This is a genomic window from Paenarthrobacter sp. 2TAF44 (assembly GCF_052114885.1).
GTDB lineage: Bacteria > Actinomycetota > Actinomycetes > Actinomycetales > Micrococcaceae > Arthrobacter.
Window position 1 is genome coordinate 111,834 of the sequence record NZ_JBFRFP010000011.1, and the last position, 57,671, is coordinate 169,504.

50 protein-coding genes (2 of these 50 cut by a window edge) are annotated in these 57,671 nt (G+C 61.5%); 19 read left to right on the top strand and 31 right to left on the bottom strand.

Annotated features, from left to right (window positions below; translation table 11 throughout):
* The 3 genes in view from cydD to AB4Z15_RS12575 are tightly spaced (at most 17 nt apart) and all read right to left on the bottom strand, a layout consistent with a single transcriptional unit that may run on beyond the window.
* Nucleotides 1-1,055, bottom strand: partial view of a thiol reductant ABC exporter subunit CydD gene (gene cydD / locus AB4Z15_RS12565; protein ID WP_442017542.1) — the 5' end (the start) only. The gene continues 2,380 nt to the left of window position 1, outside the view; 1,055 of the gene's 3,435 nt are visible here — the first part of the coding sequence; its start codon is at nt 1,053-1,055; the stop codon falls past the left edge of the window.
* 7 nt (nt 1,056-1,062) lie between these two features.
* Entirely contained in the window at nt 1,063-2,139 is a 1,077-nt protein-coding gene (cydB, locus tag AB4Z15_RS12570; RefSeq protein ID WP_442017543.1) for a cytochrome d ubiquinol oxidase subunit II, read from the bottom strand.
* A 17-nt stretch (nt 2,140-2,156) separates the two neighbouring features.
* Nucleotides 2,157-3,776, bottom strand: coding sequence for a cytochrome ubiquinol oxidase subunit I (locus AB4Z15_RS12575; RefSeq protein ID WP_442017544.1), 1,620 nt, complete (start codon nt 3,774-3,776; stop codon nt 2,157-2,159).
* A gap of 278 nt (nt 3,777-4,054) precedes the next feature.
* On the opposite strand from AB4Z15_RS12575, the gene AB4Z15_RS12580 reads away from it, so the two are divergent.
* The 3 genes from AB4Z15_RS12580 to AB4Z15_RS12590 are packed head-to-tail and all read left to right on the top strand — an operon-like array spanning nt 4,055 to nt 6,797.
* The gene (locus tag AB4Z15_RS12580; RefSeq protein WP_189016115.1) at nt 4,055-4,441 is read left to right on the top strand and encodes a BlaI/MecI/CopY family transcriptional regulator; all 387 of its coding nucleotides are present in this window, start codon (nt 4,055-4,057) and stop codon (nt 4,439-4,441) included.
* A gap of 5 nt (nt 4,442-4,446) precedes the next feature.
* Nucleotides 4,447-5,493: a M56 family metallopeptidase gene (locus AB4Z15_RS12585; RefSeq protein ID WP_442017545.1), complete on the top strand. Its 1,047-nt coding sequence runs from the start codon at nt 4,447-4,449 to the stop codon at nt 5,491-5,493.
* Nucleotides 5,494-5,549: 56 nt separating this feature from the next.
* Nucleotides 5,550-6,797, top strand: a complete 1,248-nt coding sequence (locus AB4Z15_RS12590; RefSeq protein WP_442017546.1) for an MFS transporter — start codon at nt 5,550-5,552, stop codon at nt 6,795-6,797.
* Between the two features lie 2 nt (nt 6,798-6,799).
* Here AB4Z15_RS12590 and AB4Z15_RS12595 read toward each other — a convergent pair whose 3' ends face one another.
* Nucleotides 6,800-8,908 (bottom strand): DNA gyrase/topoisomerase IV subunit B, encoded by a 2,109-nt coding sequence (locus tag AB4Z15_RS12595; RefSeq protein ID WP_442006487.1) that lies wholly within the window; start codon nt 8,906-8,908, stop codon nt 6,800-6,802.
* 219 nt (nt 8,909-9,127) lie between these two features.
* Here AB4Z15_RS12595 and AB4Z15_RS12600 point away from each other — a divergent pair, with 219 nt between their 5' ends.
* The gene (locus tag AB4Z15_RS12600) at nt 9,128-9,349 is read left to right on the top strand and encodes a DUF7455 domain-containing protein (protein ID WP_021473125.1); all 222 of its coding nucleotides are present in this window, start codon (nt 9,128-9,130) and stop codon (nt 9,347-9,349) included.
* Between the two features lie 187 nt (nt 9,350-9,536).
* Here AB4Z15_RS12600 and AB4Z15_RS12605 read toward each other — a convergent pair whose 3' ends face one another.
* The 4 genes from AB4Z15_RS12605 to AB4Z15_RS12620 all read right to left on the bottom strand — a co-directional run bounded on the left by AB4Z15_RS12605 (nt 9,537) and on the right by AB4Z15_RS12620 (nt 14,762).
* Nucleotides 9,537-10,856 carry an RNA polymerase sigma factor gene (locus tag AB4Z15_RS12605; protein WP_442017547.1) on the bottom strand — a complete coding sequence of 440 codons (1,320 nt, stop codon included), beginning with the start codon at nt 10,854-10,856 and terminating at the stop codon, nt 9,537-9,539.
* Nucleotides 10,857-11,110: 254 nt separating this feature from the next.
* Nucleotides 11,111-12,379, bottom strand: a complete 1,269-nt coding sequence (locus tag AB4Z15_RS12610) for a DUF4192 domain-containing protein (protein WP_442017548.1) — start codon at nt 12,377-12,379, stop codon at nt 11,111-11,113.
* A gap of 66 nt (nt 12,380-12,445) precedes the next feature.
* Nucleotides 12,446-13,789 carry an MFS transporter gene (locus AB4Z15_RS12615; protein ID WP_442017549.1) on the bottom strand — a complete coding sequence of 448 codons (1,344 nt, stop codon included), beginning with the start codon at nt 13,787-13,789 and terminating at the stop codon, nt 12,446-12,448.
* 34 nt (nt 13,790-13,823) lie between these two features.
* Nucleotides 13,824-14,762, bottom strand: a complete 939-nt coding sequence (locus AB4Z15_RS12620; protein WP_442017550.1) for a proteasome assembly chaperone family protein — start codon at nt 14,760-14,762, stop codon at nt 13,824-13,826.
* Between the two features lie 335 nt (nt 14,763-15,097).
* Here AB4Z15_RS12620 and AB4Z15_RS12625 point away from each other — a divergent pair, with 335 nt between their 5' ends.
* From AB4Z15_RS12625 to AB4Z15_RS12645, 5 genes are all read left to right on the top strand, one after another.
* Nucleotides 15,098-16,621, top strand: a complete 1,524-nt coding sequence (locus AB4Z15_RS12625; protein WP_442017551.1) for a leucyl aminopeptidase — start codon at nt 15,098-15,100, stop codon at nt 16,619-16,621.
* A 297-nt stretch (nt 16,622-16,918) separates the two neighbouring features.
* Nucleotides 16,919-18,301, top strand: coding sequence for a dihydrolipoyl dehydrogenase (lpdA, locus tag AB4Z15_RS12630; protein WP_442017552.1), 1,383 nt, complete (start codon nt 16,919-16,921; stop codon nt 18,299-18,301).
* 114 nt (nt 18,302-18,415) lie between these two features.
* A complete protein-coding gene (gene sucB, locus AB4Z15_RS12635) occupies nt 18,416-20,122 on the top strand; it encodes a 2-oxoglutarate dehydrogenase, E2 component, dihydrolipoamide succinyltransferase (RefSeq protein ID WP_442017553.1) in 1,707 nt (568 codons plus the stop codon).
* Nucleotides 20,123-20,302: 180 nt separating this feature from the next.
* Complete coding sequence (locus AB4Z15_RS12640) at nt 20,303-20,656, top strand: hypothetical protein (protein WP_442017554.1); 354 nt, start codon at nt 20,303-20,305, stop codon at nt 20,654-20,656.
* Between the two features lie 186 nt (nt 20,657-20,842).
* Complete coding sequence (locus AB4Z15_RS12645) at nt 20,843-21,271, top strand: OsmC family protein (protein WP_442017555.1); 429 nt, start codon at nt 20,843-20,845, stop codon at nt 21,269-21,271.
* 74 nt (nt 21,272-21,345) lie between these two features.
* Here AB4Z15_RS12645 and AB4Z15_RS12650 read toward each other — a convergent pair whose 3' ends face one another.
* A complete protein-coding gene (locus AB4Z15_RS12650) occupies nt 21,346-24,855 on the bottom strand; it encodes a S41 family peptidase (protein ID WP_442017556.1) in 3,510 nt (1,169 codons plus the stop codon).
* A gap of 96 nt (nt 24,856-24,951) precedes the next feature.
* On the opposite strand from AB4Z15_RS12650, the gene AB4Z15_RS12655 reads away from it, so the two are divergent.
* Nucleotides 24,952-25,851 (top strand): TIGR01777 family oxidoreductase, encoded by a 900-nt coding sequence (locus AB4Z15_RS12655; RefSeq protein WP_442017624.1) that lies wholly within the window; start codon nt 24,952-24,954, stop codon nt 25,849-25,851.
* 54 nt (nt 25,852-25,905) lie between these two features.
* Here the strand turns inward: AB4Z15_RS12655 and AB4Z15_RS12660 are convergent, their stop codons facing one another.
* Nucleotides 25,906-27,624, bottom strand: a complete 1,719-nt coding sequence (locus AB4Z15_RS12660) for a serine/threonine protein kinase (protein WP_442017557.1) — start codon at nt 27,622-27,624, stop codon at nt 25,906-25,908.
* A 150-nt stretch (nt 27,625-27,774) separates the two neighbouring features.
* Here AB4Z15_RS12660 and lipB point away from each other — a divergent pair, with 150 nt between their 5' ends.
* From lipB to AB4Z15_RS12675, 3 genes are all read left to right on the top strand, one after another.
* On the top strand, nt 27,775-28,443 hold the full coding sequence (lipB, locus tag AB4Z15_RS12665) for a lipoyl(octanoyl) transferase LipB (protein WP_442017558.1): 669 nt from the start codon (nt 27,775-27,777) through the stop codon (nt 28,441-28,443).
* A complete protein-coding gene (lipA, locus tag AB4Z15_RS12670) occupies nt 28,440-29,447 on the top strand; it encodes a lipoyl synthase (protein ID WP_224093011.1) in 1,008 nt (335 codons plus the stop codon). The genes lipB and lipA overlap by 4 nt, the downstream gene beginning before the upstream one ends.
* Before the next feature lie 112 nt (nt 29,448-29,559).
* Nucleotides 29,560-30,321 carry a DUF4191 domain-containing protein gene (locus AB4Z15_RS12675; protein WP_442005554.1) on the top strand — a complete coding sequence of 254 codons (762 nt, stop codon included), beginning with the start codon at nt 29,560-29,562 and terminating at the stop codon, nt 30,319-30,321.
* A 131-nt stretch (nt 30,322-30,452) separates the two neighbouring features.
* On the opposite strand, the gene AB4Z15_RS12680 is transcribed toward AB4Z15_RS12675, so the two are convergent.
* Nucleotides 30,453-30,890 carry an RDD family protein gene (locus tag AB4Z15_RS12680; RefSeq protein ID WP_442017559.1) on the bottom strand — a complete coding sequence of 146 codons (438 nt, stop codon included), beginning with the start codon at nt 30,888-30,890 and terminating at the stop codon, nt 30,453-30,455.
* Nucleotides 30,891-31,215: 325 nt separating this feature from the next.
* On the opposite strand from AB4Z15_RS12680, the gene glnA reads away from it, so the two are divergent.
* Complete coding sequence (glnA, locus tag AB4Z15_RS12685; protein ID WP_442005556.1) at nt 31,216-32,640, top strand: type I glutamate--ammonia ligase; 1,425 nt, start codon at nt 31,216-31,218, stop codon at nt 32,638-32,640.
* A 167-nt stretch (nt 32,641-32,807) separates the two neighbouring features.
* On the opposite strand, the gene AB4Z15_RS12690 is transcribed toward glnA, so the two are convergent.
* From AB4Z15_RS12690 to AB4Z15_RS12710, 5 genes are all read right to left on the bottom strand, one after another.
* Complete coding sequence (locus AB4Z15_RS12690) at nt 32,808-33,161, bottom strand: hypothetical protein (RefSeq protein WP_442005557.1); 354 nt, start codon at nt 33,159-33,161, stop codon at nt 32,808-32,810.
* Nucleotides 33,162-33,731: 570 nt separating this feature from the next.
* The gene (locus AB4Z15_RS12695; protein ID WP_431120185.1) at nt 33,732-33,947 is read right to left on the bottom strand and encodes an AsnC family protein; all 216 of its coding nucleotides are present in this window, start codon (nt 33,945-33,947) and stop codon (nt 33,732-33,734) included.
* A 4-nt stretch (nt 33,948-33,951) separates the two neighbouring features.
* Entirely contained in the window at nt 33,952-34,533 is a 582-nt protein-coding gene (locus tag AB4Z15_RS12700; protein ID WP_442005558.1) for a GNAT family N-acetyltransferase, read from the bottom strand.
* Between the two features lie 12 nt (nt 34,534-34,545).
* Nucleotides 34,546-37,557 (bottom strand): bifunctional [glutamine synthetase] adenylyltransferase/[glutamine synthetase]-adenylyl-L-tyrosine phosphorylase, encoded by a 3,012-nt coding sequence (locus AB4Z15_RS12705; RefSeq protein ID WP_442017560.1) that lies wholly within the window; start codon nt 37,555-37,557, stop codon nt 34,546-34,548.
* A gap of 9 nt (nt 37,558-37,566) precedes the next feature.
* Nucleotides 37,567-38,907, bottom strand: coding sequence for a glutamine synthetase family protein (locus AB4Z15_RS12710; RefSeq protein WP_224089573.1), 1,341 nt, complete (start codon nt 38,905-38,907; stop codon nt 37,567-37,569).
* Nucleotides 38,908-39,095: 188 nt separating this feature from the next.
* On the opposite strand from AB4Z15_RS12710, the gene panB reads away from it, so the two are divergent.
* Nucleotides 39,096-40,001, top strand: coding sequence for a 3-methyl-2-oxobutanoate hydroxymethyltransferase (panB, locus tag AB4Z15_RS12715; RefSeq protein WP_442017561.1), 906 nt, complete (start codon nt 39,096-39,098; stop codon nt 39,999-40,001).
* Between the two features lie 41 nt (nt 40,002-40,042).
* Here panB and AB4Z15_RS12720 read toward each other — a convergent pair whose 3' ends face one another.
* Nucleotides 40,043-40,207 carry an SPOR domain-containing protein gene (locus AB4Z15_RS12720; protein WP_216922998.1) on the bottom strand — a complete coding sequence of 55 codons (165 nt, stop codon included), beginning with the start codon at nt 40,205-40,207 and terminating at the stop codon, nt 40,043-40,045.
* A gap of 109 nt (nt 40,208-40,316) precedes the next feature.
* Between AB4Z15_RS12720 and map the strand changes: the two genes are divergently transcribed.
* The 3 genes from map (at nt 40,317) to AB4Z15_RS12735 (ending at nt 42,847) form a co-directional block, all read left to right on the top strand.
* Nucleotides 40,317-41,195 carry a type I methionyl aminopeptidase gene (map, locus tag AB4Z15_RS12725; RefSeq protein WP_442017562.1) on the top strand — a complete coding sequence of 293 codons (879 nt, stop codon included), beginning with the start codon at nt 40,317-40,319 and terminating at the stop codon, nt 41,193-41,195.
* A 73-nt stretch (nt 41,196-41,268) separates the two neighbouring features.
* On the top strand, nt 41,269-42,072 hold the full coding sequence (gene ppgK, locus AB4Z15_RS12730) for a polyphosphate--glucose phosphotransferase (RefSeq protein ID WP_442017625.1): 804 nt from the start codon (nt 41,269-41,271) through the stop codon (nt 42,070-42,072).
* Between the two features lie 7 nt (nt 42,073-42,079).
* The gene (locus AB4Z15_RS12735) at nt 42,080-42,847 is read left to right on the top strand and encodes an SDR family oxidoreductase (RefSeq protein ID WP_442017563.1); all 768 of its coding nucleotides are present in this window, start codon (nt 42,080-42,082) and stop codon (nt 42,845-42,847) included.
* Here the strand turns inward: AB4Z15_RS12735 and nrdR are convergent.
* From nrdR to AB4Z15_RS12750, 3 genes are all read right to left on the bottom strand, one after another.
* Nucleotides 42,844-43,365, bottom strand: coding sequence for a transcriptional regulator NrdR (gene nrdR / locus AB4Z15_RS12740; protein ID WP_442017564.1), 522 nt, complete (start codon nt 43,363-43,365; stop codon nt 42,844-42,846). The genes AB4Z15_RS12735 and nrdR overlap by 4 nt on opposite strands.
* 194 nt (nt 43,366-43,559) lie before the next feature.
* Nucleotides 43,560-44,933, bottom strand: a complete 1,374-nt coding sequence (gene hisD / locus AB4Z15_RS12745) for a histidinol dehydrogenase (protein WP_442017565.1) — start codon at nt 44,931-44,933, stop codon at nt 43,560-43,562.
* A gap of 4 nt (nt 44,934-44,937) precedes the next feature.
* Entirely contained in the window at nt 44,938-45,468 is a 531-nt protein-coding gene (locus AB4Z15_RS12750; RefSeq protein WP_442005565.1) for a hypothetical protein, read from the bottom strand.
* A gap of 114 nt (nt 45,469-45,582) precedes the next feature.
* Between AB4Z15_RS12750 and AB4Z15_RS12755 the strand changes: the two genes are divergently transcribed.
* A complete protein-coding gene (locus tag AB4Z15_RS12755; protein WP_416418636.1) occupies nt 45,583-46,083 on the top strand; it encodes a flavin reductase family protein in 501 nt (166 codons plus the stop codon).
* A gap of 9 nt (nt 46,084-46,092) precedes the next feature.
* Here the strand turns inward: AB4Z15_RS12755 and dnaE are convergent, their stop codons facing one another.
* The 11 genes from dnaE to murC all read right to left on the bottom strand — a co-directional run.
* Nucleotides 46,093-49,650 carry a DNA polymerase III subunit alpha gene (gene dnaE / locus AB4Z15_RS12760; protein ID WP_442017566.1) on the bottom strand — a complete coding sequence of 1,186 codons (3,558 nt, stop codon included), beginning with the start codon at nt 49,648-49,650 and terminating at the stop codon, nt 46,093-46,095.
* Nucleotides 49,651-49,719: 69 nt separating this feature from the next.
* Nucleotides 49,720-50,646, bottom strand: coding sequence for an RluA family pseudouridine synthase (locus AB4Z15_RS12765; protein WP_442005567.1), 927 nt, complete (start codon nt 50,644-50,646; stop codon nt 49,720-49,722).
* Nucleotides 50,639-51,247: a signal peptidase II gene (gene lspA, locus AB4Z15_RS12770; protein WP_442017567.1), complete on the bottom strand. Its 609-nt coding sequence runs from the start codon at nt 51,245-51,247 to the stop codon at nt 50,639-50,641. The genes AB4Z15_RS12765 and lspA overlap by 8 nt, the downstream gene beginning before the upstream one ends.
* 99 nt (nt 51,248-51,346) lie before the next feature.
* Nucleotides 51,347-52,045, bottom strand: a complete 699-nt coding sequence (locus AB4Z15_RS12775; protein WP_442005569.1) for a DivIVA domain-containing protein — start codon at nt 52,043-52,045, stop codon at nt 51,347-51,349.
* 170 nt (nt 52,046-52,215) lie between these two features.
* Complete coding sequence (locus AB4Z15_RS12780; protein WP_442017568.1) at nt 52,216-52,503, bottom strand: YggT family protein; 288 nt, start codon at nt 52,501-52,503, stop codon at nt 52,216-52,218.
* A 132-nt stretch (nt 52,504-52,635) separates the two neighbouring features.
* Entirely contained in the window at nt 52,636-53,169 is a 534-nt protein-coding gene (locus AB4Z15_RS12785; RefSeq protein WP_216922977.1) for a cell division protein SepF, read from the bottom strand.
* An 85-nt stretch (nt 53,170-53,254) separates the two neighbouring features.
* Entirely contained in the window at nt 53,255-54,028 is a 774-nt protein-coding gene (locus AB4Z15_RS12790) for a YggS family pyridoxal phosphate-dependent enzyme (RefSeq protein ID WP_442017569.1), read from the bottom strand.
* On the bottom strand, nt 54,021-54,731 hold the full coding sequence (locus AB4Z15_RS12795; protein WP_442005572.1) for a polyphenol oxidase family protein: 711 nt from the start codon (nt 54,729-54,731) through the stop codon (nt 54,021-54,023). The genes AB4Z15_RS12790 and AB4Z15_RS12795 overlap by 8 nt, the downstream gene beginning before the upstream one ends.
* A gap of 24 nt (nt 54,732-54,755) precedes the next feature.
* The gene (ftsZ, locus tag AB4Z15_RS12800; RefSeq protein ID WP_442005573.1) at nt 54,756-55,976 is read right to left on the bottom strand and encodes a cell division protein FtsZ; all 1,221 of its coding nucleotides are present in this window, start codon (nt 55,974-55,976) and stop codon (nt 54,756-54,758) included.
* 216 nt (nt 55,977-56,192) lie between these two features.
* A complete protein-coding gene (locus AB4Z15_RS12805; protein ID WP_442017570.1) occupies nt 56,193-57,071 on the bottom strand; it encodes an FtsQ-type POTRA domain-containing protein in 879 nt (292 codons plus the stop codon).
* A protein-coding gene (gene murC, locus AB4Z15_RS12810) for a UDP-N-acetylmuramate--L-alanine ligase (protein ID WP_442017571.1) crosses the window boundary here: on the bottom strand, nt 57,064-57,671 show its end. It continues 763 nt past the right edge of the window; only the last 608 of its 1,371 coding nucleotides appear in the window; the start codon falls outside the window, past its right edge; the stop codon is at nt 57,064-57,066. The genes AB4Z15_RS12805 and murC overlap by 8 nt, the downstream gene beginning before the upstream one ends.

Below are 57,671 nucleotides of genomic sequence, written 5' to 3' on the forward strand. Positions count from 1 at the left end.
GCGGGTGCGGGCCGTCCGGTATAGGTCACCGTGAGGCCTCTGACCATGATGTCGGCGAGCCCGGTGCGAGATGTCGGGTTGTCGGTAAGTGGCTGGTTATCAGTAAGACGCTGGTGCGTGGGTGCCTTCAACACGGTATTGGCAGTTTCCAAGGCCGCCCTGCCGTCATCGCTGGCATGGTGGGCGGTACCGAGCTCACGCAGGGGCAAGTAGCAGTCAGGAGCAAGGATCAGCGCCAAAAGCCCGGCTTCCAGGGGCATGTCTCCGGCAACCAGCCGCACGCCGATGAAGACCGCTACGACAGCGACTGAGATGGTTGCTATGAGTTCCAGGGCAAGAGCCGAGAGGAACGCCGTCCGGAGCGTGATCATGGTTCGGCTGCGGTATTGCTCGGAAATGTCTTCGAGTGCGGCGCGTTGCTCGCTGGCCCGTCCCAAACCCACCAGCACAGGCAGGCCTTTGGCAAGTTCAAGGATGTGCCCGGACAACCTGCGAAGCGTGGTTTGGGCGTCCCTGACGGCGTCTTCCGTGTGGCGGCCAATCAGGATCATGAACAGCGGCACAAGGGGAACGGTCAAGGCGATGACCACGGCGCTCACCCAGTCGGCAAACAGTATCCGGGCGCCGATGAGCAGCGGAACGGTCGCGCAGTTCACCAGGGCCGGCAGGTATTGGGTGTAGTAGTCATCCAGTGCGTCCAGCCCGCGCGTGGCCAGGATCGCGAGCCCGCCGTCGTTAGTGCCCTCAACCGCAGCTGTTCCGCCCTCGGCCACTGAGCGCTTGAGAAGCTGCGAGCGCAGCTCCTCTTTGACCCCCAGCGCGGCACGGCGCGAAGCAACGCCCTGGCCCCACACCGTAAGGGACCGTAGCACCGCTCCGACGGCCCCCCACACCAGCCCGTTGGTCCAATCGGACGGGCTTCCGGCCAAACCGGCCAGTGCACCGGCCACCGCCTGTGCCATCAGTACCAGCGAAAGTGCCTTGAGGGCTGAGAGCAGGCCTATGACGTAGAGGGCGGATCGGGTGGCCGGGCCGGAGGGGAACACGGGCTTCATGACGAGGCTAGGCTTCCGGGCTGGAAGGGCTGGTGTTTTCCTTGCCAACCAACACCTTGGCGGCGATGGCCGGAAGGAAACCGTGGGCTTCGGGAATGTGCGCTGCGCTGACACGGCGCCGGAATACCCAGTAAGTCCAGGCCTGGTAGGCAATAACCAGGGGAAGCCCCACCGCAGCCACAATGCTCATCAGGCCCAGCGTGTAGTTGGAGGAAGAAGCATTGGAAATAGTCAGGCTGAACGCGGGATCTACGGTTGAGGGGATGACCACTGGGAACGCGGCCCCGAAGATCGACGCCGTGGCACAGACGACGAAAGCTCCGATAGCCCCGAACGCCCGGCCCTCGGACCCATTGCGGGCCCACTGCCAGGCCAAAACCACGGACACGACTCCAGCCACCATGATGGCCCAGGTCCAGGCCTTGCCGTTCAGGAACTGCACCGCAACCATCCAGGCGAGCATCGGCAAGACAGCAAACGGCACCAGCCGCACAAACCAGCGGCGGGCGCGCAGCCGCACCTCGCCATCGGTCTTCAACGCCAGGAAGGCCAAGGCGTGAACCAGGGCGAAGGCGACCACACCGAAGCCGCCCAGGAGGGCGTAACCGCTGAACCAGGCAAACGGTCCACCGGTGCGGTCCCCGTTGGCGTTGAGCGGCAAGCCCGTGGTGGTAAGTGCCAGGGCTGCGCCGATACCGAAGGCGGCCACAAAGGATCCAACGGCGATTGCCCAGTCCCAGGTGGTGCGCCAGCGTTCAGTGTCCACCTTGCCCCGGTATTCGAAGGCCACCGCCCGGAAGATCAACGCCACCAAGACGCACAGGAGCGGAAGATAGAGCGCCGAGAACAAGGAGGCGTACCAGAGGGGGAAAGCTGCGAAGGTAGCTCCGGCTGCAGTGAGAAGCCAAACCTCGTTGCCGTCCCAGACGGGGCCGATGGTATTGAGCAGCACGCGCCTGTCCGTGTTGTTCCGCGCAAACAGCTTCATGAGCATGCCTACCCCGAGATCGAAGCCCTCAAGGAAGAGATAGCCGGTCCATAGTACTGCGATGGCCACGAACCAGATGGTTGGCAACAGTTCCATTGTCTATTCCTCTGTTTCTAGTAGGCGAACGCCAGGACGTCGTCGGCTTTGTCGGGGCCGGGTGCGCCGTCGTCGCCTTCCTTGTCCCTGTCACGTTCGTCATCGCTGGCGCGGTGCTTGTCCGCGGCGTGGGCAAGCTCAGGCATGGCTGAGGCGACGCCGCCACGGACGTACTTGACCAGGAGCTTGACTTCCACCACCAGCAGGACGGCGTAGATGGCGGTCAGGACAACCAGGGAGGTCATGAGCTCGCCGGCACTGACGCCGGGTGAAACGGCAGCGGCGGTGAACATGAAGACCTGGTCAATACCGTTCATGTCGGGATTTGGGGCTACGACAAAGGGTTGCCGGCCCATTTCCGTGAAGATCCAGCCGGCGGCGTTGGCCCCGAACGGTGCCAGGATTCCGAAGACGGCAAGGCGCATGAGCCATTTTGACCCAGGGACGACGCCCTTGCGGGTAACCCATAGGGCCACCAGCGCTGCCAGTGCGGCGACGCCCCCGAAGCCGATCATCATGCGGAAGCCCCAGTAGGTGACTTCCATGACGGGCACGTACTGGATTTCCTGGCCGGCCCGGTCGCCATACAGCGGATTGTCCGGCAAGTGCGTGCCGTACTTCTCCTTGTACTCCCCAAGCAGGCTGTTCACGCCCTTCACTTCGGTGGTGAAATCGCCCTTGGCGAGGAAGGAAAGGATCCCTGGCACTTCGATGACAGCCACGATGTCGTCACAGTTCTTGGCACCCAGGTTGCCGACACTCAGAACGGAAAAGCCTGTGCCATCGTGGCATGCTGCCTCCGCGGCAGCCATTTTCATGGGCTGCTGCTCGAACATGAGCTTGCCTTGCAGGTCGCCCGTGAGGGCGGTGCCGGCAAAGGAGATCATCGCCACCACGGCGCCGATCCGGAGGGAACGCATCCATACTGTGTAGTCACCCTTGTCGCGGCCCGGGATATCGGCTTCTCCGACAAGCAGCCGGCCGTCGGCACCAACCACGTCAATGCCGTCATGGCGGCGGCGCCACAGGTGGTACCAGGCGATTCCGAGCAGGAAGGCACCGGCAACACCAAGGGCACCGAAGAGAGTGTGCGGTACGGCAACCAGTGCAGTGTTATTGGTAAACACTGCCCAGGCGTCCGTCATGACAGGCCGGCCATCCACCATTTCAACGCCCACCGGGTGCTGCATCCATGAATTGGCCACGATGATGAAGTAGGCGGAGAAGACGGAACCGATCACGGCAATCCATAGGCATGCAAGGTGGACACCGCGTTTAAGTTGCTTCCAGCCAAAGATCCAGAGCCCAAGGAAGGTGGACTCGACGAAGAAGGCGAGAAGGGCTTCGAGGGCCAGGGGTGCACCAAAGACATCACCAACGAACCGGCTGTATTCGCTCCAGGCCATGCCGAACTGGAATTCCTGGACGATGCCGGTTGCCACACCCATGATGAAGTTGATGAGGAAGAGCTTGCCCCAGAACTTGGTCATGCGGAGATACTCGGGCTTTCCCGTGCGGTACCACAGGGTCTGAATGATGGCCACCACCAGGCCAAGGCCGATGGTCAGGGGCACCATCATGAAGTGGTAGACGGTGGTGATCCCGAATTGCCAGCGTGCGATTTCCAAGGCGTCCATGGCTGTCCTTTGTCCGGCGGCCCAAGTGCGGTGTAATTACTTCTACGTTGTGTAGAAAACTTTACTTCTACACAGTGTAGAACAAGTGAGGGAACCACATGCCATTCTTCAAGTGGCGTTACGCACACGCAAGGGTCAAGCGCCGTCCGCGACGCGCCGATAGTTCTACCTCACGTAGAATGAGAGGCTGAAAAGCGGTAGATTTGTGATGGAACGTTGGATCATCGCTCCCGGGTGGCGGCTTTTGCCACCGGGACGCGGAAGGTAGGGAAGTATTGATGGCGAGTCTTGGGGAACTGGAACGGGCAGTGATGGACCTGCTCTGGGCAGGCCAGGAGGCTGCAACAGCCAACACCCTGCGTGATCTTCTCGCGCAGGACTCTGAAGCCGGCGACGGCACAGCGGGACACCAGGGCAAGGACTTGGCAGTGACTACGGTCCTGACAGTGCTCTCCAGGCTGGAGAAGAAGGGCCTGGTGGAACGCGAACGCGGGACCAGGCCACACCGATACCAAGCCGTGTCGAGCCGCGCCGACCACACCGCGGAACTCATGCACGAAGTTCTTGGCTCGGCTCCTGACCGCGAAGCAGTTCTTGCCCGCTTCATTGGCTCCGTCTCCGAAAGTGAAGCCGCTACCCTGCGCAAACTGCTCGGCTACAATTAGCCAGTATGTTCTGGACCTCATACTTCCTGGCGGTCCTGGCATTGATACTGGCGTGGCCGGTACCCGTTTTGCTTTCGCGCGCACAATGGCCCGCCCGCTCCCCTTTCACCGCAATGGTGCTTTGGCAGGCAATTGCCCTCGCAGGTGGCCTGTCCATGATCGGCGCAATGCTGGTCTACGGGCTGGAACCAATCGGTGAGAACCTCATCGCTGGGCTCAGGAGCCTGGCCGGCATGGTTTTCAATAACGAGCCAACCACAGCATTGGGCTTCTGGCACCTCTTCGCCCTGTCTGCGGCCGCACTCCTAACGGCCCACCTGGTGTTCACCCTGCTCTTGACCTACTACAAAATTGAACGGCAACGCAGGCGACACCGCGAATTGCTCACGCTTCTGGCATCACCCTCGGACGACGGCCCGGGCACCGTAGTGATCAACCACGACTCCCCTGTCGCTTACTGCTTGCCCGGCGGCGCACGTTCGGTGACAGTCTTGTCCGACGGACTCATGGCCGCCCTCGAACCGGCGGAATTGCGCGCAGTGCTCATCCATGAAAACGCGCACTTGTCCCAACGTCACGACCTCCTGCTCTGGGCGTTCGCAGCCTGGCGGCAGGCACTCCCCTGGTTTCCCACCACACGGCTTGCCCAGACGGCCGTGAACTCCCTGATCGAAATGCTGGCTGACGACGTCGCACTCAGGACCGAAAGCAAGGTCACGCTGATCAAGGCCATTGCCATAGTCTCCAGCGGGTCCTCCACGCCAGGGCTGGGAGAACAGTCCGTGAGCGGCGGTGCACCGAATGGCAAGGCTCTTGCCGGCCAGGCACTCAGCCCGCGGGCGCTCAGCGGCGGGGGCGCCGTAGTCGAGGGTGGCAGCATCAGCGCCACCGGCGGGGCAGATTCACCGCGTACGACGGCGTCACGCGTGAGCCGCCTCCTCTCGCCACAGCCTCCACTCGCCAAAGGTCTTCGCGCCCTGGTGCTGGCCACCTCAGCCTTGCTGCTGGCCGTGCCCACGGGGCTCCTTATCGTCCCGGGATTGCTTGGCTAGGTAGAAGGTCAGCGCTGGCGGTGTTGTTACATGGCGGTGTTGTTACATTGAGGGGCGTGAACGACGATAAGTCGCGCTTGAGTGCCGACATCTCCCCCAGCCACCGATGGCCCCTCTATGCAGCCGGCTTCACCACCGCTTTTGGCGCCCATGCCGTAGCCGCCGGACTTGGCGCCGAAAGCGCGGACATCGGTTTGAGCCTGCTTGGCCTGGGTGTGCTGTTGGCCCTGTACGACATCGCGGAGGTCTTCCTCAAGCCGGTCTTCGGGGCCCTCAGTGACCGCATCGGGCCCAAACCCGTCATCATCGGAGGGCTTCTGGCCTTCTCCGCGGCGTCCCTCATCGGGCTGTGGGCCGATGAACCCCTCATGCTGGCCGTAGCCCGTCTGGGCCAAGGTATGGCTGCTTCGGCATTTTCACCAGCATCCTCTGCCAGTGTGGCGAGGCTGGCGGGCAAATACACGGGTCGCTACTTTGGCCGTTACGGCTCATGGAAGGGCCTTGGCTACGCGGTCGGTCCCCTGTTGGGCGCTGTCGCGATCATCGCTGGCGGTTTCAGCCTGCTCTTCCTCATCCTCTCCCTATTGGGCTTCGCAGTAGCCGTCTGGGCGGCCATTTCCGTGCCCCGCCTGGCTCCCCTGCCCCGACCCAGATACACCATCATTGATGTCTGGAAGCAAAGTACCGGGCGATCATTCCTTGGGCCTACCGTGGTGCTGGCGGCCTCGACTGGCGCCCTGGGCGCAGCGGTAGGCTTTCTCCCGGCGCTGGCGGCAAGGGAAGGCCTCGGCACCGCCGGCAGTGTCGCCGTCGTAACGGTCTTGGCCTTGGCGTCATCGCTGGTCCAGCCAAGGATCGGACGATTGCGGGATCGGGGAGTCCTCGCAGACCGGCCGGGCATGGTGGGTGGTTTGCTGGCCATAACCGTCGGCGTACTCATCGCGGGCCTTCTTCCCGAAGCACTGGCTATGAACGGTGCCCTTTCCATGTACCGCGCCGTACCGATTTACTGTGCCGCCGTTTTGATCGGACTGGGAATCGGTACCGCTACCCCATTGGCCTTCGCGCACTTGGCAGATGCGACTCCCGCTGAACGCCTGGGCCGCACGATGGGTTCGGCCGAACTTGGCCGGGAGCTTGGCGATGCTGGCGGGCCCTTGTTGGTGGGCGGGATTGCCGTAGCAGCGGGTCTCCCTTGGGGCTTGGGTGCCCTTGCTCTGGCCGTAGGGGCAGCGGCCTTTGCGGCACCAGCTTCCGCGGCCTCCGGCTCCGTCGCAAAAACAGGCCGGAAACCGCGGGTCTGAACCTAGGCGTCGATGCGCTCCCGGTCCAGCGTCGCTGCCCCGGCAATGATGAATTCCTTACGGGGCGCGACGTCCGAGCCCATGAGGAGATCGAAAACCTCTTCAGCACGCTGGGCGCTGTCAATCCCGACCTTTCGAAGGGTCCGGTGACGCGGGTCCATGGTGGTCTCGGCGAGCTGCTGTGCGTCCATTTCGCCCAAGCCCTTGTAACGCTGGATGGGCTCCTTGTAACGCTTGCCCTCCTTGGCCAGGTTGGCCAGGAGAACATGCAATTCCGCCTCAGAGTACGTATAGATCATCTCGTTGGCCTTCTGGCCCGGATTGATGACCTCCACGCGATGCAGGGGCGGAACTGCGGCGAACACCCGGCCCGCCTCGACCATGGGCCGCATGTAGCGGAAGAAGAGCGTCAACAGCAGCGTGCGGATGTGCGCGCCGTCGACGTCGGCGTCTGTCATCAGGATGACCTTGCCATAACGTGCTGCATCGAGGTCGAAACTCCGGCCTGAGCCGGCGCCGACAACCTGGATGAGTGCAGCACATTCAGCGTTGGAGAGCATGTCCCCTACCGAAGCCTTCTGGACGTTCAGGATCTTGCCTCGAATAGGAAGCAGGGCCTGGAAATCCGAAGACCGGGCAAGCTTGGCAGTTCCGAGCGCAGAATCACCCTCAACGATGAAGAGCTCGGATCGTGCCACGTCATCAGTGCGGCAGTCGGCAAGCTTGGTAGGCATCGAAGAGGTTTCCAGTGCGTTCTTTCGGCGCTGGGTCTCCTTGTGCACCCTGGCCGAAATTCGCGACTTCATCTCCGCAACGATCTTCTCCAGCAACAGTGCCGACTGTGCTTTGTCATTGCGGTTGGCAGAGGACAACCTGCTCGAAATTTCCTGCTCGACCACCTTGGCGACGATGGCGCGAACAGCGGACGTGCCGAGGATTTCCTTGGTCTGGCCTTCGAACTGTGGCTCGGCCAAGCGGACGGTCAGCACAGCGGTGAGGCCGGCCAGGACGTCGTCCTTCTCGATCTTGTCGTTGCCCGCCTTCAGCTTCCTGGCGTTCGTTTCCACGGCTTTTCGGAACGTCTTCAGCAACGCTGCCTCGAAGCCCGCCTGGTGCGTACCGCCCTTGGGGGTCGCAATGATATTGACGAAGCTACGCATCGTGGTCTCGTAACCGATCCCCCAGCGCAGGGCAATGTCGACTTCGCAGTCACGTTCGACTTCGGCGATCTTGCTGTGCCCGTTTTCGTCAAGGACAGGGACCGTTTCCTTGAACTTCCCCGAACCGTGGAGACGCCACACGTCAGTCACTCCGGAGTCGGCCGCGAGGAACTCCACAAATTCCGAAATGCCGCCGTCGTGGTGGAAGACTTCCTCGTGCACACCGTTTTCACCAGGAGTGCCCGCAAGCTTGCGCTCGTCGCGGACAGTAATCTTCAATCCGGGGACCAGGAACGACGTCTGGCGTGCACGCGAGGCGAGGTCGTCATAAGAGAACTTGGCGTCGGGAGTGAAGATCTGGCGGTCGGCCCAGTAACGCACCCTTGTACCGGTGACTCCACGTTTAGCCTTGCCAACCACGTCCAACACAGAATCTTCAACGAAAGGCTCGAAGGTCGCGTTGGGGCTGGGCTTGGCGCCGGCATCAATGAAACGTCCGGGCTCACCACGGCGGAAGGACATCTGGTACGTCTTGCTGCCACGATCGACCTGGACATCCAGCCGGCTCGACAAAGCGTTGACCACCGAGGCGCCTACGCCATGGAGGCCACCCGAGGCCGTGTATGAACCGCCGCCGAACTTGCCGCCTGCATGCAGTTTCGTAAAGACAACTTCGACGCCGGAAAGTCCCGTCTTCGGTTCGACGTCTACCGGGATGCCTCTACCGTCGTCATGGATTTCGACCGAATTATCCGCGTGGAGGATGACCTTGATGTCATGCCCGAAGCCGGCCAGGGCCTCATCAACAGCGTTATCGATGATCTCCCACAGGCAGTGCATAAGTCCACGGGAGTCGGTGGAACCGATGTACATGCCCGGGCGCTTGCGAACGGCTTCCAGGCCCTCCAGGACAGATAGATGCCGGGCGTTGTATTCAGAACTCGGTGCCACTCGCGGTGTGCTCCTTCGGGTATATCTCAAGGCAAACACTGCCCATCTTAGGCTAGTCGCGGTCCCCCATCGGCACCGGTTGCCACTCCCGGAAACCGGCATTCTACTTCGTTACGTTACGCACATGTGATACGCGGACAGCGAAAGTGATCCATCCTTGCCATGGTTCTGCTCCGAATACTGGTTATATGGATGTACAGAACTACTAAGGAGGCCGACATGACAACAGCAGTTGCAGACCGCACACTGAACGCAGCTGACCGATGCGATCGTTGCGGGGCTCAAGCATATGTCCGCGTTGTACTCGAGTCCTCCGGCGGTGAGCTGCTGTTTTGCGGCCACCACGCACGCGCAGTTGAGGCCACGCTTCGGCCCCTGACCTCCGACTGGCACGACGAGACCGAGCGCCTCAACGAGAAGGCACCCGTTCCGGTCGACTAGACAGGACTGGCGGTAAGGCTGGACACTCTCCTGCCACATCACTTCGAGCAAGAACAGGGCTCCTCCCATCCGGGAGGGGCCCTGTTCCGTTGAATACAGGATGCCCAAACAGTAACGGCCCGATCGGATACTCCGACCGGGCCGTTACTGTTTGACTGCGGACCTCTTTAGCAGAAGTCGTCCTTCTTTAGTCCAGGTAGTCCCGCAGGACCTGCGAGCGGGACGGGTGCCGCAGCTTGGACATGGTCTTGGATTCGATCTGGCGGATGCGCTCACGCGTAACGCCGTAGACCTTGCCGATTTCGTCTAAAGTCTTAGGCTGGCCATCGGTCAAACCAAAGCGCATTGCTACGACTCCGGCCTCACGCTCGGAGAGCGTGTCCAGAACCGAGTGCAGTTGCTCCTGGAGGAGCGTAAAGCTCACGGCGTCAGCCGGAACAACAGCTTCAGAATCCTCGATGAGGTCACCGAACTCGGAGTCACCATCCTCACCCAGCGGCGTGTGCAGCGAAATCGGTTCACGGCCGTACTTCTGGACTTCGACGACCTTCTCAGGCGTCATGTCCAGTTCCAGCGCCAATTCTTCAGGTGTGGGTTCACGGCCCAGGTCCTGAAGCATCTGCCGCTGGACGCGGGCGAGCTTGTTGATGACTTCCACCATGTGCACGGGGATGCGGATGGTGCGGGCCTGGTCAGCCATGGCGCGGGTAATGGCCTGACGGATCCACCACGTTGCATATGTGGAGAATTTGAAGCCCTTGGTGTAGTCGAACTTCTCCACAGCGCGGATGAGACCCAGGTTGCCTTCCTGGATGAGGTCCAGGAAGAGCATGCCACGGCCGGTGTAGCGCTTGGCCAAGGAAACAACGAGGCGAAGGTTGGCTTCGAGCAGGTGGTTCTTGGCCCGCTTGCCGTCGTGGATAACGAATTCAAGTTCACGCTTGAGCTTCGGGTCCATGGAACCGTCGTCGGCGTTGATCTTTTCTTCAGCAAACAGGCCGGCTTCGATGCGAAGCGCCAGATCGACTTCCTGCTCAGCGTTCAGCAGGGCGACCTTACCGATTTGCTTCAGGTAGTCCTTCACGGGGTCAGCCGTGGCACCGGCAGACATGACCTGCTGGACAGGGGCGTCGTCGTCATCGGCGTCCGAGTAGACGAATCCGGATCCGGAGGGCGCTGCCTTGTCTTTACCGGTTACGGCGCCGTCCTCGGCATCGTCGTCTCCGACTTCAACTTCCTCAGCTGCTGCAGGATCGAAATCTTCGTCCTCGACAGCCACTTCTTCGGTGTCGGTCTCGGAGTCCGAAGACTTGTTCGCGGCTTCGGCCGCGGCCTTGGCGCCGGGCTTGGGTCCACGCTTTTTTGGTGCCGGCTTGTCAGAGGTGCCCTCTGAGGCCTTGGTGGCAACACGTGTCGCCGCGCGCTTTGCCGAAGTGGCCGCATTGTTTTCCTCAGCGGACAGTTCGGCCTGGGCGGCGGGTTCCTTCTCGACGGAAGACGGGGTCACAGAAAACCTTTCTAGCGGCGGTCTGTGGAATCACCATGCGGGCAACACCACTATGACCCTGTCAAGTCCGCGATCAATTTCAAATGCGATCGCCGTCTGCAGAGTCACTATGTACAACTGCCAACGACACCGTAATGTTCCCGGATTCCGGGCTCATTGCGGGCATTCAAACGCGGACCCAACCGGGTCTCGGCATCCATTGTCTCACGGTTTTATGAATCCCACGCTTGATGAAGCGTAATGGCTACTGATGGCTACAGGAGGGATCCTTTGTAGGTTCCCCATGCGGACTCTGGACGGCTGGCCCAGGCGCAGATGCTTCCTTGCCCGAGTATCTCGTCCAGCAATTCGGCGAGCCTGTAGCCGGGGCTGGCTGCTTTGGCGCGCATAAGGCAGGCGTGTGCAGAGGACCCACTACCCTTGCACCAGGCAATCCAGCCTTGCAAGGTCAAGGCAGCAGCAGCAACTTCCCCCACTTCTCCTTGGACACACAAGTACGACAGGACACGCTGCAGGGCATCAAGCTGCCCCCAGTCAGGAATGGCCGGTTCAACACCCAGAAGGACGTCAGCATAGGCAAAGATGCTGAGCATCCCGTTTGCTTCGAAGGCCTTCCCAACCCCTTTGTCGGTATCAGCCGGGGGCAATGCCAGCTCGCCGGCGTCGAACGGAAGTGGCTCGGAGTCGTCGTCGCCACTGCGCAATCCGAACGCTGCTGCCCCTGCCTTCGCGGAACCGGTTCCAGCAGCTGCCATGATCATGACAGCGTCCCGCCATCCGGGGACACCAAGCGTCGACCTGAGAAAACCTGCGACTCGCGGGGTTAGCAAATCCACGGTTTCACTGCCGGGACGGATCCGGGCGTCGTCCAGCACTTGCCGCCACACCTCAAGTACGCCATCAAAGCACCTCCCACTGCGCCATGACGTTCGCATCCGCTTTGCAAAATCTGATTCGGCCTCGGCCACTGCGGGATCGAGGGCACCAGGACGTCCCGGAACGGGCGGAAGTTCCTTGCTCCTTGGGGAAGCTCCGATGGTGCTGCCTCGATAGACCATTTCTGCGCTAAGCCTGCTGTTCCGGATTCGTTCTATCGGCAGGCCCGGCACCGGGCAGCACTCCTGGTCTGCGCAGAAGGCGCCACGCCAATACTCAGGACCAACCAACCAGGCGTCCCGGACAGGCAAATCAGCGTGGTCAAGTGTTTCTTGAAGTTCAGCCAGCAGTGGAAGTGTTCTGGTGACAACCATGCCATCGTCCCAACCGTCGTCGGTGTAGAGGGCAAGGACCACGCCGTCGGCAAGGGTGTCCGCCGCCAAGTAGTGACGCACATGCTCCGCAAAATCAGCAAGCGCGGGGCCCGAAGCCCGGGCAGGCAGGTCAACGCGGAGAGCGGCTCCGAGCAATCTCCCCTGCATCGTGATGGCCACAAGGCTGTCCTCGGGCCAGTAACCCAACAAATGCGGTATGTAACCCAGGATGTCTTCTGGTTGATGAATGCTCAGCGTCTCTTTGGTGGTCATGCTTCAAGCTTGGGCAACGCCAATGGTTGAAAACAGGGACCATCGCGTGTATGTGGATAAAGGTGGCTACCTTTGTGCACGTGCCGCTCGCCGGCGCTCGATCCTCTCGCGGTGCTGCCGGACCAAGGTAGCAGCCAGAGGAGGTACGTGGACACCCTGCTCGGCCATCTGCAACCGCACCTTCCGCCGGGTCAGCATAATAAGGACCGTCCCGATGCCCAGCAGGACGAACTGGACGCTGAGGGCTACACGGAACGGATCAAGGCCGTACAAGTCCCCGCCTGAGAATCCGCTCGCGTTCAGGACGTCCAGGACCAGGCCAATGAGGTAGATCGCCACCAAGGCAGCGATGAATCCGCCCACGTTGACGATCCCTGTGGCGGTACCAATACGCTGGGAAGGATTGAATGTCCGCGCGAAGTCGAAGCCAATCATGGAGCCCGGCCCGCCAACTGCCAACACCACCACCAGCATCACGAGGAGCCAGAGTGGTGCCCGGTCAGGAAGGATGAGCACCGCCGCCCAAGCCAGCGCAGTGGACGCAGTGATGAGCAGGACCATGGCCGAGCGGCGCATTGGATGTTTGGAGACGAACCGACCAAATCCAGGCCCCGAGACGATGGCGGTTGCCACAAACAAGGCCATCAATGCTGAGACCGTCCCGGCATCAAGTCCCTGCGCAGAGAGGAGGAACGGATAACCCCATGTCATCGCAAAGAGGTTGCCACTGAACTGGACGGTGAAATGGCTCCACAAACCTAGCCGGGTGCCTGGCTGCTTCCAAGCGCGTGACAGGGAAACTCCGGTAGCGCGAAGGCCCTGCCCGGTTTCCCGGGGCGGATGCCCGGGAGGCTGGTCCCGCAACAGCACGAGGACCAGGACGACAGCCAGCACGGACATCGCCGCGAGTGACATGAACGCGGGCGTCCATCCGGCAGAGTGAAGAAGCAAGGCGAAAGGCACCACGCTGAAGAGCTGGCCCAACTGCCCGCACATCCCGGTCAGCTGCGTAACCACGGGCACCCTGACCGGGCTGAACCACAAGGGAACGAGCCGGATGACGGAGATGAATGTCATGGCGTCACCGGCTCCCACCAGGACGCGCCCCAAAACCCCTCCAGGGATGCTATCCGCGAAGGCGAGCTGCAACTGCCCCAGTCCCATCAGGATGGCACCACCGGCAATCATGACCCGCGATCCGAATCTGTCCACCAGGACGCCCACCGGAATTTGTAAGCCTGCGTAGACAAGCAACTGCAATACAGTAAAAAAGGAGATGGCCGAAGCACTGGCATGGAAGCGTTCTGTTGCTTCCAAACCCGCGACACCAAATGAGGTTCGCTGTGCTACGGCCACCAGGTAGGCAAAGACGCCAATCGTCCAGATGAGCCAGGCGCGGGGAGCAGTCACTCCTCAATTATGCCCGCCACAGTTCAAAGCTGATTTATTGAGGCGAGTCTTTCCGCGCCAGGTACGCCTCCACAGCCGCTCCAATGTCCTCGGCGTTGGGCAGTTCGTCGTTCTCATCGGCGAGCAACGAACGCCGGACGATGCCCTCGGATTTCTCGTCATACCGTGCCTCCAGGTTGGCGACGACGGCTTGCACTTCCTCCGAGGCTTCAATCTGTTCCGCAATCTGGCGGCCTACTTCCCGGCCGGCCTCCCGGAGCCGGTCAGTAGGAAGCATCAGGGACGTTGCCGCTCCGAGGTACTCCAACCCTGCCACCGCTGCTGGAGGATATTCGGCCTCAGCCAGATAGTGGGGCACGTGAATGACGTAGCCGGCCACATGGCGTTCGGCCTCGGTGAGCCGGAGTTCAAGGATGTGGCCAATGGCGGCGGGAACTTCGACCGTTGGCTTCCAACTCGAGATACCTTCGATAAGTTCGGGCCGGTTGCCGTGAACGGTAACTCCCACCGGCCGCGTATGCGGTACGGGCATGGGGATGGAGTGGATCCAAGTCACCAGGTTGACGTCGAGTTTCTCCACTATTCCTACGACGGCACGGGCGAATCGCTCCCACTGCAAGTCAGGTTCGAAGCCGGCGAGCAACAGGAAGGGCTGGCCCAGGCCGTCTGTGAGCTTGTAGAGCGCCAGTCTGGGTGCCTGATAGTCCTGCAAATGGTCTTCAACGAAGCTGATGTGGGGACGCCGCGAGCGGTAGTCGATGAGTTGGTCGGCGTCGAACATGGCCACGACCTCAGCGTCGAGTTGGTCCAGGAGTTCCGCGTTGATCTGCCTGACCACATGACCGGCATCGGCAAAGCCCGTGAAACCCATGACCATATTCAGCCCCCGCAGTTCCGGGCTGTGGAAGATCTCGATGTTGCTCGCATAGAGCGCCTCGGGGTCCAGGAGGGAGCCGGATATCCGTTCAAACACGGCATGTTCCTTTCGCAGTGGCAAACTTCGGTGCCCCCATGCGCCACTGGTCATGGCGTCGCTGACTCCATGAATGTGGTGTGGGGACTCTGTGTCTCTTTGTACAACGCTGCATCTCCAGTAGGCATTCCTGCCCTTGGTGTGCCGCAGCTCTCATTTAATTGCTGTCAGCAGCCTGCGAGAGACTACGATCGAAACGGGCCGACGTCCTTTGCGACGCTGGACCTGAAGACCAAGGCCGCCGTCGCAACAGGACGTCGGGCGCGTACCGGGAGCTGGCCCGCCAAACATGCGGCCCCGCCAAGCAATGCAGAGAGAAGTGAGGAAACATCCTCGTGGTCAAGACTACTGACATCATCCTCGGCGTCATCGCCAAGGACCTGAAAAAGTCACCCAGCGACGCACTTGTGATCGGAGTTGCCCAGGGCTCGGACGGACCAGTGCTGCTGGAGAACCCTTTGAGTGCCAAGGCCGCCGAATCCCTTGAGGGATCACTGAAGCTCCTTGGCGTCTCGGGTGCTCCCGACCAGGCGCACCGCCTTCCGGGTTTGCCGGAAACGGGCTCAGGGATCCTGGTCCTGGCAGGCGTGGGCAAGTTGTCCGAGGACGGCACCATCCCTGAAGAGGCACTGCGCCGGGCGGCCGGATCCGCGGTCAGGCAACTTGCCGGCGTCCCCTCCGTGACGTTGGCGTTCCCGACGGCGTCCGACACCGACGTCGCCGCAATCGCCGAAGGTGCCGCCATGGGCGCCTATTCCTACACCGAACACCGTTCCAGCCAGGACGGGCTCAAGGACCCGGTGGCCAAGGTTCTGATCTTCACCGGCGTTGATGCCAAAGCTGCCCAACCTGCCCTTGACCGGGCAACAGTGCTGGGCAGGGCCGTCAACGCAACGCGTACGCTCGTGAACCAGCCGCCCAGCCACTTGTACCCCGAGTCATTCGCCGAATCTGCCAAGGAACTGGCAAAGGGTCTTCCCGTGAAGGTGACGGTATGGGACGAAAAGCGCTTAGAAAAGGAAGGCTTTGGCGGCATCCTCGGCGTTGGCAAGGGTTCAACCCGGCAGCCACGCTTGGTCAAGGTCGAGTACGCTCCGGCAAAGGCCACCCGGAAGATCGCCCTCGTGGGCAAGGGCATCACCTTCGACACCGGCGGTATCTCCATTAAGCCAGCCCTCGGCATGGGTGACATGAAGAGCGATATGGCGGGCGCCGCCGTCGTTCTTAATACAGTCCTTGCCATCGCCTCGCTCGGCCTGCCCATCAAGGCGACCGCGTGGCTGTGCATTGCTGAGAACATGCCTTCCGGCGCTGCCCAGCGTCCGGCGGACGTCCTTACTGTCTATGGCGGAAAGACAGTCGAAGTCCTGAACACCGACGCCGAGGGTCGCCTGGTCATGGCCGACGGCTTGGTGGCCGCGAGCCTGGAAAAGCCGGACGCAATCATCGACGTCGCGACACTCACTGGCGCCCAGCTGATTGCGCTCGGATTGCGCACGGCAGGAGTGATGGGTTCCGATTCGGTCACGGCCGCATTGAAGTCCGCCGCTGACAGGGCAGGCGAGCTTGTCTGGCCGATGCCGCTGCCCGAGGAACTGCGCCCCAGCCTTGACTCCCAGGTTGCGGACCTTGCCAACATCGGCGAGCGTAACGGCGGAATGATGACAGCAGCCGTCTTCCTGCGTGAATTCGTGGGCAAGAACGGGGACGGTCAGCAGATTCCCTGGGCACACGTCGATATTGCCGGGCCATCGTTCAACAACGGCAGCCCCTACGGCTACACCCCCAAGCAAGGAACGGGATGCACGGTCCGTACCTTGGTGGCCTACGCCGAGGATCTGTTGGCGCCCTCCGCGTAAGCAACCCGCTCCACTGCGTTAAACCGGGGTGTGCGGGTAGGGCGGATGGGTCCGTACCGCCCGCACAACCCCGGAATTATGCGGTGTGTAGCGCTGTGTCACAAGAGAACGTGAGTCTGGACACAAGCGCTCCACAAACGCCCGTGGAGGGTGGAGCATGGGTAGGTGGTTCGCTAAGGTGAACTCGATAGTCACAAATGCAAGAGAACTTAGGTGCTGGCATAATCACGGCAGAACAAGTTCCAAGACCAGATGACGCGTTGTCCCGTGTCATCATTCACGCGAGGGAGCGTTTTAGTGGCCGATCAGGCAACTGCGCAAGAATTCGACATCCTGGTACTCGGTGGCGGCAGCGGCGGCTACGCCACAGCCCTGCGAGCCGTACAACTTGGGTTCACCGTTGGCCTTGTAGAGAAGGCAAAGCTCGGTGGAACCTGCCTGCACAACGGCTGTATCCCCACCAAGGCACTCCTGCACTCGGCTGAACTCGCCGACCACGCACGGGACTCCGCCAAGTACGGCGTGAACGTCACGTTCGATGGCATCGACATGTCGGCTGTGAACGCTTACAAGGACGGTATCGTCGCTGGCAAGTTCAAGGGCCTCCAGGGTCTCATCAAGTCCAAGGGCATCACCGTCATCGAGGGTGAAGGCAAGCTCCAGGGCAACAACACCATCGTCGTCAACGGCACGGCCTACACGGGCAAGAACATTGTCCTTGCAACCGGTTCGTACTCGCGCTCCCTTCCAGGCCTGGAAATCGGCGGCAGGGTGATCACCTCGGATGAAGCCCTCACAATGGACTACATCCCCAAGAGCGTCATCGTCCTGGGCGGCGGCGTGATCGGCGTCGAGTTCGCTTCCGTGTGGAAGTCCTTCGGCGTGGACGTCACCATCATCGAAGGCCTGCCCTCCCTGGTTCCCAACGAGGACGCATCGATCGTGAAGAACCTTGAGCGTGCCTTCAAGAAGCGCGGCATCAAGTTCAGCACCGGCGTCTTCTTCCAGGGCGTGGAGCAGAACAACGACGGCGTCAAGGTCACCTTGGTGGACGGCCAGACGTTCGAAGCGGAGCTCCTGCTCGTGGCTGTCGGCCGCGGCCCTGTGACTGCCAACCTGGGCTACGAAGAAGCCGGCATCACCCTTGACCGCGGCTTCGTCATCACCAATGAGCGCCTCCACACAGGCGTTGGCAACATCTACGCAGTGGGCGACATCGTCCCCGGCGTCCAGCTCGCGCACCGCGGCTACCAGCAGGGTATTTTCGTCGCCGAGGAAATCGCCGGCCTGAACCCCGCCATTGTCGAAGACGTCAATATCCCCAAGGTCACGTTCTGCGAGCCTGAGATCGCTACAGTCGGCTACACGGAAAAGGGCGCCAAGGAAAAGTTCGGCGACGACCAAGTCCAGACGCAGGAGTACAACCTGGCTGGCAACGGCAAGAGTTCCATCCTCGGTACCGGTGGCATCGTCAAGGTTGTCCGCCAGAAGGACGGCCCCGTTGTGGGCATTCACATGATCGGTTCACGCATGGGTGAGCAGATCGGTGAAGCGCAGCTCATCGTGAACTGGGAAGCCTACCCGGAAGACGTGGCCCAGCTGGTCCACGCCCACCCCACCCAGAACGAAACCCTGGGCGAAGCCCACCTCGCCCTCGCGGGCAAGCCGCTCCACGGCTAAGTCTTTACCCAAGACAAACGGACAGGGTGCATGCCGCGGAATCTGCCGCATGCACCTTGTCCGGACCAGCAGAATTCATCCGCACAAAAGATCAATAAGGAGAACGGGGACGACATGTCTGAATCCGTTAACTTGCCCGCCCTCGGTGAGAGTGTCACCGAAGGAACCGTCACACGCTGGCTCAAGCAGGTTGGTGACCGGGTAGAGATCGACGAGCCGCTGCTCGAGGTTTCCACCGACAAAGTAGACACCGAAATCCCTTCTCCGATCGCAGGCGTCATCGAAGAAATCCTCGTTGCTGAAGACGAGACAGCAGAGGTTGGCGCCCCCCTGGTACGCATTGGCGACGGCTCCGGCTCCGCCGCACCGGCTGCTGAGGAAGCACCCGCCGCTCAGGAAGCACCCGCTGCTGCCGAGCAGGCTGCTCCCGCCGAAGAGGCTCCCGCCGCCCCGGCTGCTGAGGAAACCGAGGCTGAAGCTCCCGCCGCCTCCGGTGGCGAAGGCCACGAAGTAACCCTGCCCGCCTTGGGCGAGAGCGTTACCGAAGGCACCGTCACCCGCTGGCTCAAGGCTATTGGCGACACCGTGGAGGTGGATGAGCCGCTTCTTGAGGTTTCCACTGACAAGGTCGATACCGAGATTCCTTCCCCGGTTGCAGGCACCTTGCAGGAAATTCGCGTCAACGAAGACGAAACCGCCGAAGTTGGATCGGTTCTGGCTGTTATCGGCTCCGGCGCGGCAGCCCCCGCTCCGGCTCCGGCGCCCGCCGCTCCTGCCGCTGAAGCTCCGGCCGCACCGGCTCCCGCTGCTGCACCCGCAGCCGCAGCCGCCCCCGCAGCCGCACCGGCTCCGGCTCCCGCGCCGGCAGAAGCCGGCTCGTCCTCCGAGTCTGGTTACGTCACTCCCCTGGTACGCAAGCTGGCAAACCAGCAGGGCGTGGACATCGCATCGGTGTCCGGCACCGGCGTCGGTGGCCGCATCCGCAAGCAGGATGTCCTTGCCGCTGCCGAAGCCAAGCAAGCCGCCGCAGCAGCGCCGGCCGCGGCTCCTGCTGCCGCTCCTGCCGCCAAGGCTGCGGCACCCGTTGTTGCTTCCTCCCTGCGAGGCACCACGGAGAAGGCTCCGCGTATCCGCCAGGTCATCGCCCGCCGTATGCGCGAGTCGCTGGAAATCTCCACCCAGCTCACCCAGGTGCACGAGGTCGACATGACCAAGATCGCCAAGCTCCGCCTCAAGGCCAAGAACTCGTTCCAGGCTCAGAACGGTGTGAAGCTGACGTTCCTGCCGTTCATCGCCAAAGCTGTGGCGGAAGCACTGAAGCAGCACCCCAAGCTGAACGCTGCCTACGACGAGTCCAAGCAGGAAATCACCTACCACAACGCCGAACACCTCGCCATTGCAGTAGATACCGATAAGGGCCTGCTGGTGCCGGTCATCTCCGACGCCGGCAACCTCAACCTCGCAGGCCTCGCCGGTAAGATCGCCGACGTCGCAGGACGCACCCGCGATGGCAAGATCGGCCCGGATGAGCTGTCCGGCGGTACGTTCAGCATCACCAACATCGGTTCTGTTGGCGCCCTGTTCGACACCCCGATCATCAACCAGCCGCAGGTAGGCATCCTGGGCACGGGCGCAATTGTCAAGCGCGCAGTGGTGGTGGCCGACGAAAACGGCGACGACTCGATTGCCATCCGCTCCATGATGTACCTGTCTCTGACGTACGACCACCGCCTGGTGGACGGCGCGGACGCTGGCCGCTTCCTCCAGACCCTCAAGGCCCGCCTTGAGGAAGGTGCTTTCGAAGCAGATCTTGGTCTCTAAGCCCAAGCGTTAGCAGACCCTCCTCACGGAGGGCGCTCTACTCAACCAGGCGGGGCAGGCTCCGGGGAAACCCGGTAGCCTGCCCCGTTTCGTTGTCCCACACCATTTGTCCGCGGCGCTGTTCGTCTACTGAGCGTGGCTTTGCTACAGGACGTAGAACCAACTGGATAAGCTGGGGCCATGAGTATTCTCTTCAACATCCTGCTGTTCTTGCACATCGTCGGCGCAGCCATGATTGTGGGCTACTGGATCGCCACCATCAAGACGCCCACCGTCCACCCCCGCCAGCGGGACGGCGCATTCCTGCAGTTACTTACAGGCATTGCCATGATGGGCCTCCTGCCCCTCATGCCGGATGCCCATCCCAACTACTTCAAGCTCGGCATCAAATTCGCCATCGGCGTGGCCGTTGCTGTTGTAGCGGTGATCGGCTCGCGCAAGGTGAAGAAGGGCGAACCTGTTTCCACCGGTTTGGCTCACGGCGTTGGTGGATTGGCCCTGGTGAACATCGCCATTGCCACGCTCTGGAACTAAGCGCACGTCGCAGCAGCCGACCCGCCTCCGCCAGGCGGGTCGGCTGCTTTGTCAACGCAGGTCCGGGGTCACAATCCACTGACAGCGGAATGACAGTGCAGGGCAGTCGCCAAATCCATAGGATTGATCCCGGTGGCATCCGGCGATGGCTGGGTGCCGACACACAAACGACCCCAAGGAGTGGACATGGCAGCAACACGCACCGCACACACGGTTTGGAACGGCAACCTGATCGATGGCGCTGGAAACACGACGCTGGACAGCTCAGGCCTGGGCACGTTCGATGTCACATGGAAGGCACGCACCGAGCAGTCCGGTGGCAAGACCAGCCCCGAGGAACTGATCGCCGCAGCCCACTCTGCGTGCTTCTCCATGGCGTTCAGCAACTCCCTTGCGCAGGCAGGCTTTACCGCTGAGGAAATCCAGACCAAGGCCGACGTCACCTTCGTCCCAGGCACCGGCATCACCAGCAGCCACCTGACGATGACCGCCAGGATCCCGGGCATCTCCGAAGAGGACTTCCGTCGCATCTCCGAAGAGGCAAAGACCGGCTGCCCCGTTTCCGGTGCACTGGCCAGCATCGAAATCACCTTGGATGCCACCCTCGCGCAGTAATACCCTTCAAAGCGCAAAAGAGCCCCGCCACTCCCCTGAGGGGAGCGGCGGGGCTCTTCTGCGCTCACCTGCTGCTAGCCCTCTTGCGGGCGGGCGGGCAACGGCGCTGGCCGCACCTGGCGGTAGCCTTCACGCAACGGCGGGCGGTCAGTAGGTAGCTCCTGGATCATCTCCTTGAGGGCACCAATGCCATACTCGAGTTGCGGATCGCTGCCTGCTGCATAGGCGTGGGGCGGGAAGAGCACCTCGATGTCCGGCTCCACACCACGGTTTTCAACATCCCAGCCGATCCCACCGCCAAACCACGTGGCGTAGCGGGGCTGGGTCACGCCGGTACCGTCAGCCAGGGCAAAGCGGTTGTCAATGCCCACCACGCCGCCCCACGTCCGTACCCCAATGACAGGGCCGATGCCCCTCAGTTTGGACACTTGGGTGATGATGTCGCCATCTGATCCGGCAAATTCGTCTGCCAGGATAATCACTGGACCCCGGGGAGCATGGTGGGGATAAGTCCGTGGCTTCTCGCCACGCGGCATACTCCACCCAGTGACCTTCCGGCCAATGAGCTCGGCCACGAGCTGTGAGGTGTGGCCGCCACGGTTACGCCGCACGTCTACGATCAACCCGTCCAGGGCGGTTTCTGTATCGAGGTCACGATGCAACTGGGCCCAACCATTGGCCATCATGTCCGGGATGTGCAGGTAGCCGAATTTACCACCGGATGCCTCACGGACCGTGCGCCGGTTGGCCCGAACCCAGTCCTGATAGCGCAACCGCTCTTCGTCACGGATGGGGACAACGGCAACCCGCCGCTGGGCACCCGCAGCTCCACCATGTCCTTCGCCATTCAAGAGTGTCAATTCAACGGTTCTCCCCGCTGCACCCACCAATTGCATGGCGGGCGTCAGCGCCGTGGAAAGCTCGACGCCGTCAATCGCCAGGAGGACGTCGCCCACCTTGGCATCTGCGCCGGGACGCGTTAAGGGCGAGGTTGCGAGGGGATCGGAAGACTCTCCAGCCAGGATCCTGGTTATCTCCCAGCCTTTGCTGCCGAGCTGCAACTCCGCACCGAGCCTGCCTTGACCATTACGACCAGGTTCAGTCACAGCGGCCGGCCGCACATAGGCATGAGAGGTTCCCAGTTCGCCATGGATCTCCCACAACAGGTCCACAAGGTCATCATGAGACCCCAGCCGTTCCACGATCGGACGGTAGCGTTTGTAGACGGAGTCCCAGTCCTGGCCAGCCATGTCCGGGGCCCAGAAGAAGTCCCTCTGCAAGCGCCATGCTTCATCGAAGGCCTGGCCCCAGGCAGCCACGGGGTCCAGGATCACGCGGATCCTGTTCAGGTCCACTTTGACCAATTCCCCGGATTCTTCGTCCACCTTGCTGTCTGACGGAACTGACACGATCTGCTTATCAAGGACATAGACAACCCTCTTGCGATCACCAGACAACCGGTAGCTGTCCACAGCAGCGACGAGGGTGGTTTCCTTGCGCTTGGCAAGGTCAAAGCGCACCAGGGAGGGGGCTGTCTTCTTATCCTGCAGAGTGCCCTTCCCTTCGCCGGTAACACCGGACAGCTCAGTATCAAGCCACATCAGTGCCCCGTCACCGGCAGCGAGTCCGGAGTAGTTTCCCTGTGGCACGGGAACCGTAATGACACGGTGTGCAAGGCCTTCCGCGTCTACGCGTACAACTGGCGCATCGCCGTCGTCGGGCTTTGCTGTTGTGGGCGGAGCATCCTCAAGGGTGTCCACGGACGGACCGAAAGGAGACGGCGTATCAGCGGCCAGGGCCAGCAGGTACGGCTTGATGGGGCTCGGGAAGGAAAGGTCGAAAGAATGGCCGTCATAGACGGGGTCGAAGCTCCGGTTGGACAGGAAGGCCAGGAATTTCCCATCCGGGGTGAATCTGGGTGATTCATCGCAGAAGCGGCCGTCGGTGGCATCGATAATGTCGGCGTCGGATGCCGAAGGCCGTGCCAGCCGAAGTTTGCTGCGGGAACCGAAGGACGTCACGGGCTCAGACCAGGCGAGCCACTGCGAATCAGCCGACCACGACAACTGATCGACGCTGCCTTCGCCAATACTGACCAAACGAGTCAATGTCCCGGACGTGGTGTCGGCTACGAAAACGTCGCCAAAAGATGTGCCGATGGCGAGCCAACGGCCATCGGGGCTGGCCTCCAGTGCACTCGTCCTTGTAGGTGCGGGGAAGTCCAGCCGGAGATCGTCCGCTTGATCATCTCCTGTGGATGCGACAGGTATCGCCGTGCCCCCCACTGTGTCTGGTGACGGTTCGGCTTGGGCGGCTTCGTCGGAGGGTGCGGCCGCTTGGACCGTATCCATGGACTGGTTGGCTGGCTGGTTTGCGGTGGAACCTTGTCCCAGGACGTTGGATGCCGAGACCGGCTTGGGGAGTCCATCGGCTTCACTGGTAGCAACAGCGGGTTCCGCCGCCTTCGGCACCTCAACAACTCCGGACAAGCGTGCGGCGATGCGCTTGACGTACAAAGCCTCCACTCCCCCGTGGTCAGCCACATAAGCTATACGACCATCCGTCAGCGGACGCGGGAGGCGGGCCCGGACACCCGGCGTCGCTTCGACTACTCGCGAGGGCCCGTCCTTATGGCGGAGCCAATGGATGGTGCCATGTGACTCGACCGCGCTGGCCGTTCCTGCAGTATTCGGAAAAACGTCACCCAGATGCGCAGACGCTTTCAGCGGGGCGGGGCGCCGCGCCGGTGATGCAGAACCCAGCGTGATCTCCAGCTTCACAGCTTCAGCATCGGCATCGAGCGAGGGCAGGATCCAGAGTTCACCGGCAGATTCGAAAACAATCCGCTGGCCATCGGAACTGGCGTGCCGAACATAGAAATCTTCATGGTCCGTGTGGCGACGCAATCCTGATCCGTCAGGAAGGACGGAGTAGAGATTTCCGTAGCCTTCGTGGTCTGAGACGAAGGCGATGCGCCCCTGGATCCACAGCGGGTCAGTCAGGTTGCCCTCAATTTCGGGGATCAAGCGCTCGAACTCACCATTGCCGTCTGCGTCGATCCACAACTTGCCGGCAGTGCCGCCACGGTAGCGCTTCCACCAAGCCGGTTCGCGGGAAAGGACGCTCGCCAAGACCACTGGCTTCTCGTCACCGATTTCGGGTCCATACGCAACAGCCTCCACCGGTCCGAAAGGAAGTTCGACGGCGGCACCTCCGTCCAGGGGGAGGCTATAGGCGTAGGTGTGGCGGCTCTCGGACTGCTGGAACGCGCTGGTCACCAGGACGTTTCCAGCGGGCGTGAAACCCTTGACCCGGGTTGTGGTGTGTCCAAAGTAGCTCAGCTGCTTGTACCCGCCGCCGTCGACGTCCGCGGTGACAACTTCCGGTGAGGTACCAACAACAGCAGTCCACACCAGCCGCTTGCCATCGGGAGTGAAGCGTGGGTTCCTGGCCGGCATTTGCTGGGAGGAAACACGCCAGGCCCGGCCACCGGAGACGGGGGCGATCCAGATGTCATCTTCGGCCACGAACGTGACCAATTCGCCATGGACATGCGGGAAACGGAGGTAGCTGGAGGAGGTCATTGTTCGATCATAGTCAAGAGGCGCGGTGTCAAGAGGGACCCGCCCCGCGCTTCGCACCTGTTTCTGCCTCATGCTGGGGTCGTGGTGAGATGGGTCATGCGAATCGTGATGTCCGGAGCCTCAGGAATGATTGGGACGGCATTGTCCGAGCAGATAAAAAGTGCTGGTGACGAGGTCATCCGGCTGGTTCGTCGGCCTGCAAAGACTGACGACGAAAGGACATGGGATCCAGTTGCTGGAGTCCTGGACGAGGCAATCCTGGAAGGCGCAGATGCGGTGGTCAACTTGTCCGGCGCCGGCATCGGCGACCGGCCTTGGACCAAGCACAGAATCAGTGTCATTCGTGACTCACGCCTTCAGCCAACCCGGACACTCACTGCGGCCATGCGTCGCCTGGGCCAGCCGGCATTGTCTTTCGTCAGCCAGTCAGCGTCCGGCTACTACGGCGCCTCCCGGGACGGCGTGCTCCGCGAGGACTCCGGTCCAGGCGCGGGAGTGCTGGGACCGCTCTGCGTTGAATGGGAGCAGACTGCCAGAACCGCTCCAGCCAGCGTGAGGGTAGTGACACCAAGGACCGGAGTGGTGCTCAGCACTTCCGGTGGCGCATTGGGCCCAATGCTTCCACTGCTCAGGCTTGGGCTTGGCGGACCCTTCGGAAACGGGCGACAATACTGGCCGTGGATCACCCTTGCCGACGAAGCCGCTGCACTCGCGTTCCTCCTCAAGTCCGATCTGGAAGGTGCGGTCAATGTGTGCGCCCCGGAAAGCGCGGACGTTAGCGCCATTGTGAGGCGGCTCGCGAAAGCGTTCCATCGTCCTGCCTTCTTACGCGTCCCACGTCCCGTCCTCCGGCTTGTCCTTGGCAAGCTTGCTGACGAGCTCGTCCTGGCAAACCAAAGGATGGAACCAGCCAAGCTTGCCGCCGCCGGTTTTCAGTGGCAACACCCGGGGCTCGAGGAAGCCATGGAGTGGCTGACGAAAAAGCATTCCAGCTGAAGCAATCCGCACCCATACCCCACTCACGCCAAGGAACGTCCCATGGCAGTACGGCTAGCCGGGACCGAGAATCTCCGAGATGCTCCACTGCCCTGCCAATCTGACAAGGATGAGGCGCAGCTGCTGGCGCTCCCCGGCGGGCTGGGACTTCACCAAGCGATCCGATGCGTCGCGCTCCTCGTAACTTGAGGTCGTTGCGGTCAGGGCAACGACTGCGCGATCAACCTCGTGTGGGCCCAACACCGAAACGCTGTCCAAGGTGGTGGTGAGCCCGGCAAAGCGGATACCGTCAGCTCTTAATTGCTGCTTCAACGTCTCATCTGCCGCATGGGCAGCTGAGCCTGCTGCGTTGACGGTTGCCAGCAATTCAAGACGATCCAGTCCCAGCGCCATGTCGCGCACCGCCGATAACGCGTGCATGGCGATTGCCGGATCCTCAGAGTGCAGCGCGTCCAAGAGTGCGTCTGGAATCGGCTGGGCGGCTTGAGTGGCTTGGGCCGCTTCAGTGGCTTGGGCAGCTTCCGTGACTACGGTCGTCGTCCCTGGATCTACTACGGACGTCAAACCAGACGCGGGTTCCTGGATTCCCAGCCAGATAGCAAACCCAACCGCCCCAACCGACACTCCCGCAGCCACCAGGAACCCCACTCGGATGCTGGAACGTGGCCCACCCTGCGGTTTAGTTCTCCGCTGAGGTTGTCTTGTTCGGGTTCGGCGTTCGGGACGCGGAGTCCTAGCTGTCCGCAAGGGCGGAAGCCGCAACACAGCCCCGGCCAGTGGACTCCTGCTCAATGGACTCCTACTCAGTCGACTCCTGCGCACTGGACTCCTGCTCAGTGGACTCCTGCGCTGGGGTCGTCCCCCAGCCTGCCGGCGCGTCAGCAACTCCGGAATCACGGAAGAATGGACGGACCCAGCCAGATCCACGGGCTCCGCGGCCGCGCTGCGATAAATCGCTGTTCCCAACTCCCGGGCCGTGGGACGCGCCCGCGGGTCGGGATCCAGTCCCGCCTCAAGGGCAGCGGCGAGCCCTTTGGGGACATCGGGAACCAAGAGAGGCAGCGGTGGGCGGTGCTTGGCGATTTCCGGCGCCATGCCTGTCAAGCAATACCAGCCAAGCGCGGCCAGCGAATAGACATCCCGTTCCGGCTGCAAAGCTTCTCCGGCTCCGTCACCCCGCGCACCCCGCGCGGCAATAGAAGGATCAACGAAGCCGTCCGTGCCGACGTCGAGGCTTTGATTGTCCTCACCCACAACACCCGCCACGCCAAGGTCTGTCACCAGGGGCTTCCCCTGTGCCGTAAACAGGACGTTGCCTGGGGAAATATCCCCATGGGCCGTTCCCTGGGCATGCAGGTAAGCCAAGACCTGGGCAACAGGGGTCAGAATCGTCACCGCTTCACCGATTCCAAGCTTGCGTCGGCCACCCACCAGATTCGCAAGGGAACCTCCTGCGGCAAAGTCCATGACGAGCCCAACACTGCCCGTCCCCACTCCCGGCAGGTCCATCACATCGTGGAGTCGGATAAGGTGCTCGTGCTCGAGCCCGGACAGGATCCGCCCCTCACGCAAGCCATGTTGGGACTCTGGTCCGGCCGACCCACGGGAATCCTTGCCGGGCCCTCCCATGATGCACTTGATGGCGAAGCGGGCACCGTCCTTGTCCCTGCTGGCAAGCCAGACTGTCGACGAGCCACCCCTACCCAGTAGGCGTAATGGCGTGTATCCCGGAATGTGCGGGACCGAGGGGGCAGGATCGTCAGTAGTTTCCATATCCAAGGTCTACCGGATGATCGGATTTCCCGCAGAAGTTATCCACAGGCAGCACCAGCTTGCGGGGTACGAAAGCCACGCTGACGGATGCGACTGAGAGGTTCACCACAAAATCATGGTGAGTGACCTGCTGGGTCTAAGCTTGAACCCATGACTCTTGAGTTTTCACAACTGGGTCTTGCCCCGGATTTCGTTGACTACGTGCAGGGCTGGGACCTACAGCGCGAGATCCACAACAAAGTTGTTGCCGGCGAGAAAAACAGCACCGTCCTGCTCCTTGAGCACTCCGCCGTCTACACGGCTGGCAAGCTCACCGAAGACCACGAACGTCCCTTTGACGGCACCCCCGTTGTCCCCGTGGATCGTGGTGGCAAGTTAACGTGGCACGGCCCGGGACAACTCATCGCCTATCCGATCCTCAAGCTCAAGAACCGCGCGGGAATCCGGGACTACGTCGAGCGCCTCGAAGCCATCATGATCGCCATCATGACGGACTACGGAATCCCGGCAGTCACGGTGAAGGGACGCGCAGGCGTATGGATCCTCGCCGATGACAAGGGACCGGACCGCAAGATTGCCGCGATCGGCATCCGCGTCCTTGAGGGCGTCACCATGCATGGTGTTGCCATCAACTGCAGTAACGACCTCGCGCCGTATGCGCAGATCATCGCGTGCGGAATCACCGACGCCAGCGTCACCACCATGTCGCTGGAGACCGGCCGGACCATCAACCCGGCCGACATCGTTGACCGCTTCGTGGAAGAGTTCCGCAAGCATGAAGAAGCACTCGTTTCCACCCCAGAAGGAGCACTCCAGTGACCCTGGCACCTGAAGGCCGTAAGTTGCTGCGCGTTGAGCAGCGTAACTCGGCTGTCCCGGTTGAACGCAAGCCCGAGTGGATCAAGGCCAAGGTCCAGATGGGCCCGGAGTTCGTTGGGTTGAAGAACCTGGTGAAGAAGGAAGGCCTGCACACGGTCTGTGAAGAGGCCGGTTGCCCGAACATTTTCGAGTGTTGGGAAGACAAGGAAGCGACGTTCCTGATCGGCGGGTCCGAATGCACCCGGCGGTGTGATTTCTGCCAGATCGATACCGGCAAACCCTCCCCGGTGGACATGTTTGAACCCACCAAGGTGGCCCGGTCCGTGCAGGCCATGCAGCTGCGCTACGCCACGGTCACCGGGGTGGCCCGTGATGACCTCGCCGATGAAGGTGTCTGGCTGTACGCCGAAACTGTCCGCAAGATCCACGAACTGAACCCCGGCACCGGGGTGGAACTGCTGATCCCGGACTTCTCCGGCAAACCCGAACACATCGCGGCGATCTGTGATTCCAAGCCCGAGGTGTTCGCGCACAACGTCGAGACCGTGCCCAGGATCTTCAAGAGGATCCGCCCGGCGTTCCGGTACGAACGTTCACTGGATGTCATCACCCAGGGCCGGGACCTGGGCATGGTGACCAAGTCCAACCTGATCCTGGGCATGGGCGAAACCCGCGAGGAAATCTCCGAAGCCCTCCGCGATCTTCACGCGGCCGGGTGTGATTTGATCACGATCACCCAGTACCTGCGTCCCTCCGAACGGCACCTGCCGGTGGACCGGTGGGTCAAGCCCCAGGAATTCGTGGACCTCCAGCACGAGGCCGAGGAAATCGGCTTCCTCGGTGTCATGTCCGGTCCGCTGGTCCGCTCCTCCTACCGGGCCGGGCGTTTGTGGGCCACCGCGATGCGCAAGAAGGGCTGGGAAATCCCCGCCGCCCTGGCCCACATCGAGTCCTCCGGCACCACCCGCCAGGAAGCCTCCACCATCCTCGCCGCCCACGCCTGACCCCGGGTCGGCAACACTTCACCAGCAACACCATGAAGCAGTACCGAAGGGCCGGATGCCAAGCGTAATGGCGTCCGGTCCTTCGACGTCCATCACGTAGAATTAAGGCACTATGGCGAATTCCTCTGATTCCAGCAAATCGACCCCCTCGGCCGACGCCCCCAAGCGTGGGCTGTTCCAGCGCAAGCCCAAGGAAGCCAAGGCCAAGAAGCCGAGCCAGCTGAAGCAGATCGCTGAAGTCTTCAAGATGACGCGGCGGAATGATCCCCAGGTTGTGTGGATCATGCTGCTGGCATTCCTGGCAGTGGTTGCCGTGGCCTTCCTCGTCGGCTTCCTCCTGGACAACTGGGTTACCGGCCTCATCATCGGTATTCCATTGGGTCTCCTGGCCGCCGTTTTCATCCTCTCCCGTCGCGCAGAGAAGGCTGCATTCGCGCAGATCGAGAACCAGCCTGGTGCTTCCGGCGCGGCCTTGGGTACTCTCCGCCGCGGCTGGGTCACCCAGGACCAGCCTGTCGCGGTTAACCCTCGCACCCAGGACGCCGTGTTCATGGCAATTGGTCGTCCCGGCGTCGTTTTGGTCAGCGAAGGTCCCACGCACCGTGTCAAGCCGCTGGTGGAAGCTGAACGGAAGCGACTCACGCGCATCCTGCCCAACGTCACCATCCACGTTCTGGAATCCGGTCGCGGTGAGGGCCAGGTGCCTTTGAACAAACTCGCCAAGACCATGGGAAAGATGAAGAACGAACTCACCAAGGTGGAGGTCAACGCTGTGTCCAAGCGCATCAACTCCCTCGGTACCCGCCTGCCGATCCCCAAGGGCATCGACCCCTACAAGGCCCGCCCGGACCGCAAGGCTGCACGCGGACGCTGATTGTCCGTAGGTGCTTGATTCCCTATACGAAAAACCGCCCTTGTCTCAAACGAGACAAGGGCGGTTTTTGTTGGTTTTGCTTATTTATTGGTGCTTCTATGGGGTTGCTTCCAACCGCGAGGACTGAAACGCTACATCCGAATGAGGATGGTGTTCATCGCTTTATCATGAATTCCACGCTGATCCGGATCAAAGATGACTGCGGGGATAACCAGGCACAGGAGCAAAGTGCGCACCACAGCGGCGAGGGGTCCGGCCGGGCCTCCCCCCAAGCGGACCACATGGATGCCGGCAATCCTGTGGCCAATGCTGTAGCCGAGGGTGCCGATCAGCAGAATCTGCTCCGCAGCAAAGATGGCGAGCGTTGCCCACTGGTTTCCACTAAATGCGAAATTGCTGATGACCAGGGCGATCGTCCAGTCGATCGCGATTGCCAGGATTCGCCGTCCGGCCCGCGCCATCGAGCCTGGTCCGGCCTCAGGAAGGCCGAGTCTCTCACCCGGGTATTTAGAGATGCCGGATGTGTCCGGCCCGCTCAGCCAGGAGCCTATGTCTTTTCGATCAACCACCCTCCAAGCCTAACGGCTGCCGGACTGACGGTCCGACGTCGGAGGGCACCTATCGTGCCTGCGCCTTCGCTTAGCCGGGGCCAAAGTGTTCGCCCACTGGACCCGCTTGGACCTGACACAGGAAAGCCGACTACCGTTTACACAACAGATCATTCTGTAACCTGCCCGAAACAATACTGACACTCCCGGGAAATCCCATCTCCCTAAGGTGGTATGAGTTGCTAGCCACCGCGGCAAGGGGAATTTTTTGTGTCTCCGGGCCTCCGGCATGGGCTGGCTCACGCGGCCTTCCGGGCCTGTTACTTGATATGCATAAGGAGCATAGATGTTCAAGACTGCGGACGAAGTCCTCAAGTTCATCAAAGACGAAGACGTCAAATTCGTCGATATCCGCTTCACCGACCTTCCGGGCGTCCAGCAGCACTTCAATGTGCCGGCAAAGAGCGTAGACCACGACTTCTTCGTGAACGGTCAGCTCTTCGACGGATCTTCGATCCGCGGTTTCCAGGGCATCGCTGAATCCGACATGCAGCTCATCCCGGATGTGACCTCGGCTTTCATCGACACATTCCGCATTGAGAAGACGCTGGCGCTGAACTTCTCCATCGTGAACCCCCGTACGGGCGACCCCTACCACCGCGACCCCCGTGGCGTAGCCGAGAAGGCTGAAGCCTACCTGGCTTCCACCGGCATCGCGGACACGGCGTTCTTTGCTCCCGAGGCAGAGTTTTTCGTCTTCGACAACATCCAGTACCAGTCCTCCCCGCAGGGCAGCTTCTACAAGATTGACTCCGAAGAAGCCCACTGGAACACCGGCCGCAAGGAAGAGGGCGGAAACCTCGGCTACAAGACCCCCGTCAAGGGCGGTTACTTCCCGGTTTCCCCCACCGACAAGCAGGCTGACCTCCGCGATGCCATGTGCGTTGAACTGGACAAGGCCGGCCTTGAGGTCGAGCGCTCCCACCACGAAGTTGGCTCCGCCGGCCAGGCAGAGATCAACTACAAGTTCACCACGCTGACTGCAGCTGCTGACGACCTCCAGAAGTTCAAGTACGTCATCAAGAACACTGCGGACGCATGGGGCAAGTCCGTAACCTTCATGCCGAAGCCGGTCTTCGGTGACAACGGCTCTGGCATGCACTGCCACCAGTCGCTGTGGAGCAACGGCGATCCGCTGTTCTACGACGAGAAGGGCTATGCCGGCCTCTCCGACACTGCCCGCTGGTACATCGGCGGCCTGCTGAAGCACTCCTCCGCGGTCCTCGCGTTCACCAACCCGACCGTCAACTCGTACCGCCGCTTGGTCAAGGGCTTCGAAGCTCCGGTCAACATGGTGTACTCCCAGGGCAACCGCTCTGCTGGTATCCGTATCCCCATCACGGGCTCCAACCCGAAGGCCAAGCGCATCGAATTCCGCGCTCCGGACCCCTCGTCCAACCCCTACCTGGCCTTCGCTGCCCAGCTGATGGCCGGCATTGACGGCATCCGCAACCGCATCGAACCCCCGGCTCCCATCGACAAGGACCTCTACGAGCTCCCGGCCGAGGAAGCCAAGGACATCCCCAAGGCTCCGGGTTCCCTGGAAGAAGCCCTTGAGGCCCTCCGCGAGGACAACGAGTTCCTGCAGGCTGGCGGCGTCTTCACCCAGGACCTGATCGATACCTGGATTGACTACAAGTACGAGAATGAGATTCGCCCGCTGTCGCTGCGCCCGAACCCATACGAGTTCGAGCTCTACTACGGCGTCTAGCAACTCCCGCGGCTAAACCAGGTTTAGCCCACGCGGAACCCACCAAGGTTCCCGAATAAGAAGGGCCGGCAAAAGGTTTTGTACCTGATGCCGGCCCTTCTCTTTGTCCAAGAACCCGCTGCTACCGCCGAATCAGCAAGATCCGTAAGGCTGTGGCGAAGTGCTAGCTACTCGGATTCCTTGCCCTGATCCCGGTCCCGGATGTTTTTTCCGAACTCGTCCAGCTTCTCCTTCACCACCTTTGCGGCATCTGCAAGACCCTTTTCCGCGCTGCTCAGGGGATCCAATTGCAGGTAGACGTGCCGATCGATGGGGAGGTCGTACTCGTCCTTCAAATGCGTGCCGCCGGAGACGCCATCGAGCGATAAATATACGAGCGCCTCGGTTCTTGCGATGCCCGCGATTGTCCCGAAGACAACCGTGAAATCGTTGGGCTGAAAGCTAATGGATTGACCCACGTGGCGGCGATCCAACTCTCCAGCAGGAATAGCCTTCTCAAACGAACTTCCGTTGTATTCCATGTACTTCTCCTAAGCATCGAGAGCAGTTACGGAACGAGTCTATAAGGCTTTTCAACGGACGAACCAGCACCTTGCCTTGGTCTTTAGTGCCTTGTTTTCGGGAGTTCACCGGGTTGTTCCGGGGCTGCGCAGTCCGCGCAAAACACCTGATCGGTTTCTTCACCGCAGCACTGACAGCGGTGAATCAGTGCCGCTTGCTCAATCACATAGGTTGTCATAGCAAACATGGTGCCTACCAGGGGCAGGTCAGGGCACGAGTAGTGTGTACTCGTTTTTTACCCTTCGGGCACAGCCGGCTACTTGGTTTCGAAAAGGCCCTGCGCTCCCCCGTCACCCTGCCGCCATTCGGCGTCAGTAAAAGTTGCGAAACAGCGCCGGCACGCATAGACGTCGCCGCGGCCATGCGGCGAAGACCAGTGCGGCCCCGCCTGCTCACACCGGAAGCACGACGCATCTGAGAAGGGTGCCCCCTCCGAATCCCGCCTGACTGTCACGCGAGAATCCTAAGGGACAGCATGCCCGCTCGAACAGACCCTGGGGGATGCCCGGCATTGGTCGTGCGAACTGGTCCTACTGCTTCCCGTACTTCTTATGTACCGCCTGCTTGGTCACGCCGAGGCAAAGTGCGATTGCCTCCCACGATAAACCGGACTGCCGGGCTGCGCGTACAAGGGAGGCCTCGGCCCTGCCAACTTCCTTGTGGAGTTCAGCTACCGCATATAGCGCCTCCGCCGGCCCCATGCCATCCATTGATCCAACAAGGGTTTTCATTCTGTCCACCTCCATGTCGTCAACCATAGTTGACTCCATGATCTTCGTCAACATTTGTTGACGGCTCACGCGGGGACGAAATTTCAGCATGCTCAAAGGCCCTGTACATGATGCGTTGCGGGCCGGAGTTCCCGCCGAGGTAGCGGCCAGCATCCACAAAGCCAGCTTTTGCATAGGCTGCAATGCCTGCAGGGTTGCGCTCGTTGACGGAAAGCACGACGCCGGCCTGACCGCCACCGCGCCTGGCTGTCAGTTTGCGGGCCTCGCCTACCGCAGCCTCCGCAGCCAGCGTCCCGAGGCCCCGACCCTGGCATGTTGAATCGATAAGGAATCCCCTGAGAAGCCACACGGAATCGTCATCCTGCCATCCCGCAAGGCGCGCCGCTCCAGACTGGAGAGTCAGGACTCCGACACCCACTCCTTGAGCCTCAATCACGTAGGGCAGCCGTGACTCCTCTTCGAGTCCGACCAACATCATGCGCAGGGGGTCCCCCACAAAATCCCGCTGGGCTGGCTCCACCGCCATTTCCGCCACAGCGCCCAGCTGGATGTCGCGGGCATCATCGTCCAGCAGCTTGAGCGGAATAAGCCAGATACTCATCACCAGCCACCCTCAATTACCGTAGAACTCTTTTTCGAACACAGCCCGGGCCCGGCGGCTAAGGCGCAAGTAATCCTCCTCGAACTGTCCCGCGGCTCCGGGCGCGTAGCCACACCAACGTGCCACAGCTTCAAGATCCCTCCGTGAGGATGGAAGAACATCCGATGCCCGGCCCGTCACTATGACGTTCGCCGAGCGGATTCGGCTGGCGAGCCTCCACGCCTCCCGTACGAGTCCGGCGTCGTCCTTGCCAACAAGCCCAAGGTTCTCGGCCGCGGCAAGTGCCTCCAACGTGGACGTAGTGCGCAGCTCAGGCTGCTTCCCCGCATGCTGCAACTGGATGAGCTGGACAAGCCATTCAACGTCGCTCAATCCACCCCGGCCGAGCTTCACGTGGCGGGCCGGATCAGCACCTCGAGGTAGCCGCTCCGATTCCACGCGGGCCTTGACGCGCCGGATTTCCCTGACGTCCTGTTCGGAGAGCTCAGCCGGGTAACGAATGGGATCAATAAGCTGGAGGAAGGCCACTGCCAAGTCGTCTGAACCGGCCATGGGACGCGCCCGCAGCAGTGCCTGCGATTCCCAGATGAGGGACCACCGGCGATAGTACTCGGCATAGGACTCCAAGGACCGGACCATGGCGCCGTTCTTCCCTTCCGGCCGCAGGTCCGCGTCCACCATCAACACCCGCTCGGCCATGATCGCGGGCTTGAGCGGCTGGGTAAGAAGGCTGGAGACTTTGGCGACTATCGCCGTCGCCTGTTCCTGTGCTTCCTCATCCGTGAAGCCGGGCCGGACGCGGTGAACGTACATGACGTCGGCGTCTGAGCCGTAGCCGATCTCGCGGCCACCTTGCCGTCCCATCGCCACCACCAGAACCTCTGTTTTCAGAGGATCGGACCGGGTAGCGATAGCTTCTGCCACGTGCAGGGCTCCGAGCACGGCCGCCCGGTCTGTTTCGGCCAACGCCAGCCCCACGGCGTCCTGGTCAAGCAACCCGGCGCTATCGGCAATCGCGGTCCGCAGTATCTCCCGGCGACGAATCAACCGGATGAGGCGCATGGCACTTTCAGGATCCGGGTGCCGGGACAATTTGGACCGGATTTCCTGCCATTGCGCCTCGAAGGGGACAGGAGCCAGGTCCTTGTCGCTGCCAAGCCACGCCACGGACTCCGGTGAGACTTCCAGGAGATCCGAAATGAGGCGGGAATTGGCAAGTACCTGGCAGAGGCGTTCGGCTGCCGCTTGGGAATCACGAAGCATTCCCAGATACCAGTGCGTGGTCCCCAACGCTTCGCTGACCCTTCGGAAGGCCAGGAGCCCTGCGTCGGGATCCACGCCCTCGGCAAGCCAGCCCAGAAGAATAGGGAGCAACTGCCGTTGAAGTGCCGCGCGCCGGCTGACCCCGGCTGTCAGCGCCTCAATGTGACGCATTGCACCTTTGGGGTCGAGGTAACCGAGGGCAGCAAGACGGCCCTGGGCAGCTTCCGGGCTCAGCTTGGCGTCTTCGCTGCTGAGTTTCGCGGCTGTGTTGAGCAATGGACGGTAGAAAATACGCTCATGCAAATCCCGCACGGACCGTTTGGTCTTCTGCCACGTCGCCATCAGCTGGTCGGGATGCGGGCGTTCAAGTGAGAAGGGCCCCAGGACAGCCTTGGCCAACACCCGCTGCGCATCCTCCGCCACGGGCATGAGATGGGTCCGGCGCAACTGGAACAACTGAATCCGGTGTTCCAAAAGCCGAAGATAGCGGTACGCGTTGTCGAAGCCGGCGGCGTCGGCACGCCCGATGTAGCCCCCAGCCGACAATGCCGCAATGGCCGACGTGGTGTCACGGCAACGAAGGGACTCGTCCGACTTGCCGTGAACCAGCTGCAACAACTGCACAGTGAATTCGACGTCGCGCAGCCCACCACGTCCCAACTTGATCTGCCGCTGTTCCTCGGCGGCCGGAATGTAGTCGGTGACCCGGCGCCTCATGGCCTGGACGGATTCGACGAAGCCATCACGTCCGGCGGACGCCCAGACCAGTGGCTCCACTGCCTTTTCATAGCGCTGGCCCAGTTCCCGGTCACCGGCAATCGTGCGGGCCTTCAGCAACGCCTGGAATTCCCAGCTCTCAGCCCATCGGGCGTAATAGCTCAGGTGTGAAGGGAGGGTCCGCACCAACGGCCCGGATTTTCCTTCCGGGCGAAGGTTGGGGTCCACTTCCCACAAACCCGGCTCGGGTGCGGATGAGGAAATCGCCCGCGAGATACCGGAGGCCAGGGCGGTGCCGATGGTCGCGGCGCGGGCGTCGTCCAACTCCTCTGCCTCAATGACGTAAATGACATCGACGTCGGAAATGTAGTTCAGCTCGCGGGCACCACATTTGCCCATGCCAATGACTGCGAGTCCGACGTCGGCCACCTCCGAGGCATCGAACTGGGCCGCTGCCTCTGCCCGGGAAACGGCAAGGGCAGCTTCAATGGCAGCACCCGCGAGGTCTGCAAGCTCTGCACCCACGGCGGGCATGAAGTCTTGCGGCGAGGCAGCGCAGAGGTCCTTGATGGCAAGCTCTGTTAGCCCGCGGCGGTATGCCGTCCGCAAGGCCGCATACGCCGGAAGCCCCGTCAACCCGGCCATTGGACGCTGCGCACCCGGCTCGGCCTTGACCGAACGAAGGAGGAGGGACCTTAGCTCTTCGCTTGATGCCGGAAGGGGCTCCGGGCTTACCCGGGCCTCAAAAACATCCAGGTGCTCCGGCCTGCGCATGAGGAACTCCCCCAGCGCCTCCGATGCCCCCAACAGCCGATACAAGGATTCGCTCGTGTCCGGGTCCGCGCCGGCCAACTTCTTGAGGCCGGGATTCTTCTCAATCAGCCGGACCAGTGATTGCAACGCGGTATCCGGGCTCGCCGCCAAGGAGAGCCCGGCGAACAGGGCATCCTGCTCGATGCCTTCGAGTTCCGGGGCAGCGAGAAAACGTTCGCCCTTTTCCAGGTCATTGAATCCGGCTGATATGAGCCGACGTGCAAGGCTCATTCGCCCTGCCTACAGAATGCCGAGGTTGCGCTGCAGCTCGTACGGCGTGACCTGGAGGCGGTAGTCCTGCCATTCTGCGCGCTTGTTGCGCAAGAAGTGTTCAAAGACCTGTTCACCCAGAATCTGGGCTACCAACTCCGATTCCTCCATGGCACGAATGGCATCGTGGAGGCTGGCCGGCAGCGGAGCGTGGCCCATGGCTTTGCGCTCCGCGGTGGTTAGCGACCAAACGTCATCCTCGGCAGCTGCCGGAAGCTCGTAGCCTTCCTCGATACCCTTCAAACCGGCGCCCAAAAGGACGGCATATGCCAGATATGGGTTGGTGGCGGAATCGATGCCGCGGTACTCGATGCGCGCCGACTGGCCCTTGCCAGGCTTGTACAACGGCACTCGCACCAGCGCGGAACGGTTGTTGTGGCCCCAGCTCAGATAGCTCGGTGCTTCGCCGCCGCCCCAGAGCCGCTTATAGGAGTTCACGAACTGGTTGGTGACCGCCGTGAATTCGGGAGCGTGCTTGAGGATCCCGGCGATGAACTGGCGGGCAGTCTTGGACAGCTGGAACTCCGCGCCTGCCTCAAAGAAGGCATTGGTGTCGCCCTCGAAGAGCGAGAAGTGTGTGTGCATTCCGGAGCCGGGGTGGTCCGTAAACGGCTTGGGCATGAACGTGGCATACGTACCCTGCTGCAGGGCGACTTCCTTGATGACCGTGCGGAACGTCATGATGTTGTCAGCAGTCTGCAGGGCATCCGCGTACCGCAGGTCAATCTCGTTCTGGCCCGGCCCGCCCTCGTGGTGGCTGAACTCCACCGAGATACCGACCGATTCCAGCATGGTCACCGCGGTACGGCGGAAGTCCTGCGCAACACCACCAGGGACGTGGTCGAAATAGCCGCCTTCGTCAACGGGGACCGGCGCACCATTGGGGCCAAGCTCCTTTGACTTCAGCAGGTAGAACTCGATCTCAGGGTGCGTGTAGCAGGTGAAACCCATATCCGCGGCCTTGGCAAGGGTCCGCTTGAGGACGTTTCGGGGATCTGCTGCCGACGGTTCCCCATCCGGCGTTAAGACATCACAGAACATTCTCGACGTTTGCTCGGTTTCACCGCGCCAGGGCAGGATCTGGAAGGTTGAGGGGTCCGGCTGTGCCAGCATGTCCGACTCAAAAACCCGCGCCAGGCCCTCAATCGCTGAACCATCGAATCCCAGGCCCTCTTCGAAGGCACCTTCAACCTCAGCCGGCGCAAGTGCCACGGACTTCAGTGAACCCACGACGTCGGTGAACCACAAGCGTACGAAGCGCACGTCACGCTCTTCGATCGTCCGCAGAACGAACTCTTGCTGGCGGTCCATAGGGCCTCTTTTCCGGTTCGGTGTCCATGCCGCGGTTCCCATCATTGAAGCCACGGCAGCTCAGACTTCACTCTACTAAGCATTCGGGAGGAATGCCGCCGCAGTAGCTGCGCGTAACACAGCGTTTACAAACAGTGACCCTTGGCACACTGCTGGCAGGCGCCGTCGGCACGGCTTAGGCTCTACCCATGGCCCCAAGCAACCTTCCTGAGTCCACCACGCCCGCCGAAGTCCCTGCGCCCTATGGCACCGGCCCCACGGCGGCAGCCCAGGCATCGCCAGCGGGCGCCAAGAAGCAGGTCAGCAGGGTGCGCATCCATCACCTCCAGCAGGCCAAGGACAACGGCGAGCACTTCGCCATGCTCACCGCATACGAGCAATACACCGCCGAGATCTTCGACCAAGCAGGGATCGAAGTCCTCCTGGTGGGCGACTCCGCCTCAAACAACGTCTTCGGCAACGAGACCAGCCTTCCCGTCACTGTGGACGAACTGCTGCCCTTGTGCCGTGCCGTAAGCCGCTCAGCCAAGCGCGCCCTGGTCCTGGCGGACCTGCCCTTTGGCAGCTATGAGGTTTCAACCGAGCAGGCAGTCGCCACAGGCGTCCGCTTCCTCAAGGAAGGATTGGCCCACGCGGTCAAAATCGAAGGCTCTGCCTACTATGCGGAGACCGTGAAGGCCATGGTCCAGGCAGGCATTCCTGTCATGGCCCACATTGGATTCACTCCCCAAAGCGAACATTCCCTGGGTGGCTACCGGGTCCAAGGCAGGGGCGAGGACGCCCAGCGGCTGATCGAGGACGCAGTTGCCCTGCAGGACGCTGGCGCTTTCAGCGTCCTCATGGAAATGGTGCCTGCGGAAACTGCCGCTGCCGTGGATGCCGCATTGCGCGTCCCAACCGTTGGTATCGGGGCCGGCAAGAGCACCACAGGCCAAGTGCTGGTCTGGCAGGACATGGCGGGACTGCGAGGGGGCAAGATGGCCAAGTTCGTCAAGCAGTATGCAGACCTTCGCACCACGCTCACCGACGCCGCAGCAGCCTTTGGAGAGGACGTCAGGTCCGGAGAATTCCCCGGACCCGAGCATTCGTTCTAGCTAAGTCCGGGGCGCCCTATTACAGCTAATCGCCAGTAGAGCTAGTCGTCGTCCTGGGCGTCCCAGGCGTCGTTGCGTTGCTTGACCTTTTCCAGCGCATGTTCGGCTTCTTCCCTGGTCTTATAAGGGCCAATCAGCTGTGTCCAATCGGACATGGCGTCCTCTTCGATCTCATGCGTCTTGACGTTGTACCAGTACTCCGTCACGTCTCCTCCTCATTGCGTCGGCCCTCAAACGCGTAACGTTGGCGTCAGTCACGCGGACCCGGCCGCACTTTGTTACTTGCGTCTCTTGCCTGCCTTATATGATCAATCTATGCCTTCTCTTGCTTCGACCGCACCCATCGGCACGCTCACTCCGGGAATCATCAGCCCTGAACGGGCTGTCCCGGCGTCGATCCCCCGCCCCGAGTACGTGGGCAAGAAGGCACCCAGCAAGTTCACCGGCTCCGAAGTGAAGTCAGCGGAGACCATCGAGAAGATCCGTATTGCCAGCAGGATCGCTGCCCAGGCCATCGTTGAAGTTGGCAAGCACATTCAGCCCGGCGTAACGACGGACCAGTTGGACAAGGTTGGCCACGAGTTCCTTGTGGACCACAACGCCTACCCGTCCACGCTGGGCTACCGGGGCTTCCCGAAGTCCCTGTGCTCTTCCCTCAATGAAGTCATTTGCCACGGCATCCCGGATTCCACGGTGGTACAGGATGGCGACATCCTGAACATTGACATCACCGCGTTCATCGGCGGGGTGCACGGAGATACCAATTACACTTTCCTGGTCGGCGACGTGGACGAGGAATCCCGTTTGCTGGTTGAGCGGACGCAGGAGTCACTCAACCGGGCCATCAAGGTCGTGGCCCCAGGCCGCGAAATCAACGTAATCGGCCGCGCGATCCAGTCCTACGCCAAACGCTTCGGCTATGGCGTGGTGCGGGACTTCACTGGCCACGGTGTTGGTGAGGCGTTCCACACGGGCCTCATCATTCCGCATTACGACGCAGCCCCGGCGTACAACACCGTGATCGAGGCAGGCATGGTCTTCACCATCGAACCCATGCTGACCCTTGGCACGATCGAATGGGACATGTGGTCCGACGACTGGACGGTTGTAACCAGGGACCACAAGCGCACGGCCCAATTCGAACACACCCTGCTGGTCACCGAGACCGGCGCGGAAATCCTGACCCTTCCTTAAGCTGTCTGGAAGGTCCATCGCAGCCGCGGGCGGCTGCGCCATGCCCACCCCTCCTGCCATGATCGGAATTGCATTGTCCAAGAAGGATGAGAAGACCCACAAGAACCCTCCGCTGATCGGAATCGATATCGGCGGCACGGGCATCAAAGGCGGCATCGTCGACCTGAAGAAGGGCAAGCTGATCGGCGAACGCTTCCGCGTTCCCACGCCGCAGCCGGCTACACCCGAGGCAGTCGCCGAAGTCGTGGCAGAGATCGTCAAAGAACTTTCCAGCCGCCCCGACGCCCCTGCCGCTGATTCGCCAGTGGGTGTCACCTTCCCGGGCATTATCCAGCACGGTGTGGTCCACTCCGCTGCGAATGTGGATAAGTCCTGGCTTGACACGGACATCGACAAGAAGTTTACGGACAGGCTCGGCCGCCCTGTCGAGGTCATCAACGATGCCGACGCAGCAGGTCTCGCAGAGGCCCGCTATGGCGCCGGCGAGGGCGTGGACGGCACCGTCCTGGTCATCACGCTCGGCACCGGCATCGGCTCCGCCTTCATTTTCAATGGTCAATTGGTTCCCAACGCCGAGCTCGGCCACCTCGAGGTGGACGGATTCGACGCCGAAACCAAGGCATCAGCCGTGGCCCGCGAACGCGATGGCTTGAGCTGGGACGAGTACGGCGTGCTGCTCAACCGCTACCTGCAGCACGTCGAGTTCCTGTTCTCCCCCGAGCTTTTCATTATCGGCGGCGGCATCTCCAAGCGCTCGGATGAATACTTCCCGCACTTGCAATTGCGCACCAACATCGTCACAGCCAAGTTAAAGAACGACGCCGGCATCGTGGGCGCCGCCCTTGAGGTCGCCTTGCACCACAAACTCGCCAAGTAGCCGCAGGGTGACTGTGGACAACGACGCCATAGCCGGAATCGCGATCGTCACAGGTGCCAGCCGCGGAATCGGCGCGGCAGTTGCAAACGCGGCGGCACGTTCCGGATATGGCGTCGTGGTCAACTACTCCTTGGATGCCGAGGGTGCTGATGCAGTGGTCAAGGACATCCAGGCACAAGGGGGCAAGGCACTGGCCGTGCAGGGCGACGTCAGCCAGCCCGCCGACGTCGGGCGTTTGTTCGACGCAGCCGCAGCGTGGGGTCCCGTAACAGCGGTCATCAACAACGCGGCCACTACCGGCAACCTCATTGGAACACTTGCCGACGTGCCTGCCGAGACAGTGCAGCGTGTCATGGACGTTAACGTCGCTGGCATGATCTTCATGTGCCAGGAAGCGGTTCGGAGACTCTCTACCGAGAACGGCGGCCCCGGCGGTTCGATCATCAACATCTCCTCGACGGCGACAAAAGCAGGCTCCCCAGGGACATGGGTTCACTATGCGGCGTCGAAAGGTGCGGTGGATGTTTTGACGGTGGGCCTGGCCGCGGAAGTGGCAAAGCAGGGCATTCGTGTAAACGCCGTGGCTCCGGGCAGTACCAACACCGGGCTCCACGCAGCTGCAGGAATGCCCGACCGCGTCGAGAGGCTCAATCCAACCATTCCGATGGGCCGGGGCGCTGAACCTGAGGAGGTGGCCGCGGCTGTGATGTGGCTAATGTCCGGCGAGGCCGGCTACATTACTGGAGCGGTACTCCCCGTATCAGGCGGCCGCTAGAGCTGGCTTTTCTCGGATCCTTTGGCTTCCTTGGCCCCGGCTTTGGCGCGGGTCCCCGCTTTTGCGTGCGCCTCGGCCTCATGCCGTAGCAAAGATATTGCGGATTCGAAGTCTTCGAGTGACTCGAATGCTTGATAGACGCTGGCGAACCGCAGGTACGCCACCTCATCCAGTTTCCGCAACGGACCGAGAATTGCCAGGCCTACTTCATGGGCGTCGATTTCAGCGGCACCCGAAGAGCGGATGTTCTCCTCGACTTCCTGCGCCAGCATGGCGAGATCGTCTTCGGTGACAGGGCGGCCTTGGCACGCTTTGCGCACACCGCTGATGACCTTGATACGGCTGAAAGGCTCCCCGACTCCTGAGCGCTTGATGACGGACAGGCTGGTGGTTTCCACCGTGGTGAAGCGTCGCCCGCACTCAGGGCATTGCCGGCGGCGCCGGATGGAAGTTCCGTCGTCGGCCATGCGGCTGTCAACGACGCGTGAGTCAGGATTCCGGCAGAACGGACAGTACACGCTGGGCCTCCCTGATCAGCTCCGGCCCACGTCCCAGCGGCAGTGTGCCGGAAACGCAAAGGTGCCGGAAGATTTCCTTCCGGCACCAGTTTACGTTCGATGACTCTGTAATGACAAGCTTGTAATTACTACATGTAGTGGTGTTGACCCGTATATGTTGTGGTCAGGTCCCGTTTACCCTGCTGGTTTCGATGTTAGCGTTGCCCGCTGAAGCGGATCCTGACTGCATCCCCATGGCCTGGAAGGTCCTCGGCCCCAGCCAAACTCACGATGTGGCCACTGACCTGTTCCAGAGCCGCACGGTTGTAGTTGATGACCTGCACTGCGCGCAGGAAGGTGGTGACGTTCAGCCCCGAGGAGAAGGCAGCCGTGCCGCTGGTGGGCAGCACGTGGTTGGATCCGGCACAATAATCGCCAAGGCTCACGGGACTGTAATCCCCCACGAAAATGGCGCCCGCGTTACGGATCCGCGCCGCCACCGCCGGTGCGTCCGCCGTCATGATCTCAAGGTGTTCAGCGGCGTAGGCATTGCACACGGCAATCCCCTGCTCCAGGTCATCCACCAGCACTACACCCGATTGCGGACCGGAGAGTGCCTCAAGGACGCGTGCGCTGTGCTTCGTGGCGGCTGCCTGCCGCGCCAATTCACCCACGACGGCGTCCGCCAGGTCACCGGAGTCCGTCACCAGGACAGAGGCGGCTTTGGGATCGTGCTCCGCCTGGCTGATGAGATCGGCAGCCACGAGCGCGGGCTGGGCAGTGGAATCGGCCAAGATAGCGATCTCGGTAGTCCCCGCCTCGGAATCGATGCCAACGACTCCCTTCACCAGCCTCTTGGCAGTGGCGACGAAAATATTGCCAGGCCCGGTGACGAGATCCACAGGCTCGATAGGAGGCACTCCCTCCGAACCGGGGATGCCGTAGGCAAACGAAATGATTGCCTGCGCACCGCCAATTGCGTAGACCTCATCGATGCCCAGCAGCGCTGCCGCCGCAAGGATGGTGGGGTGCGGGAGTCCGCCGAAGTCCTTTTGAGGCGGTGACGCCAAGGCGATGGATTCCACACCTGCAGCAACCGCGGGAACCACGTTCATGATCACCGAGGAGGCCAGGGGCGCGAGGCCACCCGGGACATACAACCCAACACGCCCCACGGGAATCCAGTTCTGGCTGACAACCGCGCCATCAGCCAAAGCGACGTCAACATTGGCCGGACGCTGCTGATCGGCGAACTGCCTCGCCCGGCTGATCGACTCTTCCAGCGCAGCGCGGACAGTGGGATCAATATCAGCCAGGGCCTTGGCAAGTGCCTCCGCCGGTACACGCGGGTGGGACTGTTCAACGCCGTCGAAGGTCCTTGCAAGTTCCGTCAGCGCGGCGAAGCCACGGCTACGAACAGCTCCCATAATGTCCAGGACCTTCTGCTCCGCATCGGCCATCGTCTGATGCTTGGCTCTGGGTACCGCGGCGCGCAGCTCAGCCAGGGAGAGGTGGCGGCCGCGGAAATCGATACTGCGGAAATTCAAGGATGCAGTGGCAGGGGCGGAAGTATCCGAAGAAGTGGTCACCCGCCTATTTTACGGGCTTCCTGGAAAGAACCCCGAACAGCGCAAGTACGAACGTCACGAAGGCGATGGCGCCCGGCCACAAGACGAGGACGGCGTATGAGCGGAGGGTGAAACCGTATTCCGCACCCAGTGAAGGATCCGGAGCGGGGCCCCACAGCTGCCCTGCAACCAAGCCAACCACCCAGGCAACCGCAGCGCCGGCGGCTCCCCCTGCCAGTGCCAAGGCCAGCCGCCTGCCGACCCCAGTCCCCTGGAGCTTTCCGTCGAGCAAGAGGCCAGTGACACACCCGGCCACCAACATCAGGGCGGCAAGGGCCAGATCGCGCGGCAGCCACGAAGCCGGGTTGGCAGGATTTGCCAGATCGGGGTTGCCCGAAACCAGGTTCCCCCCGCCCGGGGCCAGGATCCACCAGAGAATGCCTATGACTACCCCCGATGCCGCCGGCAGGACAAGCCACAGGGCGTCCCGCGAACGCCGGGGAGTTGCGGCGTCGGTCTGGACTTCCGCGGGAACGTGCACAGTGGGCTCAGTCATGGAACTCACATTAACAAAGGTTCGTGTGTGCTCATTAAAATGGAGAAGTGGGGCACAGGGAGGAATACCCTGAGAGAAAGACGCCCCCGACCCAGTTCCAGGAGAATCATCAACGTGGCAAGCGAACTATCCGGCTTCGAAAAGACGTTCAGGGAAATGTTTCGCCGCCATGCCGCCGGGGTGGCCATCATCACAGCCAACCTGAATGGCAAGCCTTTTGGCTTCACTGCCACCTCCGTTGCATCCCTGTCCGCCGAGCCGCCACGTTTCACCTTCAACATGGCCCGAAGCTCAAGTTCCTGGCCGGCCATCGCCAATGCCAACTACATTGGCGTGCACATGCTCGGACTGGAGAACCAGGCGCTGGCAGATCGCTTCGCCAAGACACGGGACCGCTTCGAAGGCGACCACTGGGAGCCAGGTCCTTACGATGTGCCCATTCTCAAGGACGTAGCAGGTTGGCTGGTGGGAAAGATCCAAATGCGGTTGTCGTTTGAGAACAATGCTGTGGTGGTCGTGGAGGTCGTCGACGGCCAGGTGGGCGACGACGGCGCTCCCCTGCTCTATCACGGTGGCGGCTATAGCCAGCCGAGGCCGTTGGACTACGAAATCTAGCCTTCTGGACTAATTATCCAGGCAGGCCGGACCCAACAGCACCTTCAGGTCGCCGAAGAGCGATGGGCTGGGGTTGACCCTCATGTGCACGGGAAGGCCCATGACCTCCACTTTGGTGTCCCCCATGAGCTTAAGCCGCACCTCGGAGTTGCCCCGATGCGTCCGCAACACATCCCGAAGGTCGGTAACCACTGCCTCGGTGGCCTTGAACGTTGGGATGGTGATCACGACCGGTCCGTTCACGCTCTCACTGAGGTCCGGCACCGAGAGTTCCATGCAGTTCAGCGTCACGGCTCCATCGTCCCTGCGCTGCAGGCGACCCTTGACCACCACGATGAGGTCTTCAGCCAGGACGGAGGCGATGGGCCCGTACACCTGGCCAAAGAACATGACCTCCATGGATCCGCCCAGATCTTCAATCTCGGCACGGGCGTAGGCGTTGCCACTGGCCTTGGCGATCCTGCGGCTCAACGAGGTGATCATGCCCGCGATGGTGACAATCGCGCCGTCGTGCGGTCCGTCCTCGGCAATGATGGAAGTAATGGACTGCTCCGCATGCTGGCTGAGGACGCCTTCCAAGCCCTGCAACGGGTGGTCCGAAACATAGAGACCCAGCATGTCGCGCTCGAAGGACAGCTTGTCCTTCTTCTCCCATTCGGGGAGGTCCGGAATTTCCGTGGTCAGCGAAGCTTCAGGTTCCTGGTCCTCGAAACCGGCGAAGAGATCGAACTGGCCGATTGCCTCGTTGCGCTTGAGGGTGATGACGGAGTCGATGGCCTCTTCATGGATCATGGCCAAAGCACGGCGATGGTGTCCCAGTGAGTCGAAAGCGCCAGCCTTGATCAAGGATTCGATGGTGCGCTTGTTGCAGACAACTGCGGGGACCTTCATCAGGAAGTCCTTGAAGGATGTGTAGTTGCCTTCCGTAGTCCGTGCAGAGACCATGGCTTCCACCACGTTCACGCCGACGTTTCGGATGGCCCCCATGCCGAAGCGGATGTCCGTTCCCACGGGAGTGAAGTTCAACGAGGATTCATTGACATCCGGCGGAAGAACGGTGATGCCCATCCGGCGGCACTCGTTGAGGTAGATAGCGGACTTGTCCTTGTCATCGCCAACGGACGTGAGCAGGGCAGCCATGTACTCGGGCGCATAGTGTGCCTTCAAGTAGGCAGTCCAGTAAGAAATGACCCCGTAAGCGGCCGAGTGCGCTTTATTGAAGGCGTAGTCGGAGAACGGAAGCAGAATGTCCCAGAGCGTTTTGACGGCGGCCATGGAGTAGCCGTTGTCCTGCATGCCTTGGGAGAAGCCGGCGAACTGCTTGTCCAGCTCCGATTTCTTCTTCTTGCCCATGGCACGGCGCAGGATGTCGGCTTGGCCCAGCGAGTAGCCGGCAAGCTTCTGCGCCACCGCCATAACCTGTTCCTGGTACACGATCAGGCCGAAGGTCCCGCCCAGGATCTCCTTGAGCGGCTCTTCCAACTCCGGGTGGATGGGAATCACTTCCTGGATCCCGTTTTTGCGCAGCGCGTAGTCGGTGTGGGCGTTGGCACCCATGGGTCCAGGCCGGTACAACGCGAGAACTGCGGAGATATCTTCGAAGTTGTCAGGCTTCATGAGCTTGAGGAGGGACCGCATGGGTCCACCATCGAGCTGGAACACACCCAAGGTGTCACCACGCGCCAGAAGCTCGTAGGATGCAGCATCGTCGAGTTCCAGGTTTTCCAGGTCCAGGTCAACGCCGCGGTTCATCTTGATGTTTTCCAGGGCATCCGAAATGATCGTCAGGTTTCGGAGGCCGAGGAAGTCCATCTTGATCAGGCCGAGGCCTTCGGACGTCGGATAATCGAACTGGGTGATGACCTGGCCGTCCTGGAAACGGCGCATGACAGGAATGACGTCGATGATGGGATCCGAGGACATGATGACGCCCGCCGCGTGAACACCCCACTGGCGCTTCAGTCCCTCAATACCCAGCGCGGTCTCGAAGACTTTGGCGGCCTCGGGATCGGTGGCGATCAGCTGGCGGAAATCTCCCGCTTCGCTGTAGCGCTTGGATTCCGGGTTCTGGATGTCCGCCAAGGGAATGTCCTTGGCCATGACGGCCGGCGGGAGTGCCTTGGTCAGCTGCTCGCCCATACTGAACGGGTAGCCAAGCACACGGGAGGAGTCCTTGAGCGCCTGCTTGGTCTTGATGGTTCCATAGGTGACGATCATCGCCACGCGCTCGTCGCCGTACTTCTTGGTGACGTAGTCGATCACCTCGGAGCGACGGCGATCATCGAAGTCGACGTCGAAGTCGGGCATGGAAACGCGGTCAGGGTTGAGGAAGCGCTCGAAGATCAGGCCGTGCTGGAGCGGATCAAGGTCAGTAATACGCATGGCGTAGGCCACCATGGAACCTGCACCGGAACCACGCCCCGGACCAACACGGATCCCGTTGTTCTTGGCCCAGTTGATGAAGTCGGCGACCACCAGGAAGTACCCGGGGAAGCCCATGGAGGTAATGACCCCGAGTTCGTAGTCGGCCTGCTTGCGGACATTGTCCGGAATGCCTTGGGGATAGCGGTACTTAAGGCCGGTGTCTACTTCCTTGACCAGCCAGGAGGTCTCGTCTTCCCCGGGAGGACAAGGGAAGCGCGGCATGTAGTTGGCGCCCGTGTTGAACGAAACTTCGCAGCGCTCGGCGATGAGCAGCGTGTTATCGCAGGCCTCCGGGTGATCGCGGAACAGCTCCCGCATTTCCTGCGGAGATTTCAGGTAGTAGCCACTGCCCGAGAAGGCGAAGCGGGAGCCGCCGTTGTCGTACGTCGGTTCCAGGAGCGTGGAGCCGGACTGGATGGCCAACAAAGCTTCGTGGGCCTTGGCATCGTGTTCATGCGTGTAGTGGAGGTCATTGGTGGCCACCAGCGGGAGGTTGAGCTCCTTGGCAAGGCGCAGGAGATCCCCGGTAACGCGCCGTTCAATGTCCAGCCCGTGGTCCATCAGTTCGCAGAAGTAGTTTTCCGCCCCAAAAATGTCGCGGAACTCTGCGGCGGCTTCGACAGCCTCGCGGTAAAGGCCGAGCCGCAGCTTGGTCTGGACTTCCCCGGAAGGGCAACCGGTAGTCGCAATGAGCCCTTCGGAGTACGTATTGAGCAATTCCCGGTCCAGCCGCGGCCACTTACCAAAGACAGAATCCAGCGATGCGATGGACGAGGCCCTGAACAGGTTCCTCATGCCGACGTTGTTGTAACTCAGGAGCGTCATGTGGGTATACGAGCCACCACCAGAGACGTCGTCCTTACGCTGGCTTTCGTCGCCCCAGCGAACGCGCTCCTTATCCCCGCGGGCAGTACCCGGGGTCACATAGGCCTCGACGCCGATGATCGGCTTGATGCCCTTGTCCGTGGCCTTGCGCCAGAAGTCGAACGCACCAAAGAGGTAGCCATGGTCAGTGGTAGCCAGGGCCGGCATGCCCAGGCGTTCGGTTTCATCGAACAGCTCACCCAGGCGGGCCGCTCCATCCAGCATGGAGTATTCGGTGTGGGTGTGCAGGTGGACGAACGAATCATTGCTGGAAGTCACCACGACAGTCTACCGTCCCGCCTCCGACAAAATAGGGAACCTTGGACCGGGCCGGCCCGGAAGGATTGCCTAGGCTGAGCCCGTGGCCAGCAGGTCCAAGGCGTATTGAAGGTCCGCCGGGTAGTCGCTGGTGACTTCCACCCACTCGCCGGTCCGCGGGTGCGTGAAGCCCAGTTGCCGTGCATGAAGCCACTGTCGGGTGAGTCCCAAGTTTGCTGCGAGACGGGGATCAGCACCGTAGGTGAGATCGCCGGCGCAAGGGTGCCGCAAAGCAGAGAAGTGGACCCTGATCTGGTGCGTCCGGCCCGTTTCCAGGTGCACCTCCACCAACGTAGCTTTACCAAAGGCTTCCAGAACCTCGTAGTGGGTCACCGAGGGCCGGCCGTCTTCTATAACTGCAAAGCGCCAGTCGTGGCCAGGGTGGCGGCCGATCGGGGCATCAATAGTGCCCTCAAGTGGATCCGGAAGTCCTTGGACAACCGCGTGGTAGACCTTGTCCACCGTCCGCTCCTTGAAAGCCCTTTTGAGGACCGTGTAAGCATGCTCCGTCTTAGCCACAACCATCACGCCGGAAGTGCCGACGTCGAGCCTATGGACAATGCCCGCACGCTCGGGTGCTCCCGACGTCGAAATCCGGTACCCGGCTCCAGCCAGGCCGCCGACCACCGTGGGTCCCACCCAGCCCGGCGACGGATGCGCCGCTACTCCCACTGGCTTGTCGATGACAACGAATTCCTCGTCATCCAACAGGATCTTCAAGCCTTCCACAACTTCCTCCACGACTTCCAGGGGATCCGGCCGCTCGGGAACCGTGACGTCCAACACCGCGCCCGCAACAAGCTTTGCCGATTTGCCGAGAGCCGCACCGCCACTGGTGACGTTGCCTTCGGCAATCAGCAGTGCCGCAGCAGAACGGGAAATGTCCAGCAAACGTGCAAGTCCAGCGTCAGCCCGCGCTCCTGCAAGGTCCTCAGGCACCACAAGCGACTCACTCACCGACGGTCTCCTCATTGGAGCCCCCAGCGGGCTCGGCTGGCTTGGCTGTTTTTGGTGCTGCCACTTGCCGGGTGCCGTCCATGCCCACCCCGCGCAGGGTCAGCAGGCAAATGATCACAACGCCGGACACCACGGCTGAGTCGGCGATGTTGAAGATGGCAAAGTTCGGTACCTGGATGAAATCCACCACATGACCCATGGCAAAGGACGGTTCACGGAACAATCGATCCGTCAGATTGCCCAATGCGCCACCGAGCAGCAGCCCAAGCGACAATGCCCACCAGGCGGAGCCGAGCCGCCGCAACTGCAAAAGAATGGCAACGGAAACCCCCGCCATGACGATCGTGAAGACCCATGTGACATTCTCACCAATGGAAAAGGCAGCCCCGGAATTGCGGATGTAGTACCAGTGCAGCAACGGTGGCAGCACTGGAATACGCTCACCTTCTGTCATGGTGCTGGTCACCCAAAGCTTGGTGAGCTGGTCAAAGGCGTAGGCAAAAACTGCAAAACCCGCAAAGAGCCAGATCATTGCAGGACGCCATTTGCGTCGGACGGGAAGTGCCGGCCGCGATGCGTCGTCGGTGAGGTCGTCGGTCATAGTGCTTTCGTTCGTGGAGCGTTGTGGGCTGCTACCAGGGTGTTAACAGCAAAAGCCGGTGGCAGAGGAGACCTCAGCCACCGGCTTTTAGAATACTTGCTAAACGTCTGCGGTTGCTTCGCCGACCTCAGGGGCAGCGACGGAACCACGGGCGTCGAGGTCGCGCAGCTGGCCCTCGATGTAGGCCTTCAGGCGCGAGCGGTAGTCGCGTTCGAAGCCACGGAGCTGCTCAACCTTGCGTTCCAGGACCGAACGCTGCTGCTCAAGGGCGCCAAGGATCTTGCGGGACTTCTCCTGGGCGTCGTTGACGAGACTGGAAGCCTCGATCTGCGCCTCAGCGATAATCTTTTCCTTCTGCTGTGCACCGTCGGCAACGTGCTTGTCGTGCATCTGCTGCGCCATGGCCAGCAGTCCTGCAGCGGACTCAGCAGTAGGCGTCACACCGTTGCTGGGAGCAGGTGCCTTGGCAGCGGCGGCAGCCGCAGCGGCCTGCTCGGCTTCCTTCTTCTTGGCAGCTTCAGCAGCCTTCGCCTCGGCTTCCGCCTTGGCCTCGGCTTCCTTGTCCACCTTGACCGGGGCCGGAACCTTCTCGACGACGGGAGCCGCAGCAGTTGCCGCGGGCACAGCCGAGCCAGCTTCGCCGAGCTTCTTGCGAAGTTCGTCGTTCTCCTGGTTCAGGCGGCGCAGTTCAACCACGATCTCGTCGAGGAAGTCATCTACCTCGTCCTGGTCGTAGCCTTCGCGGAACTTGGTCGGCTGAAAGCGCTTGTTGACAACGTCTTCTGGCGTCAAAGCCATCTGGTCACCTCGTTGGTCTAGTTAGTCAGTAGGCCTTCCGGCCGTTCAAAACTACGGTACCTAAATATCATCTGGTTCCTCCAATTCAACACCATCGTGTTGAATTGGAGAATTTGCGGCCTTCGAACCCTCGCGAGCCCCCGGTTCCGCGGTACAGCTTCAGTGCGCTGCTACGCCAGGCCGCTGCTCACCGCCATGGCGATGCTCACGGCGATAATCAGGATCAGGAAGCCCAGGTCCAAGGAGATTCCACCCATTTGCAGTGGCGGTATCAACTTACGAAGCCTTCTCAGTGGTGGGTCTGTCACGGAGTAGACAACATGGGCTGTTACCAATGCCACACCGCGGGGCCGCCATTGACGGGCGAACATCTGAACCCATTCGAAGATCAGCCTGATGATAAGGGCAATGAAAAACAGCAACAACACAATATAGATAAGGCCGAAAACAATGCCCACGAGTTAGCTCAGATCTCCCACTTGTTCCGGAATGCCGATCAGTCCCTGCTCTTGAAACGCCGATCGGTCCTTACTATTGCAACACAGATGCCAGGCAGGTTGACCCGCCTGGCATCCTCGTAGCGATCGTTCTTAGCTCTGGTTGAAGAAGCTGGCCTGGGTTTCGCTGGCCTTCTTGTCATCCCCAATGACTTCCACATACGACGGCGACAACAGGAAGACCTTGTTGGTAACCCTTTCGATGCTGCCGTGGAGGCCAAAGACCAAACCGGCCGAGAAGTCCACCAGGCGCTTGGCGTCTGCCTCGCCCATGTCGGTGACATTCATGATCACGGGAATGCCATCCCGGAAGCTCTCGCCAATAATTTTGGCGTCATTATAAGAACGCGGATGAACTGTGGTGATCTGCCTCAAACCCGAGGCATCTTCGCGGCTGGACGCCGCACGCTTAATGGGTGTCACGGGTGCGCGGTATTCCTCTTCGGCGTCAACAGTGGGCATTTCACGGACAACTTCCCGGACGGGTGCAGGCGCTCGGCGCTCTTCCCGGTCCTGTGCCTGGGGGCGTTCTTCGTCGTGGTGCGCGACGGCCTGCTCAGATTCGTAGTGTTCATCGCCGTCGGCGAGCCCAAGATAGATCATTGTCTTGCGCAGAGCGCCAGCCATGGTGCACTCCTATCGTTTCTGCAGTAGGCGGGCCGCCATGACTTGACATATTGGAACCCCGGCCCGTCATTCCAATACTTTGACGCTACCCCACGGCCGGACGCGAACCGAGAATATCGGAGCCAATTCTCAGGTGTGTCGCCCCGAACTTGATAGCGGCTTCAAGGTCCTGGCTCATGCCTGCTGATATTCCTGAAGCAGCCGGATGATTGGCCCGCAGTTCCGCGGAAACAACCGCAAGTCGTTCAAACGCCGCTTCCGGATCGGCGCCCAGCGGGGCCACAGCCATTACTCCAGCAAGCCTCAGTCCGGGCGCGGAAGCGATCTTTGCCGCCAGGGATTCCACCTCCGAGGGATGGGCACCACCACGGTGCGCCCCGGCGTCGTCATCCAAACTGACTTGGATGTAGCACTCAAGGTCTTTCCGCCCCGTGACGTCCTGTTCACGGACGACTGCCTTTTCCAGGGCGTCGATCACCTGTAGACGATCTACTGACTGCACCGAGTAAGCGTATTTGGCCACGGATTTCGCTTTTTTGCTCTGTAACTGGCCAATGAAGTGCCATCGGACGTCCAGGTCTGCGAGCTCGGCACTTTTCCCCGCGGCCTCCTGGTCCCGGTTCTCGCCGACATCCCGGACTCCGAGCGTGGACAGTCGCCGGACATCAGCTGCCGGATGGAACTTGGTCACGACGATCAGCTCGGGCCGATCCGTACGTCCCGCTGCAGCCGTCGCCGCTCCAATGCGTGTCTTAACGGCCTCGAGCCGGCGGGCGAGTTCAGTGGTGCGTGCATCCGAAGCTGCATCGCCGGACGGGGCATCGCCGGACAGGGCATCGTCATGTCCAAGGTTAGTCATGAGTCCACACCAAACCTGCGAATCGACCCGTACGGGAATCCCGCCGGTAGGAAAAAAGGGAGTCATTTTCCAAGGTGCACTCCCCTGAATACTCAACCGTGACGTCGCCTTCAGCCAACTGGGCGCGAACACCGGCAGGAAGGTCCAAAGCAGGCGTTCCCCACGATGTACTCGACCAAGCGGCGGGTGCCACCGCGGCAACATCTTCGCGAAGCTGCTCGGGAACCTCATAGCAGGATCCACAAATAGAGGGCCCCAGCCAGGCGCGGATGTTCAGGGCACCGAGCCTGCGAAGCTCGTTGACGGTTGCCGGGACAACGGAAGAGGCCACGCCTGGACGTCCTGCGTGCGCAACAGCGATGATGGGACCACGATCGCCTGCATCTCCAACAAGGACCACAGGAACACAATCAGCCACCATGACGGACAATGGCTGGGCAGCCTGGCTACCTGAAGGCATGGAAACCATTGCATCCGCAGTGGGACCGGGACCGTAGCTCGAAATAAGGGCGACCTCATTGCCATGAACCTGGTCCATGTACTGAAAGCTACGGTTTCCCAGGTTCGCAGCATCGTCCAACCGGGCACGACGCTCGGTCACATCCCCGGGGTTGTCCCCCACATGGAGGGCCAGGTTCCCGGCGCCTGTGTCCGTGAAGGCCACAGAAACGCCGGGCTGTACTTCATTGCGCCACCAAAACACGGGATATTGACTCTCGAAGCCCGCTTACTTCAGGAAATCTGGAACGTCGAGGTCATCCGAGCGGCTGCCCGACAGGTCCGGCTCGACAACGGCAGGAAGGTCGACGTCGAAGCCGGAGTCCGCCGGGAGCGCCGACGGACGCTGCTGGCCCCAATTGCTCAAGCCTGCCGCGCCGATGCCTGCAGTTGCATGCTGCGGTGCGTTTGCGTTGGAAGGAGCCGTGTTTGGCGCAGCAGGACGCTCGGCAGGCACGGGGTTCTGCGCCGGACGCGACTGGTCCATGGACGGAGAGGTTGCCTTGACGTCGTCGAATCCAGCGGCAATGACGGTGACGCGGGCTTCGTCGCCAAGGGCGTCGTCGATGACCGCGCCGAAGATGATGTTTGCCTCCGGGTGCGCGACTTCCTGCACCAGGCGGGCTGCCTCGTTGATTTCGAACAAGCCGAGGTCTGAACCACCCTGGATGGACAGCAGCACGCCATGCGCGCCGTCGATGGAGGCTTCCAGAAGTGGCGAGGCGATGGCCAACTCGGCAGCCTTCACTGCGCGGTCTTCGCCACGGGCGGATCCGATACCCATGAGCGCAGAGCCCGCACCCTGCATGACGGATTTGACGTCGGCGAAGTCGAGGTTGATCAGGCCCGGGGTGGTGATGAGGTCCGTAATGCCCTGGACACCGGAAAGCAGTACCTGGTCAGCTGAGCGGAAAGCGTCCAGGACGGAGACGTTGCGATCGCTGATGGACAGGAGTCGGTCGTTGGGGATGACGATCAGGGTGTCGACTTCATCACGCAGGGCGTCGATGCCGGCTTCGGCAGAGCCCGCACGACGGCGGCCTTCGAAAGTGAAGGGGCGGGTCACCACGCCAATGGTCAGCGCACCCAGGGAGCGGGCGATGCGTGCGACTACAGGGGCTCCGCCAGTACCGGTGCCACCACCTTCGCCAGCCGTTACGAAGACCATGTCAGCGCCGCGGAGAACTTCTTCGATCTCGTCAGCGTGGTCTTCGGCGGCCTGCTTGCCGACCTCGGGGTTGGCTCCAGCGCCAAGGCCGCGCGTAAGCTCGCGACCGACGTCGAGCTTGACATCGGCATCACTCATGAGGAGCGCTTGCGCGTCAGTGTTGATGGCAATGAACTCGACGCCCCGGAGGCCGACCTCGATCATGCGGTTGACTGCGTTCACGCCACCGCCGCCGATGCCGACGACCTTGATGACGGCCAAGTAATTCTGCGGTGCTGCCACGTTTCGTGCCCCTTGCTTGTGTCCTATAGCGAAACTGATCGAGTCCAACTTGAATCCTTGGACCTTAACCCTCTAGTTGAAGGTTATAGTTATGTCAAGTAACTCTACTGCGACGGTATTTCCTCCGCTTCGCACATGCAATGACCGCTTGCGCGTGTCGCTTGATTGTCGCGAAATAAGGTCACCGAGGCCCGCAGGTTACGTGCTCAATGTTCTTTATTTGGTGAATGGATGCCGGGGCACGCTGACGTCGTAGACGTTCACGGGAACTTTGGGATCCGGCGGCATCTTCAGTAGTGCCTCAAGTGCCTTCGCCTTCAGTTCCTTGTCCTCGGCATTGCCCCACACTACCGTCTTTCCGTCCACCAGTTTCAGCTCCACGGCATCAGGCGACGCAGCGGATGCGGTGGACATCCTCGCAAGCACATCGGCCGGCAAAGTGTTCAGGACAGCCGCAATGGCTTTAAACAACCCAGTGTTGGTGGCACCTGCACCTGCGTCGATCAGGGGCAGCGCAACCGCAGACTGATCCTGTGTGGCTCCCAACTGGACCCCGTCTACATCCACCATCACAAACGAGTCGCCTTGCTTCAACAGGGCCACTGGTACGCGCTCATTGACGTGCACAAGCAATTCCGACGGCGGCCTTGCCTCCACAGTTGCCGAACGCACCTGGACCAAGGGCTTCAGGAGCTCATTGACTTCCTGCTCGCTCACCTGCGGCAGCGGCTTGCCCTCGACACCTGACAAAGCCTTCTGCACAGTCTCAGGCGTCACTAGCTTGGTGCCGTCCACAGTGATGGTCCGGACCACGAGCACGGGCGAATAGATGGCACCCGCTATGAGCACTGCGACGAAAGCCGTGACGATGCAGAGCGTCCACAGCAGGAGCCTGCGTTTGCGTTTGCCCTTTGGCTCGGGAAAAGCAATGACGTTGTCCGCGCTGCTCTGCTTGACCGGACTCGTCACTGGAGATGGCCCGACTGACCGTTGGGCGCTGATGACACTGTCCGGGGAACCACCGGCCGAACGGCTCTTGTTCTCCTGGCTGGAATCTGCCCCGGGCTTGAAGGTTGGCTTACGGGTGCTAGCCACCCAGCGCCTCCACAATCACCGGGCCGTAAGCAGTGACATCTCCGGCTCCCACGGTCAGCACTATGTCCCCCTCGCCAGCGGACGCCACAACAGCATCCACAGCTTCGTCACCAGAGACCAGCCGTCCTTGGGAGAGCCGGTCAGCAATCAACGAACTAGTGACGCCGGGGATGGGGTCTTCACGGGCAGGGTAGATGTCCAGGACCAGCGCCGTGTCCGCAGCGTCCAGTGCCGCTGCAAACTCCGCAGCGAATTCCCGGGTCCGTGAAAACAAATGCGGTTGGAAGAGAACGTGGACTTTGTTGCCGCCGGCCACAGAGCGCGCGGCGGAAAGGGCCGCACGCACTTCAGTTGGATGGTGGGCGTAGTCGTCGTATACACGCACGCCCCTCCCCTGCCCTTTGAGTTCAAAGCGCCTGGACGCACCGGTGAAGTGTCCAAGTGCCGTAGCCGCCGTCCCGGGCGCTACGCCAAGCTCCAAGGCCACGGCGAACGCGGCAGCCGCATTGAGCGCGTTATGCCTTCCCGGGACCTGCAGGTCCAAGTCGTACCCGGCTCCATCCACCGCTACCGAGACATCACCCGGGCCACCATCGTGAA

What these genes read in the sequence shown, in the direction of transcription:
- sucB (WP_442017553.1), top strand. Translation starts at nt 18,416, where the DNA reads ATGTCTGAATCCGTTAACTTGCCCGCCCTCGGTGAGAGTGTCACCGAA.
- AB4Z15_RS12645 (WP_442017555.1), top strand. Translation starts at nt 20,843, where the DNA reads ATGGCAGCAACACGCACCGCACACACGGTTTGGAACGGCAACCTGATC.
- AB4Z15_RS12640 (WP_442017554.1), top strand. Translation starts at nt 20,303, where the DNA reads ATGAGTATTCTCTTCAACATCCTGCTGTTCTTGCACATCGTCGGCGCA.
- AB4Z15_RS12705 (WP_442017560.1), bottom strand. Translation starts at nt 37,557, where the DNA reads ATGAGCCTTGCACGTCGGCTCATATCAGCCGGATTCAATGACCTGGAA.
- AB4Z15_RS12660 (WP_442017557.1), bottom strand. Translation starts at nt 27,624, where the DNA reads ATGGAAACTACTGACGATCCTGCCCCCTCGGTCCCGCACATTCCGGGA.
- AB4Z15_RS12655 (WP_442017624.1), top strand. Translation starts at nt 24,952, where the DNA reads ATGCGAATCGTGATGTCCGGAGCCTCAGGAATGATTGGGACGGCATTG.
- AB4Z15_RS12750 (WP_442005565.1), bottom strand. Translation starts at nt 45,468, where the DNA reads ATGACTGAGCCCACTGTGCACGTTCCCGCGGAAGTCCAGACCGACGCC.
- AB4Z15_RS12585 (WP_442017545.1), top strand. Translation starts at nt 4,447, where the DNA reads ATGTTCTGGACCTCATACTTCCTGGCGGTCCTGGCATTGATACTGGCG.
- cydB (WP_442017543.1), bottom strand. Translation starts at nt 2,139, where the DNA reads ATGGAACTGTTGCCAACCATCTGGTTCGTGGCCATCGCAGTACTATGG.
- AB4Z15_RS12775 (WP_442005569.1), bottom strand. Translation starts at nt 52,045, where the DNA reads ATGGCTTTGACGCCAGAAGACGTTGTCAACAAGCGCTTTCAGCCGACC.
- AB4Z15_RS12650 (WP_442017556.1), bottom strand. Translation starts at nt 24,855, where the DNA reads ATGACCTCCTCCAGCTACCTCCGTTTCCCGCATGTCCATGGCGAATTG.
- AB4Z15_RS12610 (WP_442017548.1), bottom strand. Translation starts at nt 12,379, where the DNA reads ATGACCACCAAAGAGACGCTGAGCATTCATCAACCAGAAGACATCCTG.
- AB4Z15_RS12600 (WP_021473125.1), top strand. Translation starts at nt 9,128, where the DNA reads ATGACAACAGCAGTTGCAGACCGCACACTGAACGCAGCTGACCGATGC.
- AB4Z15_RS12580 (WP_189016115.1), top strand. Translation starts at nt 4,055, where the DNA reads ATGGCGAGTCTTGGGGAACTGGAACGGGCAGTGATGGACCTGCTCTGG.
- panB (WP_442017561.1), top strand. Translation starts at nt 39,096, where the DNA reads ATGGCCCCAAGCAACCTTCCTGAGTCCACCACGCCCGCCGAAGTCCCT.
- AB4Z15_RS12790 (WP_442017569.1), bottom strand. Translation starts at nt 54,028, where the DNA reads ATGACTAACCTTGGACATGACGATGCCCTGTCCGGCGATGCCCCGTCC.
- map (WP_442017562.1), top strand. Translation starts at nt 40,317, where the DNA reads ATGCCTTCTCTTGCTTCGACCGCACCCATCGGCACGCTCACTCCGGGA.
- glnA (WP_442005556.1), top strand. Translation starts at nt 31,216, where the DNA reads ATGTTCAAGACTGCGGACGAAGTCCTCAAGTTCATCAAAGACGAAGAC.
- AB4Z15_RS12710 (WP_224089573.1), bottom strand. Translation starts at nt 38,907, where the DNA reads ATGGACCGCCAGCAAGAGTTCGTTCTGCGGACGATCGAAGAGCGTGAC.
- AB4Z15_RS12700 (WP_442005558.1), bottom strand. Translation starts at nt 34,533, where the DNA reads ATGAGTATCTGGCTTATTCCGCTCAAGCTGCTGGACGATGATGCCCGC.
- AB4Z15_RS12575 (WP_442017544.1), bottom strand. Translation starts at nt 3,776, where the DNA reads ATGGACGCCTTGGAAATCGCACGCTGGCAATTCGGGATCACCACCGTC.
- lspA (WP_442017567.1), bottom strand. Translation starts at nt 51,247, where the DNA reads ATGACCGACGACCTCACCGACGACGCATCGCGGCCGGCACTTCCCGTC.
- AB4Z15_RS12695 (WP_431120185.1), bottom strand. Translation starts at nt 33,947, where the DNA reads ATGGAGGTGGACAGAATGAAAACCCTTGTTGGATCAATGGATGGCATG.
- AB4Z15_RS12675 (WP_442005554.1), top strand. Translation starts at nt 29,560, where the DNA reads ATGGCGAATTCCTCTGATTCCAGCAAATCGACCCCCTCGGCCGACGCC.
- AB4Z15_RS12785 (WP_216922977.1), bottom strand. Translation starts at nt 53,169, where the DNA reads ATGGCTGGCGCTCTGCGCAAGACAATGATCTATCTTGGGCTCGCCGAC.
- lipB (WP_442017558.1), top strand. Translation starts at nt 27,775, where the DNA reads ATGACTCTTGAGTTTTCACAACTGGGTCTTGCCCCGGATTTCGTTGAC.
- AB4Z15_RS12690 (WP_442005557.1), bottom strand. Translation starts at nt 33,161, where the DNA reads ATGGAATACAACGGAAGTTCGTTTGAGAAGGCTATTCCTGCTGGAGAG.